The 57,671-nt window shown below is 57.9% G+C and carries 55 protein-coding genes; 27 read left to right on the top strand and 28 right to left on the bottom strand.

Going from position 1 to position 57,671, the window contains the following annotated elements:
* The first annotated feature begins 490 nt into the window (after positions 1-490).
* Positions 491-2,473, top strand: coding sequence for a DUF7282 domain-containing protein (locus C451_RS00205; protein WP_007736383.1), 1,983 nt, complete (start codon positions 491-493; stop codon positions 2,471-2,473).
* On the opposite strand, the gene C451_RS23050 is transcribed toward C451_RS00205, so the two are convergent.
* Positions 2,464-3,387: a hypothetical protein gene (locus C451_RS23050; protein WP_193788290.1), complete on the bottom strand. Its 924-nt coding sequence runs from the start codon at positions 3,385-3,387 to the stop codon at positions 2,464-2,466. The genes C451_RS00205 and C451_RS23050 overlap by 10 nt on opposite strands.
* Between C451_RS23050 and C451_RS23055 the strand changes: the two genes are divergently transcribed.
* Positions 3,388-4,179 carry a hypothetical protein gene (locus C451_RS23055; protein WP_193788291.1) on the top strand — a complete coding sequence of 264 codons (792 nt, stop codon included), beginning with the start codon at positions 3,388-3,390 and terminating at the stop codon, positions 4,177-4,179.
* A 20-nt stretch (positions 4,180-4,199) separates the two neighbouring features.
* Here C451_RS23055 and C451_RS00215 read toward each other — a convergent pair whose 3' ends face one another.
* Positions 4,200-4,487 carry a hypothetical protein gene (locus C451_RS00215; RefSeq protein WP_007736386.1) on the bottom strand — a complete coding sequence of 96 codons (288 nt, stop codon included), beginning with the start codon at positions 4,485-4,487 and terminating at the stop codon, positions 4,200-4,202.
* A 235-nt stretch (positions 4,488-4,722) separates the two neighbouring features.
* On the opposite strand from C451_RS00215, the gene C451_RS00220 reads away from it, so the two are divergent.
* From C451_RS00220 to C451_RS00245, 6 genes are all read left to right on the top strand, one after another.
* Positions 4,723-5,070, top strand: coding sequence for a hypothetical protein (locus tag C451_RS00220; protein ID WP_049912567.1), 348 nt, complete (start codon positions 4,723-4,725; stop codon positions 5,068-5,070).
* A gap of 57 nt (positions 5,071-5,127) precedes the next feature.
* Positions 5,128-6,528 carry a hypothetical protein gene (locus C451_RS00225; protein WP_152420280.1) on the top strand — a complete coding sequence of 467 codons (1,401 nt, stop codon included), beginning with the start codon at positions 5,128-5,130 and terminating at the stop codon, positions 6,526-6,528.
* A gap of 382 nt (positions 6,529-6,910) precedes the next feature.
* Positions 6,911-10,558, top strand: a complete 3,648-nt coding sequence (locus tag C451_RS00235) for a helix-hairpin-helix domain-containing protein (RefSeq protein WP_007736393.1) — start codon at positions 6,911-6,913, stop codon at positions 10,556-10,558.
* A 123-nt stretch (positions 10,559-10,681) separates the two neighbouring features.
* Positions 10,682-10,882, top strand: coding sequence for a hypothetical protein (locus tag C451_RS21410; protein ID WP_152420281.1), 201 nt, complete (start codon positions 10,682-10,684; stop codon positions 10,880-10,882).
* Positions 10,879-12,057 (top strand): hypothetical protein, encoded by a 1,179-nt coding sequence (locus tag C451_RS00240; protein ID WP_049912571.1) that lies wholly within the window; start codon positions 10,879-10,881, stop codon positions 12,055-12,057. The genes C451_RS21410 and C451_RS00240 overlap by 4 nt, the downstream gene beginning before the upstream one ends.
* On the top strand, positions 12,054-15,104 hold the full coding sequence (locus C451_RS00245; RefSeq protein ID WP_049912572.1) for a TraM recognition domain-containing protein: 3,051 nt from the start codon (positions 12,054-12,056) through the stop codon (positions 15,102-15,104). Before C451_RS00240 ends, C451_RS00245 begins: the two co-directional genes overlap by 4 nt.
* Positions 15,105-15,108: 4 nt before the next feature.
* Here the strand turns inward: C451_RS00245 and C451_RS00250 are convergent, their stop codons facing one another.
* The 3 genes from C451_RS00250 to C451_RS00260 form a co-directional block, all read right to left on the bottom strand.
* Positions 15,109-15,687 carry a hypothetical protein gene (locus C451_RS00250; RefSeq protein ID WP_007736401.1) on the bottom strand — a complete coding sequence of 193 codons (579 nt, stop codon included), beginning with the start codon at positions 15,685-15,687 and terminating at the stop codon, positions 15,109-15,111.
* A 284-nt stretch (positions 15,688-15,971) separates the two neighbouring features.
* Complete coding sequence (locus C451_RS00255; protein WP_007736402.1) at positions 15,972-16,301, bottom strand: hypothetical protein; 330 nt, start codon at positions 16,299-16,301, stop codon at positions 15,972-15,974.
* Positions 16,301-17,158, bottom strand: a complete 858-nt coding sequence (locus C451_RS00260; protein WP_007736403.1) for a ParA family protein — start codon at positions 17,156-17,158, stop codon at positions 16,301-16,303. Before C451_RS00260 ends, C451_RS00255 begins: the two co-directional genes overlap by 1 nt.
* Before the next feature lie 136 nt (positions 17,159-17,294).
* On the opposite strand from C451_RS00260, the gene C451_RS00265 reads away from it, so the two are divergent.
* Positions 17,295-17,462, top strand: a complete 168-nt coding sequence (locus C451_RS00265) for a hypothetical protein (RefSeq protein ID WP_007736404.1) — start codon at positions 17,295-17,297, stop codon at positions 17,460-17,462.
* A 418-nt stretch (positions 17,463-17,880) separates the two neighbouring features.
* Here the strand turns inward: C451_RS00265 and C451_RS00270 are convergent, their stop codons facing one another.
* Complete coding sequence (locus C451_RS00270; RefSeq protein ID WP_152420282.1) at positions 17,881-18,927, bottom strand: hypothetical protein; 1,047 nt, start codon at positions 18,925-18,927, stop codon at positions 17,881-17,883.
* 96 nt (positions 18,928-19,023) lie between these two features.
* On the opposite strand from C451_RS00270, the gene C451_RS22340 reads away from it, so the two are divergent.
* From C451_RS22340 to C451_RS00285, 5 genes are all read left to right on the top strand, one after another.
* Complete coding sequence (locus C451_RS22340; RefSeq protein WP_161605799.1) at positions 19,024-19,167, top strand: hypothetical protein; 144 nt, start codon at positions 19,024-19,026, stop codon at positions 19,165-19,167.
* A 275-nt stretch (positions 19,168-19,442) separates the two neighbouring features.
* Positions 19,443-19,664, top strand: a complete 222-nt coding sequence (locus C451_RS21415; RefSeq protein ID WP_152420283.1) for a hypothetical protein — start codon at positions 19,443-19,445, stop codon at positions 19,662-19,664.
* Positions 19,661-22,489, top strand: coding sequence for a hypothetical protein (locus C451_RS00275; RefSeq protein WP_007736406.1), 2,829 nt, complete (start codon positions 19,661-19,663; stop codon positions 22,487-22,489). The genes C451_RS21415 and C451_RS00275 overlap by 4 nt, the downstream gene beginning before the upstream one ends.
* The gene (locus tag C451_RS00280; protein ID WP_007736407.1) at positions 22,486-24,177 is read left to right on the top strand and encodes a UvrD-helicase domain-containing protein; all 1,692 of its coding nucleotides are present in this window, start codon (positions 22,486-22,488) and stop codon (positions 24,175-24,177) included. The genes C451_RS00275 and C451_RS00280 overlap by 4 nt, the downstream gene beginning before the upstream one ends.
* A gap of 294 nt (positions 24,178-24,471) precedes the next feature.
* Entirely contained in the window at positions 24,472-25,146 is a 675-nt protein-coding gene (locus C451_RS00285; RefSeq protein ID WP_161605800.1) for a DUF2092 domain-containing protein, read from the top strand.
* Positions 25,147-26,015: 869 nt separating this feature from the next.
* Here the strand turns inward: C451_RS00285 and C451_RS00290 are convergent.
* From C451_RS00290 to C451_RS00305, 5 genes are all read right to left on the bottom strand, one after another.
* Positions 26,016-26,459 (bottom strand): hypothetical protein, encoded by a 444-nt coding sequence (locus C451_RS00290; protein WP_007736409.1) that lies wholly within the window; start codon positions 26,457-26,459, stop codon positions 26,016-26,018.
* On the bottom strand, positions 26,456-26,647 hold the full coding sequence (locus C451_RS00295; protein WP_007736410.1) for a hypothetical protein: 192 nt from the start codon (positions 26,645-26,647) through the stop codon (positions 26,456-26,458). Before C451_RS00295 ends, C451_RS00290 begins: the two co-directional genes overlap by 4 nt.
* A 295-nt stretch (positions 26,648-26,942) precedes the next feature.
* A complete protein-coding gene (locus C451_RS00300) occupies positions 26,943-27,302 on the bottom strand; it encodes a hypothetical protein (RefSeq protein ID WP_007736411.1) in 360 nt (119 codons plus the stop codon).
* Positions 27,303-27,328: 26 nt separating this feature from the next.
* Positions 27,329-27,499, bottom strand: coding sequence for a hypothetical protein (locus C451_RS22345; RefSeq protein WP_161605801.1), 171 nt, complete (start codon positions 27,497-27,499; stop codon positions 27,329-27,331).
* 2 nt (positions 27,500-27,501) lie between these two features.
* Positions 27,502-27,768 (bottom strand): DUF7389 domain-containing protein, encoded by a 267-nt coding sequence (locus C451_RS00305; protein ID WP_007736412.1) that lies wholly within the window; start codon positions 27,766-27,768, stop codon positions 27,502-27,504.
* Between the two features lie 162 nt (positions 27,769-27,930).
* Between C451_RS00305 and C451_RS00310 the strand changes: the two genes are divergently transcribed.
* The 3 genes from C451_RS00310 to C451_RS22350 all read left to right on the top strand — a co-directional run bounded on the left by C451_RS00310 (position 27,931) and on the right by C451_RS22350 (position 29,300).
* Positions 27,931-28,368 carry a hypothetical protein gene (locus C451_RS00310; protein WP_007736413.1) on the top strand — a complete coding sequence of 146 codons (438 nt, stop codon included), beginning with the start codon at positions 27,931-27,933 and terminating at the stop codon, positions 28,366-28,368.
* 171 nt (positions 28,369-28,539) lie between these two features.
* Complete coding sequence (locus C451_RS00315; protein ID WP_007736414.1) at positions 28,540-28,899, top strand: hypothetical protein; 360 nt, start codon at positions 28,540-28,542, stop codon at positions 28,897-28,899.
* Between the two features lie 230 nt (positions 28,900-29,129).
* On the top strand, positions 29,130-29,300 hold the full coding sequence (locus C451_RS22350) for a hypothetical protein (RefSeq protein ID WP_161605802.1): 171 nt from the start codon (positions 29,130-29,132) through the stop codon (positions 29,298-29,300).
* A gap of 254 nt (positions 29,301-29,554) precedes the next feature.
* Here C451_RS22350 and C451_RS00320 read toward each other — a convergent pair whose 3' ends face one another.
* Positions 29,555-29,887: a winged helix-turn-helix domain-containing protein gene (locus tag C451_RS00320; protein WP_007736415.1), complete on the bottom strand. Its 333-nt coding sequence runs from the start codon at positions 29,885-29,887 to the stop codon at positions 29,555-29,557.
* 119 nt (positions 29,888-30,006) lie between these two features.
* On the opposite strand from C451_RS00320, the gene C451_RS00325 reads away from it, so the two are divergent.
* The 7 genes from C451_RS00325 to C451_RS00355 all read left to right on the top strand — a co-directional run bounded on the left by C451_RS00325 (position 30,007) and on the right by C451_RS00355 (position 33,694).
* Positions 30,007-30,291, top strand: a complete 285-nt coding sequence (locus tag C451_RS00325; protein WP_152420284.1) for a hypothetical protein — start codon at positions 30,007-30,009, stop codon at positions 30,289-30,291.
* A 140-nt stretch (positions 30,292-30,431) separates the two neighbouring features.
* A complete protein-coding gene (locus tag C451_RS00330; RefSeq protein WP_152420285.1) occupies positions 30,432-30,935 on the top strand; it encodes a hypothetical protein in 504 nt (167 codons plus the stop codon).
* On the top strand, positions 30,932-31,390 hold the full coding sequence (locus tag C451_RS00335; RefSeq protein ID WP_007736424.1) for a hypothetical protein: 459 nt from the start codon (positions 30,932-30,934) through the stop codon (positions 31,388-31,390). The genes C451_RS00330 and C451_RS00335 overlap by 4 nt, the downstream gene beginning before the upstream one ends.
* A complete protein-coding gene (locus C451_RS22355) occupies positions 31,387-31,557 on the top strand; it encodes a hypothetical protein (protein WP_161605803.1) in 171 nt (56 codons plus the stop codon). The genes C451_RS00335 and C451_RS22355 overlap by 4 nt, the downstream gene beginning before the upstream one ends.
* A 274-nt stretch (positions 31,558-31,831) precedes the next feature.
* Positions 31,832-32,836 carry a DUF4326 domain-containing protein gene (locus C451_RS23180; protein ID WP_007736426.1) on the top strand — a complete coding sequence of 335 codons (1,005 nt, stop codon included), beginning with the start codon at positions 31,832-31,834 and terminating at the stop codon, positions 32,834-32,836.
* A gap of 140 nt (positions 32,837-32,976) precedes the next feature.
* Positions 32,977-33,432 (top strand): hypothetical protein, encoded by a 456-nt coding sequence (locus C451_RS00350; RefSeq protein ID WP_007736427.1) that lies wholly within the window; start codon positions 32,977-32,979, stop codon positions 33,430-33,432.
* Positions 33,425-33,694 (top strand): hypothetical protein, encoded by a 270-nt coding sequence (locus C451_RS00355; protein ID WP_049912576.1) that lies wholly within the window; start codon positions 33,425-33,427, stop codon positions 33,692-33,694. The genes C451_RS00350 and C451_RS00355 overlap by 8 nt, the downstream gene beginning before the upstream one ends.
* Positions 33,695-33,709: 15 nt before the next feature.
* Here the strand turns inward: C451_RS00355 and C451_RS00360 are convergent, their stop codons facing one another.
* The 3 genes from C451_RS00360 to C451_RS00370 all read right to left on the bottom strand — a co-directional run bounded on the left by C451_RS00360 (position 33,710) and on the right by C451_RS00370 (position 37,415).
* Complete coding sequence (locus C451_RS00360) at positions 33,710-33,961, bottom strand: DUF7692 domain-containing protein (RefSeq protein ID WP_007736429.1); 252 nt, start codon at positions 33,959-33,961, stop codon at positions 33,710-33,712.
* Positions 33,962-34,212: 251 nt separating this feature from the next.
* Positions 34,213-35,169: a Kiwa anti-phage protein KwaB-like domain-containing protein gene (locus C451_RS20295; RefSeq protein ID WP_080503409.1), complete on the bottom strand. Its 957-nt coding sequence runs from the start codon at positions 35,167-35,169 to the stop codon at positions 34,213-34,215.
* Between the two features lie 1,229 nt (positions 35,170-36,398).
* A complete protein-coding gene (locus C451_RS00370; protein ID WP_007736432.1) occupies positions 36,399-37,415 on the bottom strand; it encodes a hypothetical protein in 1,017 nt (338 codons plus the stop codon).
* Positions 37,416-37,625: 210 nt separating this feature from the next.
* Here C451_RS00370 and C451_RS00375 point away from each other — a divergent pair, with 210 nt between their 5' ends.
* Positions 37,626-39,014: an ApeA N-terminal domain 1-containing protein gene (locus C451_RS00375; protein WP_007736433.1), complete on the top strand. Its 1,389-nt coding sequence runs from the start codon at positions 37,626-37,628 to the stop codon at positions 39,012-39,014.
* Between the two features lie 622 nt (positions 39,015-39,636).
* Positions 39,637-40,002, top strand: a complete 366-nt coding sequence (locus C451_RS00380; RefSeq protein ID WP_007736434.1) for a hypothetical protein — start codon at positions 39,637-39,639, stop codon at positions 40,000-40,002.
* Positions 40,003-40,209: 207 nt separating this feature from the next.
* On the opposite strand, the gene C451_RS22805 is transcribed toward C451_RS00380, so the two are convergent.
* From C451_RS22805 to C451_RS22360, 6 genes are all read right to left on the bottom strand, one after another.
* Positions 40,210-40,959, bottom strand: coding sequence for a hypothetical protein (locus C451_RS22805; protein ID WP_049912578.1), 750 nt, complete (start codon positions 40,957-40,959; stop codon positions 40,210-40,212).
* A gap of 1,147 nt (positions 40,960-42,106) precedes the next feature.
* Positions 42,107-42,403 (bottom strand): hypothetical protein, encoded by a 297-nt coding sequence (locus C451_RS00395; protein WP_152420287.1) that lies wholly within the window; start codon positions 42,401-42,403, stop codon positions 42,107-42,109.
* A gap of 1,047 nt (positions 42,404-43,450) precedes the next feature.
* Complete coding sequence (locus C451_RS00400) at positions 43,451-45,343, bottom strand: transposase (RefSeq protein WP_049912579.1); 1,893 nt, start codon at positions 45,341-45,343, stop codon at positions 43,451-43,453.
* A 304-nt stretch (positions 45,344-45,647) separates the two neighbouring features.
* The gene (locus tag C451_RS20310; protein ID WP_007736446.1) at positions 45,648-46,409 is read right to left on the bottom strand and encodes a recombinase family protein; all 762 of its coding nucleotides are present in this window, start codon (positions 46,407-46,409) and stop codon (positions 45,648-45,650) included.
* Between the two features lie 288 nt (positions 46,410-46,697).
* Positions 46,698-47,246, bottom strand: coding sequence for a hypothetical protein (locus C451_RS00410; protein ID WP_007736448.1), 549 nt, complete (start codon positions 47,244-47,246; stop codon positions 46,698-46,700).
* 493 nt (positions 47,247-47,739) lie between these two features.
* Positions 47,740-47,946, bottom strand: coding sequence for a hypothetical protein (locus C451_RS22360; RefSeq protein WP_049912580.1), 207 nt, complete (start codon positions 47,944-47,946; stop codon positions 47,740-47,742).
* 155 nt (positions 47,947-48,101) lie between these two features.
* On the opposite strand from C451_RS22360, the gene C451_RS00420 reads away from it, so the two are divergent.
* Positions 48,102-48,842 (top strand): S26 family signal peptidase, encoded by a 741-nt coding sequence (locus tag C451_RS00420; protein ID WP_007736450.1) that lies wholly within the window; start codon positions 48,102-48,104, stop codon positions 48,840-48,842.
* 597 nt (positions 48,843-49,439) lie between these two features.
* Here the strand turns inward: C451_RS00420 and C451_RS00430 are convergent.
* The 7 genes from C451_RS00430 to C451_RS00455 all read right to left on the bottom strand — a co-directional run bounded on the left by C451_RS00430 (position 49,440) and on the right by C451_RS00455 (position 57,424).
* Positions 49,440-51,677 carry an oligosaccharyl transferase, archaeosortase A system-associated gene (locus C451_RS00430; RefSeq protein WP_449271486.1) on the bottom strand — a complete coding sequence of 746 codons (2,238 nt, stop codon included), beginning with the start codon at positions 51,675-51,677 and terminating at the stop codon, positions 49,440-49,442.
* The gene (locus C451_RS23335; protein WP_241431119.1) at positions 51,572-52,381 is read right to left on the bottom strand and encodes an STT3 domain-containing protein; all 810 of its coding nucleotides are present in this window, start codon (positions 52,379-52,381) and stop codon (positions 51,572-51,574) included. The genes C451_RS00430 and C451_RS23335 overlap by 106 nt, the downstream gene beginning before the upstream one ends.
* Positions 52,382-52,539: 158 nt before the next feature.
* Positions 52,540-53,502 (bottom strand): AAA family ATPase, encoded by a 963-nt coding sequence (locus C451_RS00435; protein WP_007736454.1) that lies wholly within the window; start codon positions 53,500-53,502, stop codon positions 52,540-52,542.
* 587 nt (positions 53,503-54,089) lie between these two features.
* Positions 54,090-54,809, bottom strand: a complete 720-nt coding sequence (locus C451_RS00440) for a DUF7519 family protein (protein WP_007736455.1) — start codon at positions 54,807-54,809, stop codon at positions 54,090-54,092.
* A complete protein-coding gene (locus C451_RS00445) occupies positions 54,809-56,092 on the bottom strand; it encodes a DUF58 domain-containing protein (RefSeq protein WP_049912582.1) in 1,284 nt (427 codons plus the stop codon). The genes C451_RS00440 and C451_RS00445 overlap by 1 nt, the downstream gene beginning before the upstream one ends.
* Complete coding sequence (locus C451_RS00450) at positions 56,089-56,706, bottom strand: DUF7269 family protein (protein WP_007736457.1); 618 nt, start codon at positions 56,704-56,706, stop codon at positions 56,089-56,091. Before C451_RS00450 ends, C451_RS00445 begins: the two co-directional genes overlap by 4 nt.
* Positions 56,699-57,424, bottom strand: a complete 726-nt coding sequence (locus C451_RS00455) for a DUF4129 domain-containing protein (protein ID WP_152420288.1) — start codon at positions 57,422-57,424, stop codon at positions 56,699-56,701. Before C451_RS00455 ends, C451_RS00450 begins: the two co-directional genes overlap by 8 nt.
* Positions 57,425-57,671 lie beyond the last annotated feature (247 nt).

Raw genomic sequence — 57,671 nt, forward strand, 5'->3', positions numbered from 1 at the left:
CGCCAGCAGGGACGCAATCCCTACGAAGAGTTCAAGCGAGTCGCCCGGGACAACGAGATGATTTCACGATCTCAGGCTGTACCCGCTGTTGTGTCCTCGGGGTAAACACGTACGATCTGGTTTAAGTCGGTTACAGAAGTGGATCTTGTCGCGGTTTTCGTAGCTTCTGCGCTAGCATTCGAAAAGCTCTCTCAACCCGTATTTACTGAGTGATCTAAGCTCGATTCAGTCACTACTTCGTAGAGCCAGTGTGCTATCGATACTATCTATACCACATGTTCGCTCCATACCAGCCATAAGTTTCATTCGAGATGAAGTGATATAACCAGATGGATCAATGCACCAGTTTCGCGCCGACGTCGACGACAGCCTCTACAAGGAAATACAGGTGAGTATGGCACAGTTAGAAGCTGAAACAAACGCTGAGTTGCTTCAGATGCTCCTCGATAAGGTGGAATATGAGGGTTGATCGGTGGGGGAGGTGGTAGTGATGCACCGCCGCGGCCACGTCGGGATGGCGATGCTCGCGTACGCGCCTGCTGGCTTCCTCCTTCTACGAAAGCAACGGCTGGGCCTCGCGCTGCTGGGTCTGGTGGCCGTGCTTCTCGTCGAACCGCTGCCGGACAACGATATGCGGATCCCTGGCCTCGATCATCGCGGAACCAGCCACTCGCTGTTTGCCGCGCTGGTGATTGGCGCGGTGCTCGGCGGGCTCGGCTGGGTCGTCGGTGACCAGCTGGGCGCAGCACTCACCAGTCTCGACTCGTCGATAGTTGGCCCGTTCGCCGGCGTCTTCGAGATTGCCGGCCAGCAGCTGCGCGGCCTCGACGAGAGTGCGCTGGCTCAGTTCGGCTTCGCGGTCGGCGTCTACGGCATCGTGGCACACCTGCTCGGCGACGTCATCACGGTGTCCGGCATCCGGCCGCTGCTGCCTCTTTCGCGCTGGCGACTCTCGCTCAGCAGGCTGCACGCCGACAATCCGCTCGCGAACAACGCACTGTTCGGCGTGGGTGCTGTGATGCTCGTCGCGATCGCGCTCACGACCACGCCGGCAGGTCTCGCAATCCCGGCCGACGTTTCGCCGGTCGGGGCTGCGTCGGCTCAGAGCACAACCCAGACCGCGAACGCGACGAACGCGACGGTTGAACTCGACAGTACGAACAACACGACCGCCGCAAACGTGACTATCGCCGAAGCGACGCTCCCCGACGGTGGATTCGTCGTTCTCCACGGAGAGGGCTTCGCCGAAGGCGGGACGCTTCGCGGGACCGAGATCGCCGCGTCGGGCTACCTCAAACCCGGTACACACCGGGACCTCACTCTCCCGGTCAAGCAAGGCGCTTCGGGTAGCTCGAACATCTCACAGTTGAACGTCACCAAGGCCAACCTCTCGCTGGTCGCCTACCAAGACACGGACAACGACTCTCAGTTCGGCTACATCGCCTCAAAAGGTCGTAATGACACGCCCTACGAGAACGGCAGTCAGCCCGTTGCCGACACCGAGACAGTGATGCTTGAAGGGAACATCGAGGAGGCGAAACAGCGCTCGCAGACGAAACCGGCGACGATCACTTTCGGCGATCAGCAGCTGCGTCAGGATACGCTTTTCATCGAGAACGCGACGCTACCGAAGGGCGGCTTCGTGGTCGTCCACAACGAGAGCTACCAGCCGCCGAACGGCGACCCGATCGGGAGTGCTATCGGTATCTCCGGGTATCTCAAATCCGGCACGCATCGCAACGTCACGGTCAAGGTGCTCAATGGGTCGCTCAACGAGACGCAGATCGTCACCGCAGTCCCATATCTCGATACGAACGGGAACCAGAGTTACGATTACATTCGGAGCGGCGGAGAAACTGATTACGCCTATCTCAACCGAGCGGGCGGCCAAGCGACCATCACGAACGATACTGCCACCATCTCGGTCGAAGGTAATGACAGCGAGGATGGCGGCTGGAGTAGCAACGAGAGTAGCACATCGTCGGGGGTGGCGAGCAGCGACCGGGCAGCGTCGAACACGTCGACACCGTTCTGCCTGACGAACCTCTCGGCAAATCGGACAGCGCATGTCCACGAGAAGATAACCGTCACGGCAGAGATTGAGAACCCCACCGGCAGTCGTCTTGAAGGCGAGATCGTGCTCGCGACAGCTGGGGAGATCGCCGAAACGCAGGACGTGGCGTTGTTCGCACAGGAGAACCGCACAGTCACGTTTGAGCACACCTACGACTCGCCCGGCGAGTACGTCGTCAAGGTCGGCAACCGGACCAAGCACATTCGAATCGTTGAGGAAGGCGAGCCACTCGAAACGCCAGCCCCGACGACTGGCACTGGTGCAAACAACTCATCGGTGAAGTCCAGCTCCGATGCAACGGGATTGGGCGATGTCGCTCCCCCTGCTGTAGTTGTGCTCGTGGTCGTTGGGGGTGGCTACGCCCTCTACCGCCGCCGGCAAAACGACGATCAATGGTAGCCGGCACTGACGCGGGAGATGGCTGCTCTCGGCGGCAGTATCTCGCCGGCGCGTGTGGGGTCGCGGGGGCGGTCGCAGCGCCATCGCTGTTTTCTGAGCCGACGTCCGCCGCCAGCCTTCGAGGCGGCACAGAGTACGGTAGAGCGCGTATCAGCCCTGACGGACGTCACCGCCTCGCCGGATACGAACGAGTGCAACAGCAACAGGGCAACGCGCTCCAGTTCGACCAGCGCGTCGATGCGGTCGATGATCTCGGCTGTGATCCGAACGGTGGCACGCCCGTCCAGGACACGCTGAACAGCAATATCGAGGACGGGATGCTCGTCGTGTTCCCGCCAGGAGACTATGCAGCAAGCGGTGAGATCAATCCCAGCGCCAATCAGTTCGGGATCGTCGGGGAGGGTTATCAGAAAGCGTCCCGCCCGCCGAAACTCGGCAAAAGTGCTGTCACGTTCAAAGTGCAGACCAACCAGCCGATCAAACTGTTCAACCTTGGACCAGTCGAGCAGGGACTGTTCGGTAACTTCGTCATCGACCAGCGAAACGGAGCGATGGCTGGCGTAACGGTGCGCTCGTCGGGTAACGTCCGCGTTCGTGACGTTCGCACCATCGGCGGACAGACGGCCGTCGGGAATGGCGATAGCACACCCTTCTTTTTCGAACCGTTCGCCGATGGTTCGGATTCGCTGATTGTCTTTGAGCGATGTATCGCCCGTGGTGGTGGGATTCCAGGGACGAAAAACATCGGCGGATCTGCCGGTATTGGAATATTTCAGCGAAATGGCGAGACAGGGCGGATCGTGCTCAAGGATTGCATCATCGAGAATATGGCCGATAACGGTGTGTATGGCGCTCGAACGACAGCAGAGGTCATCGTGCTTGGTGGCCTCTATCGGAATAATGACGTCTCGCAAGTGCGCGTAAACGGTGACGCGCGGGTCGACGGTGTAGACATCGTTATCGACGAGAAAAACTACACAGGGCTGAAGAGCAAGTCGAACGGGAATGAGCGCGGACCCGGCTGGCCAGCGACGAACGGTCTCAAGCTCGAAACAGATTCTTCAGGAACGGTAAGCGCTGGGACAGTCGTGAAAAACTGCGATCTCCGGGCGAACTCTGTTGCTGACGAGAGCAGTATCGGCGGGCTGATCAACTTCTTTGCCTCCGCGGGCGGTGCAACGCTCGACAATTGCCGGATTACGAACAATGTCCCCGGAACGACGAGCATCATCGCCAGCTCGCCGAGTACCGCGCCGAATCCGGTGAAGATCACCGTCAAGAACTCAGTCATACAGGGTGGCGGTGCCGGTCAGAATGCAGCCGTGAACATCAGCGCCCGCCCACGCTCAATCGTCAAAAACACGTGTCTCAGGTATCCCGACGCAAGCCCGGATGACATCAAGGGCGCAGGTGCATCCAACGTGAGCTTCGGGCAGCAGTGTACGGGGAAGGCTGGCCTCAAAGCTCCGAAGAAGGTCGGCTCCGGGGGGAATCTCAGTTCGCTTCCTGCGCCGAAGATCAACGGGAGCGCGACAGCCGGCGGAGGCGGCGGAGGGCTGAAAATCAAAATTGGGAAGATCGTCCTCGCCGCCGGGGCGTTACTCGCGCTCATTGCTATCCTCGCCGTCGTCGGAGTGCCTTCGATCGCCGTTGGATTCGGAATTTTGTCTTCGGTCGTCCTCGCGTACCTACTTGACGACGACTGAACTATTGAGAGTCCCCTGATTCACGCCCACGGTTGGGCAATGAAATACGCGATAGCGAGCCAGATGAGCCACGAAAAGAACGCAATTACATCGTGTAGCCATCGGCCGACGCGTAAGCGCCCCAGCGTGACGATCCCCCTCGTAGCCGGAAACGCGATGGCTCCAGCGACGATCACCGGGATAGCCACGACGATAGAATATCCCGTCATGAAGACGAGCCAGACGCCGAAAAGCAACGTCAGGAACCCAACGACGGTCGAGGACGTTGCTTCGAGGCTACCGCGTAACGAAAGCGGTTGCGTGCTCATGTGAAACCTCTCACGACGCAGGCATTTGATTGTTCTCCCCGTTCTATTTGTTCGATGTAATCGATATAGTCAAAATAGTCAATATGATCGACATGTGCGATAAGTATAAAATAGTGGCAACAAGCCTTATGTTCAATGAATATGAAGTGAGTGTTGTGGTCGGTGTATGTTGAACAAATTTGTTCGAAAGGCGGTTGGACGGGTCATACCCGATACAGAAGAGGAATGGTTTGGGATGCGTCTCGGCATTCAGACGACCGTGGCAGGGTTGTTCCTGCTGTTGGCCGTCGGGTCGGCAAGTGCGCAGGAAAACGTCTGTGAGACAGCTATCGGGACGTTCACGAATGACCTCATCACGGCAGTGCTCGGGATCAGCCTCGCGCTTGTCGTGCTTGGGCTGCTCATCTCGTTCGGTGGGCGTGGAATCGCCTTTTCGGGTCGGATGATGGGCACGCTCTCGTCAATGAGCTCAAACTCGTTGATCGGCCTTCTCGGCGTTGTGTTCACCGTCGTCCTCGTGACATGGGTCATCGGCTACGCGCCGATGGACATCCCGAAGGGCTGCGTTCCGTTCGGTGGGTAGCGCGTGTCTCTTCGTTTGATTCGGAAGGTTGCTGCCGGAGCTATCGCAGTGTTGCTCGTGAGCCACGTGTTTGTTGGTGGATTCGTTGCTGCACAGACTGCAGCCGGCCCGACTGCGAAAAATGGTTCGGGGAGCAATCAGACGGCTGATTCGGCTACCACACCGAACGGGAAAGGCCGATTTAGTCAGATCACTGGTGACTCGAACGGCTCTAGTGAGAACGAATCAGGTGCGAATCAGACGACGCCCCTCGACGCCGAAAAGCAGCGCAAGAAGATTGAATCCGGTGAGGTTGGGAAGGGCTTGTCCGGCGGTGGCAACACCAGCGCGAGCATCAACGGCACTGATACCGAGGATGACGATGGAGGGCTGTTCGGTTTCTCGATGGAGAAGGACGTCATCGATCCGACGCTCAACACGACCAAACAGGGGCTGCAAGACGGGATGATGTACGCATTGAATAACTCGATGGAAGTGACGGTTGGGACGCCAGTCCCCGAAGATGACGATGATAACGGTATCGTGTTCATCCCGACGAATGATGGCTGGTCGAACATGTACCACGATTATTTCCTCCCTTACATCTTTCCACTCGCAATCATTTTCGCGGTGATTAGCATGATCGCGAAGTGTGGGATCATGCCGTGGCGCGCGCTACGGAATCCGACATACGATCAGTCCCAGGCATTTGTCGGGTTCGTGCTGACGCTGTTTGCGATCGCGTTCACCGTGCCGATCATCGGGATCATGCACACAATCGTCGATGTGATGGCAAGCGGCGTCGCGCCGAGTCCTGCGGAGCTGACTGAAAGCACGAAAGGATTGACGAATCTCGGTACGGGATCGATTTTTGCCGTTCTCGGTGCAGTGGTCATCGGATTCACCGAGGCGCTCGGATTGGCGTTCATCTACGCACTTCGCTACGGTGCGCTGTTCGTCATTCCGTGGTTCCTTCCACTGCTCGTGGTGCTCGCTTACAACGCACCGCATAAGCGACTGTCCGGGTTCGCCAGTGAGATGATCTGGCAGTATATCGGACTGTTGATTCAGGCTCTCCCCGTTGCGTTGTTCCTCCGAGCGGCCTACGCCCTGCAATGGGATTTCGGCTACGGAGGGTTCATCGGGATGCTTGCGTCAGGCTCGATATTCCTGGCGGCAATCGGTCTCCCGATACTCACGTCCATCGGGATGTTCAAAGCCGCTCCGAGCGTGCAGAGCGTCGCGACGGGTGCAGCTGGCTACGTCGCTGGGTCGCGTGCGACCGATTACGGTCGGCAGGCAGCCGGTGGCGCTGCTCGTGGTGGCTATCAGCGCATGGCGAGTGTCAAAAATAGCATCGCCGAGCGCATACAGTCGCTTCGCGGGTCGGATGGCCCCGAACGCGGACAGACCACTATCAATGACTTTGAGGACCGAGATCACCCGGACACTGGCATTCCGGAGAGTGGTGAGCTGTAACTATGACACAACGAATGAATGATGATTCGGAAACCGATAATCGCATTCTGTCGGACTTCTCGACCGAACCGGAGACCGCGGGATACGGACATGCAACGTGGGCAGCGACGATCCTCATTGTCGGAGCGCTCTTCGGCGGGCTACCGTTGCTCCTGCCGTGGTATATCGGCCTCCCGCTTGCTATGATCGTCGTCGCACTGCTCGGGATTGCATTCTCCGCCGCGCCGCCACATCTCTCCCCGCTGGCATTCATCTGCCATCGCTTTGACCATTGGACGGGCCAAGAGGTCTTCATCCCGTCTGGACGTGCGAGGACCCTCCGCCGTCGTCGAGAACCGACTGAGCAAACAGACGCGGATTCGAAGAATGGAGATTGAGATATATGAATGACAACACGAACGCGGACACGAGAGAAGCGAATCGGACGAAAGACAGCGCCATCGAGCAGCCACCGAATCAGTCGCCAGTCGGTCGATTGGCCCGTTTGCCACTGATCCGATCGCTTCCGCTCATCGGTGCTGGGTCATTACGGGACGCCGAAGAGCACATCCCGCTCCAGGATGCCGTGCGAGGCGAGTATGCTGTCCGCCGGGATGGAGGCTCATATATCGGCGTCATCGAGATCGAGCCGGCGAACATGGCGACGGTCGACGACGACAAGTGGGAAACGCAGGTCAGACGTCTATCGTCGGTGCTCATGTCGAACGCGAGCGGCTGTATCCAGATTTATTCGCCGATGCAGTCGGTCGATTACGGCGATCGCTACGAGACCTATAGCGAACAGGCACAACAGCGCCATCTGACCAGTGAAACGACCAACAGCAAGGTACTCGGCGACATCGCCGAAGAGCGCGCCAAGAACGTCAGTCTGCACGAGCAGACCACACTCTCGCGCACCCACTACGTTATCGTTTCAGTTTCGGAGCTGGACACGACCGCGGAGTTCACCGAGGACCGCGGGGGATTGGCGACGGTGCCCGTGCTCGGTTCGTTCATGAAGCAGCGCGAGCATGAGCAAAAGGATGAGGAAGCCCACGCGCAGGCGATGTGCGATAAACTTGCGAACCGTGTCGAGCGGATGGCGTCGGCGATCCGGGAGATGGAAGGCGTGGATGCAACACCGCTTTCCTCGACGAAGGCCACGCAGGTCATCGCCGACCACTACGGCCGCGAGGACGCCTTCGACTACGACGACTACAGCAGTCTCGTCCGACAGGCCCCGCTGGTCTACGGCGACGAGGACGATCCCGAGTACCCGATCGTCCACGAGCACGCCGAGAACGATGCAGCAGGCGGCTACGCGGTCGCTGACGGAGGCGCGCAGGCATATCAGCCCGGCATCGCATCCCCGTCTCGGACGGTCGCCGACGTTGTTCAGAACGAGCCGAACGCGCTTTCCGATCACTACAAATCGCTGCTCGCGGCGAAATTCGATACGTCGGACCCCGGCCATGTCCGCATAAACGATCGGACGCTCGCCAGCACGATTGCCGTTCGGAACTGGCCGCGTGTCCCCACCTACGGGATGTTCAGCCATATTTTGGCATCTTCGAATCCCGGTGTCGAGATCATCCTCTCTGTGCAGGCCGAGCGCGATGAGACCGACGACATGGATCAGAAAGTATCGTCGCTCAAACAAAAATGGAAGAAATCGGAAGAGAACGAATCGTTCACGCGCGACCGCGACAAGCAGAAATACGAGACGGCGAAGGACATCAACGAGACGCGGAAGGCTCCGAACAAGGCGATGTTTGAGGTCTCGGCATACATCACGGTCAAGTCAGACGCCACGAGAGCGCCCGATGGGAAGGAACCCGTCGAATGGCACAACGATACGGTGGCGAGCGTCAAGCGCACGCTCCAGGAGCGTCCCGCGAACGCAGGCGGGATGCGCGTTGACTACAACCAGATGGCTGGGCTACACTCCTCGGCCCCGATCGCGAAGGACGTCATCGGCGAGACAGCGCTCATGAAGGATATGGGCCTCGCGTCAGTCTATCCCTGGCACGCGAAGAATCTTACCGATCCGAATGGTGTGGTCGTTGGGAAGCATCGCGAGCGAGACGAGCCCACGGTACTCGACATATTCAACCGGGATACGGGATACAACATCGCGGTGTTCGGGACGATCGGCGCTGGCAAGACGACGACCGTGAAGGAAATCATCACGCGACACAAACTTCGCAACCCAGAGACGACCGTCGCGGTCATCGACCCGCTACGTGACTTCCACGGTCTTGCCAAGGTCTTCGACGGCGAGCGCGTGGTCATCGGAGGTGATACGCCGATCAACCCCTTCCATATCGAGTCGACGCCCGATGACGTGCTTGAGGAGATTGGCCGCGAAATCCCGTTCAAGACAGCCATGCGACAGGCGAACTCATTCATCGAGACGTACTATCAAATGGAGTCGGGCATCAGCTATGACGATGACCGGAAAGGGACGTGGGAACTCGCAAACAAGCTTGCATTTCAGTGGGCGGGGATCACCGAAGACCCGGACACCCACGATCGCCCGAGTCCCACCCCCGCGACTGCCATCTGGATCATCCGCGACATGGCGAACAACCCCGGCAACTACGTCGATGAAGGGCTCGACGACAACGAAGCCGCGAAGAAAAAACGCAAGACCACGGCCGTCGAGATCCTCAACAACGACATCGAACCGTTCCGAGAGGGTGGAAAGTATCACAACCTGACGAAACCGACCGATCTCAATATCGAGGATGGCGGGTTCCTCTACCTCGATCTCAATCAATACGAGAACGATCAGGAAACGGGTGGGCTCATGATGCAACTGCTCATCTCGCAAATCTACGAACTGACGAAACATTCGTCGAACCCGACGATCACTGCGTTCGATGAGGCGCGTTACATGTTCTCGAATACGGCTGATCTAGGCTTCCTGCGTCAGATCGTGCGTCACTCGCGTCACTACGATCTCTCGATGCTCTACTCGACCCAGCAGATGGGCGATTTCTTCGAGCAGCACGAGAGTAAGGACAAGCAGGTTGTCACCGACTCGGCGAAGGACATTCTCGACAACACGTCAATGAAAATCTTCCACTACATGAAGGAGATGGACGACGATTGGGGAGATGCGTTTGATCTGACGGACGCACAGCAGGCGTACATCAAGGACGCCTCGCCGGGCAAGCGTCATTCTGGCTACTCCGAAGCGCTGCTCCAAGTCGACCGCGAGGGCTGTTTTCCGCTCCGCGTCGAGATGGACGAGAGTGCAAACCCCCGCGAGTTCGCCGCCTATCGGTACGATCCGCAGAAGCACGGTGAAGACATGGCAGGGTTTCTGCGCCATCACGACGACGTATGTCAGTGGCGCTGGACGGGAGACGACTCGGCGTATCAGCCTGATCCCGAATCCGAATCAGAGCCGGAGATGGAGCCTGTGACCGTCGAGAGTGGCGAGGTTGGCGAGAGCGAAACCGAGGAAGACGAAGAGTCTAGCGACGGCATTCGAAGTTCGCAAGAGATCATCGACCGCGCCGGGGCGTCCCGTCGGAAACAGTCGGACAAGCCGACAGAAGAAATGACGCTCACGGATATTCACGGGACCGTCAAAGGCGCACTCGCTGCGGGGCTTCGGGACGCTGGCTTCGAGACGCCCGCGGACGTGTACGAGGCCGACAACAGCGCTCTCGCAGCAGTCGAAGGCAGCGACCCCACGAAGGCCGCGTGGCTCCAGCGCCGGGCGGCTGAGACGCTTGGCTGGTCGAAGGATTCGATTGAGGACCCAGACACGTCCGAGAATAAAGACATCAGCACAGCGCCGAACACGAGCCTCATGGACGTCAAGCACGTCGGCGAGGAGCGCGCCGATCTCCTCCGTAAGGCTGGCTTCGAGAGCGCTGAGGACGTAGCGAACGCCGATCACGATGAACTAACTGCGGTCGAGGGCATCGGCGAGCGTCGGGCCGATCAGCTCACCAACGCCGCGAACAACCTCTTGGCCGAGCGGCCGCCGGAGAGCAGTTCCGATTCGATCGCCGCTGATGGGAGGGGCAGTGAATGAGCGAGAGCTGTATGAACGAGATAATCAATGCACAGAGCATCGTCATTACACCCAGCGAACGGCTACAATGTACTGCACAAACCTTTTAGAGTGCTCCATAGAATCATAAAAGTGGACGATAACATGAGTAATAGCAACGATACAACGTCAGGCCGTAGTTCGATCTCGGTTTCAACAGAGACCAAACAGCGATTCAACACGCTTCGGCGTCTCTATTCGGCTCATGCCAATGAAGACATGACCGGTGATGACACGCTTGACCTACTGCTTGATTCATTCGACGAACACCACGAGTGGTCGGATACGGGTGATACCGATTCGTGAGTCTATTCGGTAGTAGCCGATCGTCGCCCGACGCGGCCGAAGTGACGCGCGATCTCGCCGAAGACGTCCGCGAGTCCGTCGACGAACACGGTGAGGTGTTACACGTTCGGCCGTACCGTGACGACGGCGATATGCGGGCCGCCAAGCAGCTGCTCACGGCCATCCATGAGGTCAAGGAGTCAGATGGGCTACGGAACACGAACGAGACGCCACCGATCGCCTTCGAGCCAACCTATTCAGACGAGGCTATCAGTTATCGGTTCGCGCCCGTCGATCGTCGCGTGCTCGAAGCACTGGAGCGGCTCATTCCCAATTTCTACCGGGACGCCGATGTGACGCGTGATCCCGCCGAGTTCATTCCCGTGCAGGAGGGCCAGTATCTCGCAGCCGCGCGCCTCGAACTCGCGGATGACGACTATTTCAAGCCAATCAAACACTTCGAGATTGACCCTGAAGAATTCGAGACCGACCCATACGGATCCATCATCCCCGAGATGATCGGCCCGCGAGATCGAGGCGGCAGCTCGTCGACGATGGTACAAGTGCTGATTCGACCGGCATGGTCGAACCACCCCCGCGACCGAAAGAACTGGTATCATGGCGTCGAGCACACCGCTAAGCGCCTCAAGAAGGGCGATGTTGGCTGGCGACCCAGCGCCGCGATCGAGGGGTTTGCTAGTGCACTTGTCGGCTCTTCGGGCGAGGAGATCGAGCACACGAAAACCCGGCCGTCGACGAGCGCACAGAAGCAGGCCGCTGACATCGTGAGCGATCAGCGCGGGTCGAAGGGCTACCATCTGAACATGCGGGTTATCGCCACCGCCAACAGCCCCGAGGCGGCCGAGGAGCGCGTGCGTGACACCGCCGGGATGTACCGCCGGTTCTACACCAGCACCTACGAGCAGGGCTTTGAGCCGATCTGGGCCGGCCCTGACGGCGCGGCGACGCTCGTTCGTCGGATGGCGAAACGCGAGTGGGTCGATCGGAAGATGATACTCTCGGCGGGTGCGCTCGCTGGCGTCTGTCACATCCCGACGACGCTCGCGACGCCCGAGATCGACTACTCGCGCACGAGCGGTTCGGGCAGCACGCCGAGCGAAGCGCCCGCGTTTGAATCGTTCCAGGAAGAGACCAAGACCGAGAACGAGGACGAGGGTGGGGGTGATGCTGCTTGAGCGACACCGGCCGCCCCACCGAGGACGTAAGCGAGCGAGAGGACTGGCCGTACGCCGTGACGCCAGCAGGCGACGACGAGCAGCGCCAGTTCACCAACCGCGAGATGAAGATGCAAGCGGAGAACGGGGAGATATACGCCGGCCCACGCGCTCGCAGCATGGTTGAGTACGCCGAAGAGGTGCCCGACCAGCCCCGATGGATCGGCGCGACCGAGCGCGACGGGAAAGACGTCTCACTCCCGTACAGCCTGCTCTTTCGCCACATCTTCATCGGTGGCCTGACCGGGATGGGCAAGTCGACGCTGGAGAAGAACATTGTCCAGCAGCACATCTACGCCGACAAGGGTGTCTGCTATATCGACCCGAAGGGCGACGACGTACTCGACATCCTCATGTCGGTCCCGAGGGAGCGCTGGGACGATGTGATCTTCATCTCTCCCGGTAGCGATGCCTTCGAGAAACAGGTCGGATTCAACCTGCTGGAGACCCATTCCGACCCCGGAGACCCCGGGTTTGACGCGGAGGTAGAGGGGATCGTCAACGATCTCAAAGCGCTACTCGCGGCTGACGACTATTGGGGCCCGCGCATGGATGGGATTGCGTCGAACATGCTCCGCGGGATGATTCGCCACGAGTTCGACTTCACGCTCGCCGACATGTTCGGTGCGCTGCTGGATGAGGAATCCCGTGCCGAGTATGCGAACCTGATTGAAGCCAGCGACAGTGACCTCTCGTTCATTCAGGGCTACACCAAGAAGATCGCCGAGCTGGAAGACACGGACCTCGACGCGATTCGCCGCCGGCTCAAAGACTGGGTAGAGGAGCCGACCATGCGCCAGATCGTTGCCCAGCGCGACGCGGCAATCTCCATCCCGCAGGCCGTCGAGGACGAGAAGATCATCCTCGTGAACAACAACCTCCCCGACGAACCGAAGGAGGCCGTCGCCACGGCGATCCTCCGCCAGATTTGGACCGCGGTGGACTCGCGACCCTCCCAGCGCGACGAGCTGATGCAGGACATGGCCGAAGCCGACGACGGCGGTCTCGGCGAGTTCGATGAAGAGGCCGTCGACAAGGCGATTCGAGAGCACGAAGAGGAAGGTGGGTCGAAGGGCGCGGACTACACGCCCTACTTCTTGGTAATCGACGAGGCCCACGACGTGCTCAGTGAGGGGTCGAAGATCGAGAAGATGCTCGCGAAGGCGCGGTCGAAGAAACTCGGGCTGACGATCGCCAGCCAGCAGTTGCGCCAATTGAGTCAGGACGCACAGGACGCGATTCTCGGCAACTGTAATTCGCTCATCAGCTATGATCCCGGCCACCCGGACGAGGCGCGGCTGATCTCGCGGCGGATGGGCGAGAAAGACGATCAGGACCTACTCGAAACCGACCAGTTCCATGCGTGGATGCGGACGGCAACCGGACCGGGCAAGCGTTCGCGGCCGTTTCTCGCCGAAGCGTTCCCTCCGTACCCGCCGCTTCACAGCATCAAGGACGCCTACCGGCTCATCGTCAACTCGCTCGATGAGTACGGGACAGTCCCGCCAACGAGTGAGGAGGTTCAGGATCGGATGCATTTCTCGACCGCGACGGACACGGCCGAGGAGACCACCGAAGAGACCGAGGAGATCGACGACCAGCAGGCCGCGCAGGTTGCGAAGGCCGCCTACGACGAGTGGCTTCGCCGGGAAAATTGGAACAACCAGTACAACAAGGAGAACAAGGAAAACCAGCAGAACGAGGAAAACGAGGATGTCGGCGACGAATCCGAGCGCTGGGTGCCGGTCGAAAAGCCGACAACCCGCAAGCGCGTCGATCGCTATCTGCCGACCGTCGACGTCAGCCATGTCAGCCTGCTCTGGCACGTGATCGACCACGTGCCCGACGACTTGCTCGAAGTTCGCGAGCGCGACGGCGAGATGTTCATGCGCTGCACCGGGCGGGGCAAGAACAAGATATTCGAGACGGGTTCGGCCGGTAGCGCCGGCGGTGGGAATCACCGGACGCTACTGAAAGACGGCTACGCACCGCTGTTCCGGGCCGGGATGGTCGTCTCGCTCCCGACGCAGGGTGACGGCGACATGCCCGACGGCGTCGCCAATCTCTCGGATGTGACGATGCTCGATTTCGAACTCGCAGAGAGCACCCACCGGGACGTCCGCAATGTCAGCCAGCAGTTCGAGTACCAGTACCCGCTGCTGGACCGCTTCGCCATCCCGGAGGGGGCGAACCCGGTCGTCATGCGCCGCACCGAGGGGCCGGCCGTCGCGATCGAGGCCGAGAGCAGCACGGGCGACTCGAAGCCAGCGCAGTCGCTGTTCAACCTCGCGCAGGCGCACAACAAGGGCCAGCGCTGTCTCTACACCGCTCGCGAGAAGGTTGCCGAGACACTCTGGCAGACCCTCACCGAGAACGGCTACTACTCGCACAGCTGGGACGGCGAGTTCGAGCGCTGCTACAACGGCGGTGAGCTTTCTGTCAACGACCAGATGATGCTTCGGCCGAAGGGCGCTCGCGAGACCATCTGGCTCTACGACGAGGACAGCGGCGAGTACATCCTGCGCGATAGCGAGGGCGAGGAGCATGCCCGTTTCGAGAGCGCCGAGGCGATCTTCGAGCAGCCCGAGAAATACCCCGCGACGAGCGGGGTCGTGCCGGATGATCAGCGCGACGACTACGTGCCCGTCTACCGGCCGTTCATCCCTGAATATCACTTCGACGGCGGAGAGTGCGGCCCCGAGGCATGGGACATCGTAGTGGTTCCTGAAGCCGCGGACCAGCCCGAGGACCTGCGCCTCTACCGCGGCCCCGACGTTGAGCAGCTGTCCATCACCGATATCGTCGACGAGAACCAGTTGGTGAGCGTGAGCGCCGCGCGCGAAGACAGCGGCGAGAGCGAAGACACCGCCACCGATCGGGACGACGCCGGCGCTCCGAGCGAGGCGGCGGCCACCGAGGACGACGAACTATCCGACGAGCAGCGAGAGCAGATAGAAGAAGAATTCGGCGACGAGGATAGCGACGGAACGGTGTTTGCCAGATTCTGAGCGCCTACACTGACGGGGAATCGTCCCCACCCATCATGCCTTCAACGACGTCGGCCATGTGATTGAAGCACTCTTTCAGTTCCTTGTTCTCCGCTTCGAGTTCCTCGATCCGCTCCTGATTGGCCGCTCTCTCGCGTTCCAACTTCTCGATGCGATCGGATTCCACCCCTTGCTCGCCGCCGGATTGTGCCTCCAGCTCATCGACGCGCTCGCGGAGATCGCGGACGTCGCTGGCCCGGATACCAACGTCATCTACCACGTTCTCGAAAGCTTTCTCGCCGGCGTTAGTCAAGCCGAACACTCGCGCCTTGGCGGGCTTGCCGACCTCGGCCTTTCCAGTGACCTCGATCAACCCTTCATCGCCCAACCAATCGACAGCGGCACGGAACTTCTCGGGCGGGTTCAACAGCCCCTCGATGTGATGGTTGAAGCTCCCGCGCGGGACATTGGCGTATTCTCTGATGTTAGAGGTATGTGACTCGTCATCATAGAATCGAATGGCGTCGAGAATGGCCCGCCGATGGCCGGTCAACCATGCCGCGAAATCCGCTTCTGGATCCGACTGCTCACTGGTAGTCGCCATATCGGTATCAGGACTTCACCATGCATAAAACCAGCCCACTATATCATGTGGCTCCCGCAACGCCGAAGCTAATACCTGTCTAAACAGGGGGATGGGTGCCGCAAAGCGAGGGAGAAAACGAGGTGCTGAGAGTAGAGAGAATATGGCTGGAAACCGGACGAACTGAGAGAACTGGATAGCCGAGACAAACGAGGCAAACTGGCACTGCGAGGAGAAACGAACAGATGAAATCTGCTGGGTGAACCGAGCGAGAAAGCTATATAAGAAAGATGGTAGTACGACGGTCAGGGGTCGAACTCAGCGAGGCGCTCTTCCAGCTCATCGTCATCCATATTCTCGATGGCCTCCAGGCCAAGGGATACAACCAGCGGTTCAAAATGGCGGATCTTCTCAACCTGTTTCCCGTTCCGACGCTGACGCTGAGTGTCCATCTCACTGGCGACGAGATCGAACTCCTGACGGAGGTCTTCAGGGAGGTACATATACGTACCCTGATACAGGTCCTTGGCGCTCTGGGGGTCCTCCTGTTGTTCTTGTTCTGCTGGTTGTTCCGGTTTTTCTTCTCTCTGCCGGTCTTTCCGACGACTGCTCAGTCTGTCAGCACGATCACCCATCAGCGGGCCTCCCGAGCGGGTGCCGTTTCTGCCGGGGGCAGTCCGAACTGTTCATCGAGCGTAGCCGCGATGTCCAGGAAGACATCGCACATATCGACCTCCGGGTCATACTCAAACAGCGACGTGCCAGCGCTGTGTGCGCGCTGGAGCGCGACCCGTTTCCGAACCTCGAAGCGGGGAGTGTCATCGAACGCACGGGCGAACCAGTCCAGCATTTCTGTTGCTTCATTGGTCTCCTCGACTCTGTTGGCGACGACAGCGCGCTCCTGAATCGAGATGTCGAAGTCCCGCTCTATCGAGGTCACGTGATCGAACAGCAGTTCTACGGCGCGCTTACTGGTTGACTCCGCGAGGGCCGGGATAAGGAGGTTCTGTGCCGCGTAGAGCGCGTTGTCCGTCAGGTGGCCGAGCGACGGTGGGCAGTCGATCAGCACGTAGTCATAGTGCTGGCCGATACCCTCCAGTGCGAGTGACAGCTGCTCCGTGGGACGACGGACGTGGGTCATCTCCCGTTCCGTGTGGTGATGATCGACGTTGCTGGGAACGACGTCCATCTCTGCGTGATCTTGCACGAGGCGTTTGATCTCTCCGCGCTGCTCCGAATCCGTGAGCACGTCGAACAGGCTGGGCGGCTCCGCATCGTACGCATCAGCGAATCCGAGGCCCTCCGTGGCGTTACCCTGCGGGTCGAGATCAACCAAGAGGACGTCACGCCCGCGCTGGTTCAGCGCACCAGCTACGTTCACAGCAACGGTGGTCTTCCCAACCCCTCCTTTCTGATTGCTCACCGCAAGCGTAGCGGGCTGTTTCACGTCGTTCAGTTCTTCCGGTTCTGCTTGTTTTTCTGGTGGTGCCATACAAACCGGTTTTCACAGGCAAACCATTTAGTTCTATGGGCGACACCACACCAGATTCCGAGTGTAACATGCCGAGAGAGCCAGCGAGAGCGGCGAAGATGGACAGTTTGAAGGAACCAGCCGCGTGAGCACGCCTATGGCGAATACCATCGTCAAAGCGGCTGTAAAGGACGAATTGAGCGACATGAACGTCTCCGCGGACTTCTACGACGCGCTCGACGAGAACGTGAGCGAGCTGCTCGAGGACGCAGCACGGAGAGCGAGCGATAACGACCGGAAGACGGTGCAGCCGCGCGACCTGTAAGCACCGTCCTGACGACGTCGACGCCAGCGACGGCAGCGAACCGAAGCGAACAGGGGCATCCTTTCTGGGCCGGCGTGACTGCCGGCCGTCTCATCACCGTTGCGAGGCCGAACCGGAGCGCCCTGTGGGTGGCGCGACGGTGAGGCCGACAGCGCTGTAGCCGGCCGGACTGCCAACGAGCAGTAGCCAGCGGTAGGCCGGTGGGGATGACGGCCGGGTGTAGCGAACGAGAGCCGAAGGAGATCTCAGGACGAATCGAGAGCTGGGTGAGACGATGGGATGGCAGGGTGAGGAGCGAGCGGGCGAGTGGAAAGAGCGGCGGATCCTGGAAGAAGTCAATAATGGTGACCAACAGTCAAGCCGTCCAGTGGGGCGGCTACCCAGTCCAGCGGTCCACTGGAGCGCTCAACGACTGCCGTCAGCCATCACTGCCCGCAGCATCATCGGTGTCAGCGGGGGAGTCAGCCCCCCTCTCGCCCCCGTCAGGATCGAGGGGGTGCCGATCCCCATCTTCATAGACCACTTCATCGCCGACAGTGATTGGCTCATCGAGATCAACGCTCAATTCCCGAAGGACGGCTTCACGGTCCGCTGCATGGCCCTCATCCACCTTCTCATTAGTAGATGCCTCCGGCGTCACTTGCTCGTGTTCTTGCTGTTGAAACTCGAGCTCATCCTCTAGGTAAAAGAAATCCGAATGCCGTGGCATATCCACACCGTTCTCCATCGGCGAATATTCATGCGGCAAATGTGACCAGTGATACCGGAAATTTTCGATCCGCTCCTCCTCATCGCTAATCGAAGAAAGCTGTTTGGAGAGCAACGGAGTCAGCGCGTTCTCGATGAAACTGTTTGAGCGGGCATGATACGAGAGACGTTGAATTTCTGCAGGATCACGGACCGTACCGGTGAGAAGTAACGTACCGATTTCTCTCGGACTGAGTGGCACCCCGCGTTGGAACTTCTCATACGCTTCCTTGACGTGAAATTGGTCATCGACCTCAACGTCGAAATCCACATCGACCTGAACTGGTCTGTCGCTCCGCTTGTGTTCCGCATCAGAAATCCCTGATACGAGTACCGTCTCGAAATCCACAAGGCTGGATTCATCGAGCGCAGTGTAGAAGAACTGTATCGCGCTTTTGAGGCCGATCTGAAGCTCCCAGTCATCCCACTGGTTGTTACTCTTGCGGAAGATAAGCTCACGATCGCGATCCTCCAAGTATTCCGTCAATAGCCAGAAATCGACGATACTCTCCCGCACGCGGCTGCGGATTCGATGACGGATATTGACATGAGCGTTTTCGCTCTCGGCAATCGTCTCACCTCCCGAGGCAAGGTACTCTCGGTCAGCTCTCGACAGCCCTCGCTCTCGGCCGTGTTCGAGCAGACGATCAGGATATTTGCGATTAAACGATTCGCCTTCACCGGAATTAGCGTCTGAAGTGGAGTTGTCATCTGTCATGATGGAATGACCAACGGGAATCGTTGGTGAGTCTTCTCTATTCTATTGTAATTGACCACAATTACTAAGGGATATCGACCTCAAGTGGGCTATGTAATGCCAGCGGAAACAAGCATCCCCTGCTCGAAGGAGGTTCGGGACCTCGTGAAATCCCACAAGGAACACGAGTACCAACCCTACGACGAGCTTTTGCGAGAGGTCTTCGAGGAGCGGGACAGATCAGAGGATACGGGGAGCTAAGCGTTCTATGGCTCCAAAGGCAGTGGTTGAGTCCGCGTGCGATGTCTCAGGTCGCACGCGAACTAACGTCACCGAGCGTGAACTCGGTAGACGGACGCGCACAGGCGGGCGCTGGAGTGGGTAACCTGTGATTAACGCTTATACCGCGTCTTACATAGGTCTTGTTACCCTCTACGTCGACCAACGATTTTCGGCAATCGCTGACACGCCACGCCTGTCGCTGTCCGTCGGTCTTCGGTCCATGACTGCTAAACTGGACCCTGAATCACCGACACGTGTCTCATTCACGTCAAGCTAACCACCAACAGCGCAGCGACCTGCGAATGCTCGACAACCACGAAGGCTGGAGAGGCGTCTACGCCCTGCTGGAGGTCGAGCACAGCATCGAACCGGATACCCCCGCAAGCGCCGAGAAACAGGTGCTCGCTGAGGAAACGCTCGCCAATGCGGCCGGTTCGGACGGCCGGCGAGAGCGCGCGGGAGGCGCGCACGCATGAGCGCCGACAGTGGCCCCAGCGACGAGGCCGAGCCCATCGTGAACGACGAGGGCGAGGTCGCTGGCTACCTGTGCCCCGAATGCGACGAGCACTGCTTCGACGAGCAGAAAGCGCTGGCCCACTGCGCCGACGAGCCGGAAGCGCAACCCAAGGCAGAACCGGCCGGAGACGCGAGGAACGGGCTTTCCCGAGAAGATGTTCGCGAGCATCACCGACGCATCGCGGATAGCGTCGCGCCGCTCGGAGCGCTTGCTGACAACCCTACGCTCGCCGTCACAGACAAGAAGGGGTGGTACATCACGCGCGATAACACCGACCCCGGCGAGGAGGAAATCGGAGAGTACCCGAAAGAGCGGCGGGCACGGAACTTCGCCACCGACTACGACGACGTCGTCGGTGGGTCGCTCGAACGCACGCTCTACGCGCTCACATCCTACAAGCGCCCGGAAGCGTTCGAGCGCTGGGAACCAGCACGATTCGACGAGGACGCGGGTAGCTACGAGTACTTGAATCAGAAGCCTACACCGTCGATCGGGGACAGCGCTGCTATCAGCGCGTGGGGCGACGTCGACCTCGCGGACGACCTCAAGCCTCAGCGGCCGGACCTCGATTCGGATACCTACGCGACCGCCGAGGCAACGCTGGAGGCGTACATCGACGCCTTCGCCGACCTCTACGGTGGCCGGGATGCCGTCTACGCGCTCGATAGCGTGGGCGGGGCGTACATCTTCGGAGCTCCCGAGGCGACGCTTCCGATCACTCGCTACTACGAGGACGACGAGGACGCCCGAGAGCGCGTTCTGAGCGCGTTCATCGAGCGCACGAACATGTACCTTCAGGACGCCGAAGCGCGCATCAACGGGCGCGTGGAGGGTGCCAGCGAGGTCGTCAAGCCTGATTGGGCGAACAACCTCAATCGGCAGTATAAGGTTCCGCTCACCATCCACAGCGACCATGACGCGGTGGTCACCCCTCTCGACGTCGACGATGTTAGCTACCGCGAGCCGACAGCGGTCGCCGACGCCGGCGACGATCTCCTCGACGAGGTTCGAGAGTGGTGCGAGGCGTTCACTGCTACCGAGCACACCGAGCACGTCGACGATCTCGTGGCGGCGCTCTGGACCGACGAGTACGACAAGCACGGCGACTGGAAGGCCGCGCTCGACGCGTGGGTCTCGACCGAGCGCGAACACGAAGAACGCGAAGAGCAGCGCCGTCAGGCGGCCCGAGAGCGCCGCGAGGAGCGGCGGGAGGAACTCGGCGGCGGGCTCGAAGGCCAGCCAGTCACGCCGTTCATGCAGGACCTCTACGACGCTCTCGATGGGATCGACACCGGCGACGTCGTGAAGCACTACGCGAGCGACAGCTGGGATACCGGGACCGACGCGAGCGGGAAGACCGAGTTCGACCCCTCGTGGCGCAGCAGCAAGAGCGGGACCTCCTGCTACGTCGACCACGGCGAGAACCGATTCGGCGACGCCGGCGAGAGCGGTGGCGGCTACGCGGCGAAGGCGATGGCACTCGGCGAGGGCATCATCTACGACGCCGACGACGATCTCGGCGGCGAGCAGTGGGGTGAGGCGGTCACAGCGCTGCGTGACGCCGGTTACGACATCCCTATCTGGGTACCCGAAGCAGGGTCGCAGGACAAGAGCGGCGGTACGTACGATCAAATGCCGTTCTGGGCGGTTCGGAAGGCCGCCGTCGCACTCGGCAACTTCCCCGAAGACGGATTCGTCGCGAAGACCAGCGACGACGGGAACACGTACCCCGGCTTCCCCGGCTCGAAATCGTACAACAACGCCCTCGATGCCATCGAGGAGGCAGGACTGGAGCACGGCCGCGAACGTGCCGACGAAAGCCCGATCCACCCCGTCTACGAGCTTCTGGACGGCGAGGATGCGCCGGATGCGGAACTACACCTCATACCCATCACCGGCAAGAAGGTGCAGGTCGTCATCGAGCAAAATGGCCAGCGAGAGTACAAAGAAACGCTGGACCGTGGCTTCTGGAGTAACGGCACGAAACGAGGGCGGGTCGCTGGCCGCGCGAAAAACGCCGTCAGTGGCGTCGAACCGGACGCACTGAAAGAAGCGATCAAAGACGCGCTGACGAAGGCGGATCTCGAAAGCGACACCGACGAGTTCGAGGAGCAGATGCGTTCACCGCGCGAGCAGGACCTCCGCGATCGAACGGTCAGCGTGATTTGCTGGCCCGCCGAGGAGAGCGCCGAGTGGGTCATCACGATGCGCCCGACAGCGGACAGCCCGGAAAGCGAGCCGCAGACGTTTACGTTCGACAACGGCCAGCTCACCAACGCCGACCCCGGTCACTTTCGGTCACTCCACACCGGCGCGTTCTTCGAGAAAATCGATATTGACCCCGAGGAGTGGGCGAACCTCACGAGCCACTGGCTCGACATCCAGGAAACGCGCGAGCGCGAGGCCAACCCACGGAAGGAAGCCGCCGTCGAGGAGTTCCTCAGCAAGGTCGACGTCATGCGGGTCTGGGCGGAGGAAGAGGGCTTCGCCTGGGAGAGCCGGAACGGCCTCTACAAGCCCAACTACAAGGACGACCGAGATGCCGTACTCATCCCCGGTCGTTGGGTCCAGAGCTGGCTCAACGACAACGATTACGGGGACATGAGCTTCTCGAAAATTCTGCGGGACCGGGGGCTGATGGTCGGCGGAACGAAGCGCGAACGCATCGCCGGCCGGCAGAACAGGGCGTGGCCGGTCGCCGCGAGCGAGACCGACCACACCTACGAGAGCAGCCACCGGCCGCAGGATGCGGACGATGACGACGCACCGGAGGACCTGCGATGAGCGGAACGCACGTCACGAAACTCATCGGTTCGCCGGGTTCGGGGAAGACCACCCGGCTGCTGAAGTTCGCCGAGACGGAGGCCGAAGAGTACGGCACGGGCTATGGCGAACTGCTGTTCCTCACGTACTCAAAGAGCGCACGCTACGAGGCGACCGAACGCATCAGAGACGTCTACCCCAACACCGACGAAGAGGAACTCGAAAAGCGCGTGCGGACCGTTCACAGCGCTGCACTCGTCGCCTGCCTCGTCGACGGCCCACTCGACTTGCGAGATCGGGGCGCTCCCGACGACGACGGGAAGCTCATCATCATGGAACAAGAGGGGAAGGGACTGGAGCTATTCGAGTTCTTCTTCGACTCAAAGCGAAACTGCCCATCCATTCGGTACGACGCCGATACCGACGACCCGATCCAGCAACTGGAGCAGGGCGGTGCATCAGAGATCCCGCTCGGCAACAAGCTCATCGCCGCCTACAACTACGTTCGGACGAAGGACTGGGAATTTTCGGACTACTGGCAGACGCCATTCGACCTCGATCTCAGCGAGAGCGAAGTCATCGAGGCCTTCGAGAAGTGGGAGGCGTTCAAAGAGCGCCATGACCTCATCCAGCATCATGACTACCAGAAGATGGCTCTCGATGGGGGCTACGCGCCAGAAACGGATGTACTCATCATCGACGAGTTTCAGGACCTCAGCCCGCTCCAAATCAAGCTCTACGAGATGTGGCGCGACAGCGGACGGATTAAGCGGATGTATATCGCCGGCGACCCACACCAGGCCATCTACGGCTTTCGAGGAGCCGAGCCGATGTACTTTCGGCGCGAGGGCGTCGACGAGGTCGTCCATCACGAGAAGAGCTGGCGCTGTCCAAGCGCCGTGATCGACGCGGCGGTCCCGGTCGCTGAGCCAGTCCCCGAACACGACGTCAGCCGTGTGTCGGCCCGCACGGACGGCGGGAGTGTCGAGCACGTCGACGCCGACGGCCCGCTTGACCTCAGCCGCATGGTCTTCGACGCTCTCGATGAGCACGAGCAGATCTATTTGCTCGCCCGGACGAACCGACAGGCTGGGAAGATCGCCTACGGCCTTCGCGAGGGCGGCGTTCCCTATCTCGACCTCAAACCTCACGGCCCGCTTCGGCGGTGGAAACAGCCGCTCCCGATGATTCTCTCGGCTATCCAAGCGATCGACAACGGGCAGCATCTCCCGCTTCCGGTCGCGACCGCGCTCCTGGAGAACCTGTCGCCCGCCCCGCCGCGGCGCGAGGCCCAACAGCGCGCCGAAGACGGCCACCTCTCGCCAACGTCGCGGATTCGAGGGCATGTCATCACCGCGGGCGAGTACCGCGAGTGGTTCCCCGACGTCGACCGCGGGCGCGAGCTCGTCCCGCAGCTATCGGTGAAGGACTGGCGGCGAGATCTCGTCGAGGGCGCGCTTCGCAGCGGCGCGGACCACCACCCCGAGAACGTGCGTGTCGGGACGATCCACGCCGCGAAGGGGTTGGAGTCGCCCCACGTCATGCTATTCCCAGCGTACACTCATAAGCAGATGGAGCGCTTCGAGAATGGCGACGAGGCCGAAGAGCGCCGTCTGTTCTACGTCGCCATGACGCGGGCTTCTGACCGTCTCGACGTCGTTCACAGCTACTTCGGTGGCAAGGAATTCCCGCCGCTCTCGGCAGTGTAACTGCCGGCCGTCTCATCACCGTTGCGAGGCCGAACCGGAGCGCCCTGTGGGTGGCGCGACGGTGGGACCGACGGTGCTGTTGCTGGCCGACTTTCCCACCGATCGCGATCGCTGTAACCCTATTAATGCGTCAACCGTCAATTGATGTGTTCTTTGCCGTCAACTCCGGAAACGACTCTTTTTCTGACAGAGCCGATGTGCGAGATAGAGAGGCTGTATTCAGCACAGCCGCGCCAGTTCAGTAAGCACAAGCATATTAAGTAGAAGAGAGTGATGGATGATCAGAGATACATCATGACTGACCCGACCGCAGCGGAGATTTGCGCTCTCGTGTCGGATCAGGACTCGCTACCCTCAACCATTCACGGGAGGGAAAGAGAGATTGGAGAGTACCAAGCGAGTCGTCAGGTATCGACCAGCGAGAAATGGCTCGAAGCACCCGATAAAATTCGTTCGGAGGTTCTCACCGTCGACAAGTGGGACGATATTGAAACGGAGTTGGCCGCACTCAACCCGTTCGACACGATCGGGTTCGGTGGTGTGGGATCGTTCTTCGTGCAAAACGGTGCAGAAGCACTGAGCTACAACAGTGAACAAAGCAAATCGAAGAGATATGACTTCGAGAGTGCAGAGGGAGTTTCGGTGATGACAACAGCGTTGGTCAAGACGGTCGTCGGTGAGACATTCGAGGTTTCAGCCAACGGGAAGGAGACTGTTGCAGACCATGACTGCTACATCCTCTCTTCGGAACCAACCGATAGCGCTGACGTGCTTTCGTCACGGATCGATACGTATCGACTCTGGATTGATCAAGAATACGGGTATCCGCTAAAACACGAGTTCGGGTATCAGCTCGAGGAAGGACCCTTAGATATACAACGACGGTTTGAGGAGGTCGAATTCGACACTGAGATCTCCGATGACGTATTTGATTGTACGCCTCCCGAGGGCAGTACAGTGGTTGAGTAATACTTTCTCGACTCTCAGTTGATGTGACCCCGCTCTATAGTACTTCTCCTGTGCTCTCTGTCGTCCATACTGATCACTCACCAAACAAAGGCTCGTCAGTGACCGATACGCGCTGTGTATGCAGTAATCGATTTCAGAACTATCATCGATACGAGAGTCAAACAAGTGGCTACGAACCCATCAGTTCACGCTTGGCGAATCACTAGCTTTGGGTATTTAAATCACATAAAGCATTTTCCTCAAATCTCCACTACTGCCGGCCTGTAGAGACGCATACCCCGACGCAAATCACGTACATTCGGTGCAACTATGCGTCCTTCAGATGTCGACGCTCGGATCACAGAACCACCCGACTGCACGCGAATCGATCGGATAAATGTAGCGCTCCGAAGACGCAATATCTCGCGCACTCGCCGGCGTCGAGCGCGGTTATTCCGGCGACTCGCTCTACTAGGAACACGCACGCACAACCCCTCAGCTACCGTACCGTTGTGGGTAGGGGAGGGGGATCATCGCCAGCCTTCTAGTGTGGTCATCCCGGTGTGACACCTGTGACACCGATGAGACACCTCCCTGTGTCACGCAGTAGAGCCGCTGATACCGAAATTTCTGGCCCTCTGAAAGGAATAAGACATCTCCTTTCCTCACCCCTCCCCCGGGGAGAGACGAGTAGTGTCCCATGTTAACTCGGTCGGGTTGTGTCTAGGGGAGGGAGGGGGTCGCGCGCGCGTTGGCTAAAGCACTACAGATCCCATCCTCAGCGCTGGAGGGGTGCGCTCAGGGTGAGACACCGGGGGTCGCGTGAGACGCGGGGGGTGTCTCACCTCAATGGGGAAGAGAAAGATTTGCGGTAGGTGTGTCGCTTCGGGCTACTCGCGATTGCCGCTTTCGTAGAGCTCGAGGATGCCCTGCACGCACTCGCGGAGCGTGTCGACCGACACCGCCATCCCGCGCTTGCTGCAGAGCGCCGCGTGGCGGTCGAGGACCTCCTCGACGCTCAGGCGGTATTCAGACGACTTGTCGGTCCGGTTGGGTCGATCTTCAGTCGAGAAACTGCGCTGGCCGTCGTAGGGGACGGTCCGCGACGTCGAGACCACGCCGTCGGCAGCGACCTGAAGCGTCCAGCGCACGGTGTGTTTGCGGCCAGCTGGCCCGGCTTCCCACTCCGGCGACTTGTGAACCGTCCAGATCGCTTGCTCTTGCCCGCGCTGGTAGCAGGTCACGCAGCCGCCCGCGAAGCCGTCGCGCCCGCTCTCGTCGAGGATTTCGCCGTCGTCGCCCGCAACCAGAATCGGTGAACTATCGCTGCTCATAGGGGGGTGGTGTCCACCTCCTTGTCGTCCTCGTGAGCGTACGGGTCGGTAGTGCCGGGCGTGTTCGGGCAGCCGGGCTCGTGGATCTCGCGCCGGTCGAAGTCGTCGGTTTCGGTGCGCTTGCCGCACTCGGCGCAGCGCTCGCCAGTCTGTGCTTCGTCGCCGTCCGCAGTCGTTTTCGGTGCCATAGGGTAGATCGGGAGTCTTCTTCTCCCGTATGCATACTATATAGGCATAGACATATAACTCTGTCGGAAAGCCTGCGAATGGGGGATAGAAGGATGCCTCTCGGCGTTTGGGTAGTAGTGAAAGAGGCCCCGATCTACCCTATGGCATGGGAAAGATTCTGGAGCCTCTCGCAGGGCAAAGCCCTGCACCCGTATTTACTCGCGGACGTTCGGAAAAGCGTTCGGAAGCCACGCCGCCGAGCAGAGTTTCGCGGTGCCGTCGCGCGGGCGCGCGAAGCTACTACGGAAACTATCGCTAGTTACGTTCGCGCCGGCGCTCGTTCGGTTCGATCGCGGCCACGTATCGGCCCGGCCGGCAGCTGGGGATGTCGACGATCGCGACGCCCGCGGATGCACCGATCAGGTAGTCTACCAAGCCGCGGGGTGGTCGATCGCGGTCGAACGCGACGCGGAGACGCGGGCCGTCATCGCCGGCCACCGCGCGGGCTTCGGCGACGCTCTCCCAGTCGTCGAGGAGCGCTGCGCGAAAGTTCGCGAGCGGGTGGTCGCCGTCGAGATCGAGCGCGTCGGGACGATCGGCAGCGCTGTGCTCGCCGCTCTCGCTGGCTGCACTCTCGTCGGTCCCGAAGGTGGTTTGTTCGGTTATATGGATCATCCGCTCTCGCTGAAAACCGCCCGCGTTTACCGCGTGACGATGCCCGAGGTCCGCACTTCGCCGCCCGGAACACCGAACTCGTTAGTGTAGGTGCCCGTGCCGCCGCAGTCGGGGCACTCGTAGCGCTCGAACGCCCGCTTCTCGCCGGCGGAGACGTCCACGATCTGGAGAGGACTGCCGCAGTCGCCGCAGTGCACCGTTAGGCGTCCTCCGCGCCGTCTTCGGGATCCTCAGCGTCCTCGGGCTGGATCTCGCGGGCGTCCTCGGCGGTCGCCCGAACGAGGTCCATCATGCGCTCGCGGCGTTCCTCGACCGCTTCGAGGCTGTCGCGGCCGAGCGTGGCCGTCACACGGTCTTCGTCGCGGGTTCCGTCGCCGCGCTTGGTACGCACCTGAAGGGTGCAGAACCCGTCATCGTTTTCGCTCAGTTCCGTCCGCAGTTCGTCCGTTGGATTCTCGCTTGCCATAGGGTAGGTCCGGGGCATCTCCCCGTATGCATACTGTATAGGCATAGAACTATAAAGATTCCGATTCCGCCGAAAACTGGCTTCTCGCGTGCGAGCGACAGAGTTAAGTGCCTATGCCTATATGGTATGCATAGGGAGGAAGAAACACTCCCGATCTACCCTATGGCACCGAACACCGCAACCCTCGACGGAAACGACGAATCGGACGAAATCGACATGGACGCGCTCGATGGCGACGAACGCCGCGCCGTTCGTGCTCGCAGCGAAAGCATGGTCGTCGTGCCTCAGACCGACGCAGACGGCGAGTGCATCGGCATGTACGACGTTCACAGCCAGTCCGGCAGCCACTACATCGTCGTGCTCGACAACGAGCGCGGGTGTGACTGCCCGGATACGCAGTTCAACCACGCCGAGAACTGCAAACATCGGCGACGCGTGGCGATGCAGATTACCGAAACCGATTGCCCCGCGCCCGGCCAGCAGATCGGCGACTACGGCGCGACGCTCGAAGAGGTCCGCAAGCAGCTCGAACGCGAGCGCAAGCGGATTCTCGACGAACTCGAAAGCCTGAACGGGATGATGGACGGCTTCGAGGACTAAACGGCCGGCCGCTTTTTCGCGCGCTTTCGCTCGGCAGATTCGCCCGCTCACCTTCGCCGCGAGCGGGTAGCTTTCCCGCCGCAAAGCCCCGCCATCTGTCGAAATCAATGGTTTTATAGTTCTATGCCTATATGGTATGCATACGGGAGAAGAAGACTCCCGATCTACCCTATGGCACCCGAAACGACAGCAGACGAGAGCGGAATAGACGCGCGGACGCTCGCCGGAACGCCGGTCGGCGGTCCCGATGGCAGCGCCGCGTGTGACACCTGTAACCGACGCCTCAGCGACGGCCAGCGCCGCGCTGACGCGCCCGACACCGACGCTGATACGGTCGTGGTCTACGCGACTCGCGCCCGGCAGTCGGACACGTGGGCGCTTCGCTGGGTCAGCTGTGAATCCTGTGGTTCGCCCGGCGGTGACGACGCGCTCGAATCCGGCGAAGCGGTCGCCAAAGCCACGCTCGGCTACGACGCGCGTATCGGTGCGTTCGCGCTCGAAGATGTGCGCGACATCGAGGTGAGCAGCTGATGCCCCGGATTCGGTGCGGGAACTGCGGCCGCTCGCTGAAGGTGGATCGGAACGGCACCGTGCGGTGCCCGAACTGCGGGAAGAGAAACCGGGCGTAGGCGCTTCCCTATCCTCCCGAGAACGATAACGCCGATTGGGGGCGCACCGTCGAGATCGCCGCGTGCGACCGCTGGCAGCTGGAGCACGTCGCCGGTGATGTCGCCGCGCCCGGCTGGTACGACGCCCTGACGATGCAGGCGCTCTCAGACGCCACAGATGCCCGCGTGAGCGCGTTCGGCTCGGTCGAGGCCCACACGCCGATCGAGGTCAAGGCGGCCCGCTACCGCGTACAGGAGGGGTTCCCAGCGCCGTGGGGGCTGGTGGCTTCGGGAAAGTTCGTACCGCGCGCTCGTCAAGGCTGACGGCGAGTATGCGCTCGCCGTGTACGACCCGGCACCGGAGCTGGACGGCGGTGTCCTGGCGCTTGTGCTTCGGCCCGCGTGGTGGATCGGCGAGCGCGTCACGTCGTGGTCGCCATGCGGCCCCGGCCACCGTGCCGATCGTGCCGCGTGCGTCCCGTGGAGTCGAGCATTCGATCCGTCGGAAGTTCGCTAATACGGCTCTTTTCCGACGTTTGCCGTGATCCAACTGAGGTACAGCCCGCGCAGAGGAGAGGTTAGTTGTGTTCTTCGCGCGCTTTGAGCGTGATGCCTTCGAGCCGATATAGTTCGTGGGCGAGGTCGTTGTCGTCGTTGAGGGTGTAGTAGGTGCTTTGGCCCATCTCCCGCGTCTTTTCTACGACTCCCAGCTGCTCTAAGTCTTCGAGGTGCTTGTAGACGGTGCTGCGGGCGACTCCGGCGAGTTGCGCAACGTAGCTGATCGTGATGTCCCGACCACGCTCGGAGACGAATGCGGCCAATATCTTCGTCCGCCCGGGGGTGCCGAACACCTCCATGAAGGGGTGTCCGTCGGCAAACGCCATGTCTGATTCGTCCATCTGTGCTTCCATGTCCTTACTCAGGTCATGCAGCTAATTAAACGTTGTGTCATTCAGACGGGTGTGTTGTTCTGATGCAACGCATTTATACAATGGTCGCGCATAGGGTAGAGTGGGTGAAGCATCTAAGAATGGATGACCAACAAATCAGAAATCGCATCGTGGAGAAAATGATTCGAGACGGCCCCATCACGGGCGGGAACAAGACCACTATTGACACAGCAGTCAACAAGTATCTCCCCTCCCATGAGCAGGGCCGGGGTAAGACGCTCATCGACGAGATGCTCGCCGATCCCGATTCACCGATTGAGGGTTACGGCGGTGGCGGGCGGCAGAACATTCGGCTTGAGGGCGTCCCCAAGGCGGTTGAGTACCTGAAAGCGAACGACGGCAACGTTCCGTTCGGGTACGACTGATTTCACCGCCTTCTCGATTTCGTGCAACGGAGCGCGTCCGTACCGGTCGAAATATTCGGCTGGGACCGGCAGCTGATCGGTGCTTTTATGAGTTTATGCCTATACAGTATGCATACGGGGAGATGCCCCGGACCTACCCTATGGCAAACGACACTATGCAAAACGACGACGAAACAACCGGCCTCCGGCATTTCGAGGCGGGCAAGCGAGCGCTCGATCGCGAGAGCGACGACGACAGTCAGGTGCTCGTCCTCGGCGCTCACGCTTCGACCGCCGAGAAATGTTACGTCGCGGCTATCGGCCAGACCATCGCCGAAGCGAACCCCGAGTATCCCGCGAGCGACGCAGTGGCGGACGTTGCGTTCGTCGAGGGCATTGAGGACGCGATGGGCGTCGACTGGGAAGCCGCTGACGTGCTCGAACTGTACGCCGACGGCGAGCTGGACCGGGCACGCATTAAGCGCTACGCCTACCCGGAGAAACGTCTGGAGCCGATCGGCAACGAGAGCGACGAGGAAAGCGCCGATGCATGCCCAGACGGTGGCCAGAACACGAACACCAACGCTCACGGCGACGAGGTGCCGGTTCGGTGCGAGCCTGCCGACTTCGGTGGAGGCGAGGCCTCCGGAATGGATGAGCTATGACTGGCATCAAGCACGAGGACTGCGATCGGTGCGACGGGACCGGCCAGATCACCAAGACGGTCGCCGGCCGTTCGGGTCTCGTTTCGTCCCCGAACTGCGACAACGTGCCGAAGTACGCGGTCCCGGACGACCCGCCCGCGGATCCGAAAGCGCGTCTTGACGAGATATTAGCCCGTCGCGATGAACTCAGCGAGCAAAAGCAACAGGCGAAGAGGCTCCGATCGGATGTCAACGATGCGCGGGAGATGCTTTCCGGGGCAGCGGACAACGACCTCATGTCCGACGCCGCTGAGGCGAAGCTCAACCATATCGCCGAGCAGATTCGGCTTGTCATGCGCGAGGTAGATGTGATCCGCGGAATCGGTTACGAAGAGGAGCAACTCAACCGCGAGAAAGCCGAACTCCACACGCTACTCAAGCACATCGACGAGCCGGAACCGGAGGCCGCCAGATGAGTGAAAGCCAGTCAGACCTCACCACGTTCGACGTCGACGCCGCCCCGGAGGGCGCGTGCGCTCGCTACAAAATCTGCGGGAACGTCGTTCCTGGACGCGGCCAGATGTGCGGCGAGTGTCTCGACGAGCTCCGCGCCGACGATCGCGAGCAGCGGGAGGGGCGATGATGCCATTCGAGAGCCCGCAATCGCGCAGGCAGCGCGTGGAGAACGCAGTCATCCAGCTACTGGATACCGACGAGTACGGCAACAGCTGTCGATACTTCCAAGCGGGAGATATTGCGGACAGCGACTCAGAACTGACGTCGAAAATGGCTGGGTCCTATCTGCCGAAGTTGGCGGATGAATCGCCCCTTGAGTCGGGAATCGCCATTGGACGGCACACGGAGCGGAACAATTCGACAGTGTGGGTCGTTAAGCGAGGGGGCGGGGGAGGGAGCGAATGAGCGACCGGAATCTCACCGTCGCCCGGCTCGTCGACGACGAGATCGGGGGCATCGAGATAGAGGACAGTGCGTTCGGCGACCTGCTTTCGGAGCTGGGGATTTCCCCGAAGATCGAGAAGCGGACACTGGTCCAGTCCTCGAAGCCCGGCGACGATGACACCCGCGGCTACATCGTCTCGCTTCACACGGTGCCCGGAACGGACGGCGCGGCACAGGTCTACTCGTGTACGTGCGCGGGGTACAAATTCCACCAACTGCTCTCACACGCAGATGCGATACGCGACGATCCCGAGACCGGCTTCGAGCGCCTCGGGCGATGCAAGCACGGTGATGCGGTCGCCGTCGCCGACCGGACGACCGAGGACCGCGAGGGCGATCAGCAGGGCTTCGATACGTTCGCCGACGGAGGTACAGCTGACCCGGACGCCATCGACAGGCCGGGCCACGGCCGCCCCGGAGGCGTCGACGAGCCGGATCCCGACGCAGCATACCAGGATGAGCCGCCGGAACACGCCCCGCCGTGCGACGACTGTGGCGAGCAGCCGGGCGAGCAGATCGTGCAGTGCCCGATCGATGAGGAGCGCCGGCTGGATCTCTGCCCGGACTGCTACGACGAGCGCGGGCCGGGCATCGAGATCTGCCACGTACGTCGCGACGAGGACTGGGACGTCAACGGCGGCCGTGCGTCGCCGAACGTTCGTCCTGGAGAGAAGCGCCACATGGGCAACACGGCGTTCCCTGCTCCGGGCTGGATCGGCAACCCGCACCCGATGGAAGAAGACACCGAGGTCGAGCGCTGGCGCGTCCTCAAAGCGTTCCGCCGCGATCTGCTCGAAAAGGTTCGTGACGGCGAGTTCTTCGCCTACCATCTCGGCAAGCTTCGGGGCAAGCGCGTGGCGTGCTGGTGTCGCTCAGAGCGCGAAGACTGGCCCGATGGCGACGGCGACCCGTGCCACCTCGACGTCGTCCACGCGGCGCTGATGGGCCTGTACACGGAGTAGGCAGCTGCTCACACCGTGGGCGGGCGGGGAAACTCCCGCCGCCGTTCGATTCGGCTTGTGAGTATCAGGGTTCCGGGCCCTCGAAACCCCGGAGAACACCAAAACGGAGCATCTACCCTATGGCAACGAACACAACCCCCATGTCAGAAAACGAGAGTGCGGATGTTCGAGAAGTACAGACTGCAACCCTTCGGCGGCAGAACCCCGAACGTGGCACCGTGATCGTCTCGATCCCCGACGCAATCGCCGCCGCCGGTCTCGAAGATGGCGGTTCGTTCCGATTCAACCCGAACTCGGTCGCGGAGATCGGGATGCTCGCAGCGCTCGGCAGCGAGGAGAGCGTCGACGGACGCAGCGAGCGCTTTGCGCGGAACATTCGGGAGGAGGGACGCTACGGCGAGACGCTTCGGCTGGTCATCCCGCGCGAGGCGCTCGCGGAGCTGATTGACCCCGACAGCATCGACTGGGAAGATCCCCCAGAGGTGAACGTGTGGGCTGGCGATCGCCTGCTCGCCTTCGAGATGTCCGAGCCCGAAGAGCGGACGGTCGAGATCGACCGCGATGCGGGCAGTGAAGAGGACGAGTCGGATGATTGAGAGCCACGGCACGCCCCACATGGAAGCGAAGCCGGTCGAGTTCCCCTGTCAGGGGCCGGGATGCAGCGAGAGCGTAATCACCTACCTGACCGACGAGGACGTCGAGGCGCACGAGACGATCCAGGTGCGCCGGTACACGCCCGAGAGCGACGACGAGCACGTCGCTCGCTACTTGTTCTGTTCGTCGGACTGCCGTGCCACGTTCGTCAACGCAGTCGAGAGCGGCGAGCGCGAGGAGACGATTTACGGCGATAGCGAGTGACAGCGAGGGGGTGGGTCAGGCATCGCGAACATTGACGCCGGTCGAGATTTCGTACTCGACGTCGACGGCGCGCGTGCTCAGTATCTCAGCCAGCTCCTCGGTCATGTCCTCGTGTTCGACGGCCTTCGCGAGCGCTGGCAACATCGCCTGCGTGAACTCGCACGAGGCTTCGACCGCGCCGACGCGCGTGTTCTCGTCGAGCAGGTCGGCGACGTCGTCGACGAGTTCCTCCCGGTACGTGAACTTGCCGTCTGTTCGGATTCGCATGGCCGCTCGTACACACGACCCTCTCAAAGCCGTGCTGTTCGACCGAGAGACCGTTCCGGTGTCATGCGCTTGTCGTACGGGTGGCTGACGACTCTCGGCGAGTGGACACGAACTGAGGGGCTTCGGCGGTGGATATGCACACGAGAATACGAATCTCGTGTTACTATTCGCGATCGGCGTTCTGTCGACGTGAAACCCCGTGGTGTACGGGGCGATTAGGCCCAAATCCCTACTTCGTGATGACATAGAAATCACTCGGGAGGCCGGCGTTTCCCTCCTGTTGCTTGGAATTCTTCAGAGTTCACAGGAGACACCAAATGGTCATTGTTCAGTAGTTTAATCATGTCCCATGCCTTGTTCCCATTGGGAACTGATATTTCAGATCCACCAGTACCATTAGTAATATCCAGTCCCAACGAGTGTACGTCGATTATGTCGGTTGCAGTGCTCATGTCTAACTCATCAATAATCCCAAACTCGGACAGCTGGCAGATCTTCCGTGCTTTCCGTCGGTCATTTGAGATCCATCCACGGAAATCATCCATATTCGTTACATTAAGTGGTCCGGCCTCGATTTCATCAAGTATGTCTTCAGACTGATCGAAGAAATGATCAACGTAGTTGAAACCATCCTCGAATTGTTTCTGATTGAAGACGATAATATGTCCGTCAAGGTACATGGCGTCGATTTTCGATGGTAAAGTCACTACCTCCCGTTCAAATCGACTATATTCTTGACCAGCGAGGAAAACGCGTAGCTTGTTACTCGGCGAAACCACCTGGCGATTCGTGTATTCTCTAAACCCGATCAGAAGATTTCCATTTCCGTCTTCCAATCTAATCGCTTGAATATCAGGGCGGGGTTCGTCGTACGTTGTCTCTTGGAATGAACTTCGATCAATCAGTGTAGAAACAGATTCAGAATAGGGGAATTCATCCAGCGGCATGAACTGTACAGGCGGATCGCCTCGATTTAGGTTTGCGATATCATAGTGCTCCAATGCTCTCGTTCCTTCTTGAATACTATCGATGCTATTGGATAAAGCATCTAAAACGAGGCTCTCAAGTTCGTCACAAATCTCTTGATGTAATGGAATTTCCCCAAAACTCAAACCATCTTCGGAGTGGTCACGTCCGACTAATAGACTACGTGCGGGATCAGCGTTATTCATGCGGTCTCGGGCATCACTCAAATCGCTAACTTCCATGGGTAGGATCAACTTCCATCTGTAGAGATATATACACCACGACCAATCTCGGTCATTTTCAGTGACCCCTGTTGTACTTGAATACCCTTATCGACTACAACGAGAGATGACCCCAACTCCTCACAATCCATCTCATAAATCTTGTATCCCAGCACAGATAATAACGGATTTATATACAGTTGATCCGATCTAATTTGTATAGAGGCTAAAACAGAAAGGAATATGAAGAGAATAGCCCAACTGTGAATTGAGTTATAGTTCAAGCCTATGAATGGTATTATGTACGCCACTAAATACGAGGACATCAATTCGTCTCTTCTTTGGTAGCTCTGGACTACTCGATACACTGGTTCCTTAGATTCTCGAACACCCATAGCAAGATAGAGCACCAAAGAGGAAACAACAGCTACCATCACAAACAATATAGATACTATAGGTACCATGTATCCACTAACTGCGGTTTTGACATCGTATGTGTCAATAGATATCGATATCCACAGAGGAGCATACGCACTCAAAAAGAGCGTCCACTTTACCCAAGTGCGAAACTCAGCCATGGCTCAAGGATTACACTAGTACTCTGCCTGCCTAAAGCGTAAGGTTATCGGTAACCTAGTAATAGATGTGTCTCTAAAACCCGGCACGCGCGTCTCTCCCGCGCGATTGAGTTGAGCACCGGAACCAATACCGCAGAAGAATTCCGACCCTTCGGGCCGGCCAGAACCCGACCGCGTACCCACTCTCCGCGCCCGCCCACCTCCTCGGTCCTGCTCGCCCGCACAGCGGAGTGATCTGCGTAAGAAATGAATGTTGATCAGCGGGTGAACCAGAGAATTTACATCCGTCGGTCGATTTTTGTCCCATAGAAGCAGCCACACTCCTCTACCATCCAAACGTTGCCCAGATCACTCCGCTGTGCGGGCTTTCGGAGGCAGGAAGAAGTTAAACCGGTCTAACGTTTCTGTCACTTTATTCAGCTCCTTCTCGCCACTCTCAATCAGCGCCTCAATGTATTCGTACGCTTCGAGAGTATCTCGCTATCCTGCTTTGACAGTCCTTCAGCGAGACGCGTTGACAGCGATGGCAGCGATGTCGGCAGATGCTCTTCTACCATGATAACCTTGTGTAACAGGCGAAGACGCATAGGTCATCGAATGTTACACAAGGCGGACCGCCAACGCCCGTAGGAAAAGTCATCATCAGAATACAATACCATCCGTAATCGCCCCTCAACTGCTTTCTACCTGCGTTTCGAACGAACTACCCGGTGAAAATTCAGTCAGCTCCTCGATTTCCTGTTCCAGCCGCTCGACTTCCTGACGCAGAACATCTGCCTCGGGATCGTCGCTGACCGCCAACCGGTCTTTCAACCCCTGTAAGCGCGTCTCCTTGCGCTCTTCGTCTACCTCGGCTTTGCGCACGTACTCGCTCTTGTTCACGTCGTACACGTCCTCCTCAGATACTGGGGCGACATCCAGCGCTTCCTCGACCTTGCTTCGGTCAACACCGAGCAGTTGCTCGCGATCGATACCAGTCTCGGCGAACGCATTGAGAACTTCCTCGTCGTCCTTGAGCGAACGGTTTCGCCGGGTCGTTCGCTGGACCGAGCCGTACTGACCATGCAACGGCCGGTCGTGCCCGACCCGCTCTAAGAGAACATCGGTCACGTCCTGTCGCAGATCGTTGGCATTGCGCTGAACATCCGACAGCAAGGTGTACAGATTGACCAGCACGGGCGTCTCGACACTTTCGAGAGCGCTCATGTCCTCGCGTTCGAGCGCGTCGATCAACAGCAGCATGTCCGAATACACGTCGATCTCGGGCACCTCGCGCTCGCTGTCTTGCTCGTCTTCGGCACTCGCAGTCATCGACAAGTGTGGTGTCTCATCCAGCACGGCGCTCTCGTCGGCCTCGTCTAATTCAGTCAGCGTGTTCTCGCGTTCGTCGAGCACGTAGCGCGGGTGAAGTGCAAGCACTGCCGCGTATGGTTCGGCCTTCGGCGGCAAGCGGTCGAGTTCGTAGCCATCAACCGCCTCGCGTGTGTGCTCGGCGAGCGCTTCAAACTGCTCGCGTTGCAGCGGCTGTGAGTCACCCAAATCGACGTCCTCGATGATGACGCGCTGATCCTGAACGTCGGTGATCCGAAATCGTTTCGAAGCCAACGGCGTGATGAGTGTCGCCTCGTCGGGCAGGTTCTCACAGCGCTCGATCAGCGTGCCCCACGTCGCGCCGAACGGAATTGCCATACTCCGGACTCAGAGAGCCGCTGTCTAAAGAGCCGTGGGCGACACATTGGATTTCGAGTGAAATTAGTCTCTAAGGGATGTTTCAACCCTTACACGCCGCTTGGGTTGTATAGCACAAGGCAAAGTAACTGCTCAATTCACGGGAGGATTGTTCATATTTTCGGATCAGGATGTCCCAATCGATATATGGTATGAATTCAACACTGATGTATGGACGCTCAAACATTTAAGGGAAAGTGGTGGTCTCCAAATTCCCCCGATGAGAAAGTTCCCGGAATAGTCGAATACCATCCCGAAGAGGGTGAAGTAGATCTATTTGGGACTCTGGTTGAATCTGAAGAGGACGACGAGGAAGCACACTTCATGGAGATGGACCTCGAAGATCACGTTGAAGGATTTCTACTCGGGGAAACTATTGAGTCAAAGTTGGTCACTATCACTGATGCAGTCCCAGTCAATATAAGTCGTCCTTCAATAGGCAACGAAGCCGGCCACCCAAATTCAGTATATAAATTCACACGAGTATATACGGGCGGTCATTTCGAAGAAGAACCAGAGTTCAATCAGGTCTCATTCGGCTTCAACGGGCTCGCTGAATGGTTTGGCGAGTCAAGAATTGAACATGAAGTTTCCGATGAAGACGGGATACGATCCCGATACGGAGTCAAGGAGCCGAAAACGGTCGAAATCAAACTCCGTGATGCTGAGCTAACCTTCTTCGTTGGTACTACAGTCTCTTCGTCGGTGACAGCAACGGAGTTGGAGGACTCGGTTAGAGTTAATATCATACCTGATGAACCGCTCCCATTCCCTGAATTGAGTAATCGGTATATAAATCCGTTACAGCGATACTTGGCCCTCGCAACGGCAACACCAGTTCAACCAACAGATGTCTCTGGTATGGTAGGTGAAGATACGTGGATCAAGGTGTTTTCAAATATCCCGAGTCATGCACCAGCGGACCGGTCTGTGAGCCGTGCATCAATGTTATTCAGGCCAGATGACGTCAATCTTGAGAACAGCTTACAGCACTGGTTTCAGGATGAAGGGCAAGCAGAATACTTATTCAATTTTTATTTCGGCACGATCTATAATTCGCATCTATTCTTAGAGCATCAATTCCTATCACTGGCGGTTGCAATAGAGTCTTACTTCAGTCACCGATATCCAGATTTCAAAATCATGGAGAAAGATGCGTATCGAGATCTTCGGAAGTCCCTCGTCAGTGAGATTCCCAATGGATTGGAAGTGAAAGAGCGAATTCAGAATCTACTGCAGAGTATCGGAAATTTGCCATCTTTCAAAGACAAGCTTGAGATGGTCGTCGAAGAAGAAAGATCTGTCTTGACTCTCCTAGTTGATGTTGATGAAACTTTGTCCACAGCCACCACAATTCGACATGACCTTGCACACGGTCTTGGGGAAGATTATTCAACTGAGGAACTAGTCAAGACCAGATATAAACTCCAAATCATTATCGAGTGTATTTTACTCGATATCGCTGGCGTTGAGGACAAGCATAAAGCACAGGTTCTTTATTCTAACTATCAAGGGGCAGACTTCCTCAGTGTTGATAAAGAAGTGAAATCTGACGAGTGAGCAGAATTGGGTGTTGCCGTAGTTAGGAACTTAGAATTGCTGAATATATTCTCTAAGTCTTCCACGCCGATTTCAACAGGTAGCCATTCCGTAACACTGGAAAATGCGAAAACTCCAGCTAAACCCTAAGCGCGGTGTGAGAACGGTGCTCCCTATGAAAAGGACAGATACTGTGATGTGTCCACCATTTTAACCAGTAAAGTTACTTGTTTCAAGTTCGAAGAGAGTGTAGAGGCGAACAACCATGTCCTCAGACCCTGCCGCGGCGGCCGAAACTCCGTGTCCGAATTGTGGGTCGTTGCACGCTGAACTCACGCCGGCGGAGGAACTCGAATATGAGTGCCGAGACTGTGGCAAAGGGTTCGACTTGCCGCGGATCGGGTAGAACTCAAAACCGGTGAGTGGCCGGCCAGCGGAGTAGTGGGAGCCGGCAGGCATCACTTCGTCGGGCGAACGTCAACGAGCGTACTCCGACAGATGTTGAGGCTGCTCTCGGTGCGCACGACCTCGACGACGAACGGTGCGAGATCGTCCAGGCCATGTATGAGCACCTCAGCCGTGTGATGTCGTAGTTGGAGCATTCAGTGGAAGGAGATAACGGCCTCCGGCGTTGAGAAAAACCATGACTGGATCCGATAGTTCGGAGCAAGAATACCCGGACGAACTCTTGGATGCACACCGGATCGAGGATAGTCGGCTTTTTGTCCCGATGGAGAAGGTAATGGAGGGACTTGAGGAGCTTCTTTTTGAGATGGGTACGTTCGAAGAGACGGGAAATCCTCACAACCTATCTCGTATGCGCGAGTATGGGGATTTCATTCGGACAATGGACCAAGAAGATCTATATGAAGAAATGAAATCCCACCCTAATTCGACGGTTTCCTCGTCTGCGAAGCATATCGATCCGGAATACAAACCCCGAACGGAATCAACCTTTGAGCAGCTCCAGTATGTAACTCAGGAGATAGCACCCAACCCTAGTGTGTGAGGAGTGCCGTCAAGGACGAGATTAGACCGACCCCGCTGACATCTGTCGTCAGAAGGTGAACTTCTCTCTTTGTTCTCTGATCTAGCTGTGAGGCTGAATGAGGCAGTTTACCCGTCAGTAATCAACCCATGCTTGCACCACGGTTATGGCCGAAACGATTATTCCTGTTTTCGAGCTATCGTTTAGCAGGCGGTTCTCTGACGGGGTTCATCTCGCGGCCGCTGACGACGGCTGACAGTCGCCGCTCCGAGCCGCAGCGGATTCGATGAGCATCTTTCCGTGGCGGTTGTGGTGGATGAGTTCGATTTGGCCCTTTGAGAGTTCTTCGAGCGCTTCAGCGGCGCGGTAGACCTGCCGCCACGCGAGCTTCTCGCCGGTTGCCGTCCTCAGGAGGCTCTTGAGTCCGTCTTTCAGGACACGACCCTTCGGTGTCTTGTTGGACCACTCTTGCCAGTGGTCGAAGATCGAGACCGCGCGCTCGATGGAGGGCGTCACGTCGATGCCAGTATCCTCGGCGTCCATTTCCGAAACGCGCTCGATGGGGGTCATTTCCGTATCCTGTGGGGTGGTTTCGGCGGTATCATCCCCACCCATCACACTGCCAGACCCGGCCTCGACGTCGTCCAGTTGCTCTTCGACGTCAACGATGTCCTCGATAATGTGTCCGCGGCTAGCTTCGGCGCGTTCGAGTTCGCTCTGCAGCTGGTCGCGTTCGTCTTCGATTTCCTTGACGCGCGCTTCGAGCTGCTTCTGGGAACGACGAAGCTCGTGATTCTCTCTCACGAGAACATGAAGGTCCTCTCGCTGTTGCTTACGAGTGGCGTCGAGTTCGGCGTGAAGTCGCTCGTTTTCGGCCTCAACGGCGTCAAGACGCTCTAGTACCCGCGATAGTTGGTCGGCCAGTTCGTCGGTCGTCGGTCCGGTAGATTCAATACCGGGGGCTCTCTCTGTACTCATAGAGGCTATCAGGTTCCTCGGCTTCGGGGATGTTCCTACCATCCCCGGCCCGCTGTGGGTTATTTTCGCGAGCTACTGCTAACGCCGAAGCGATGCAACTTGAATCTATGGTGTTCTTTCTCTCAGCAATTCCACGGCTGAGAGGACTGTTTCTGGCCGCCACTGTTAACTTAGCCTGGCAGCTTCGATCGGCGGTTGATTGTCAAGAGCTTGGTGACTTCGGAGGTGACTGTAGTAATAGGCGTAGGCAGGCAGCCAAGCGCAGAACGCTGGCTGACTACCGTTCTAGATTTTCGTGAACTCGCTCGATCCGCATTGTGAACGTCTGAAGCAGCTTCTCGACGTTGTTGCGGTTAGTGTAGTCAATATGCCCGCTGAGATCAGTCTTTGTAAGAGTGGTCAGCATTCGTGTTCGGTTAAGCCCGTAGAGGCGAATGAGCCGGGACTTGTGGGGACGCAGCTCCGACGAAATCATGCGAGACGAACGATGCCGCAGACGGAGAAATATTACTGGGAGTGTTAACCGAACACGGATGGAGCGGTCAGATACCCCATCCCGTCGACGAGAAACACCGCGTTTAGTCCCTAGGAGCGTGTCATCGAATTCGTCACATTGGTCAATAGCAGGCCGAGAACCAGTGACCTAATACGTGGACAATATTGTCACTATTCAGAGCCAGCGGTAGCAGACTTCTTGGACGGTGGCCGAATACCATGCAAATCTTTCTATGACACGCTGACATAGCATTTTAGAATCGACGGGGGAAGCCCGCGAGCATCAATCAATCCCAAACTCATTGAGGTACTTCACAATTGTTGAGTGATTGCACCCAGCTTCCCGTGCCATTGACCGTACTGACTCCCCGGCTTCTCGTTGGGACCGTAACCACTCTTCATCCTTGTACTTCCTATCATCTCCTCTCTTCTTGATCCCGAAACGTGTGAGATACTTCTGGATAGTTGCTGGACCCACATCCTCGGTAGTCGCTATATCATGTTTGGTGCGCCCTTTGTTAACATACTCGTCACGTAGCCATTCCTCCGACCAGTAATTTGGAATCGTCATGGTTGCCCTAACTATGTTAGCCGAATTTTTATTTTATCATTTTTCCTTCTAGTTGGTGTTTCTTATCTACTCTATCAAATATTATGAATACCGTTGCATAATTCTCTCAATTTCATCAACAACAGGCTGTTTCTCCCGGCTTCTGATTAGTAAGTCTCTAAGCTCCCTCATCTCGTCAACAGGAACAAACATACCCTCGGCAGTCTTGTCTGACTCGTTATCGTGGTTGTCATTTTCCCATTGAACCATGTCCATATCCTCCTCGCTAACGTCGTCAGACGATCCTGTGGGCTGCCAATGTTCGTCCGTAGGGATAGCCTTGTAATCGCTCTCGCCAATCTCTGTGGCGTCTTCAGGGTGGCCTTCCTTGCCAGCCATCTTCTTGACATGAATATGAAAACCATGCATACCTCGTGAGGTGTTACCGCAAATCTTACACAGGATAAGCTCCTTACCAGATTCGGAACCGGAGATTGGTTCTTTCTTGTCTACCTCGGTGTAGCCGACAATTTCTGCATCTTCGACTGCGAACCCGTCAGGGACTTCCCTTCGGGGGACCGTGCTCCTTTTCGTCGGAATTCATAACGTGTCCCCACAGACCACGGGACTTCTTCTCTTCGCCGCAATACGGACATTTTCTGATTGGTTCACGATCATCGAATAGGTTTCCGGTTGTATCAGTAGCCATTGTTGGATTCATCACATATTGATGAACTATTGACTTATAAAACTATTCTAAACTCATAAAGTGTCATAGAACGGTTAGCATAGTTTTCGGTATCGATCAAGAGGCCCGCTACCGCTGGCTCTGAATTGCGACGATACTGGCTGCTTCTCAGATACCGTTTCTTGGGAACCTACTGGGGTATGTAACGATCCCTATGACACGCTACCCTCTAGGGAAGAGGTGTTGTTCCCATTCTATTTCATCATAGTCGTTAGTTTTTCACTCTGATCAACAGCCCAGTAACCGATGAGTTATGAAAAAGATGAATTGTATAGCACTATACTGCTTTCATAGATTCCCTGATCCAGAGATTCGGAGGATGGATTTCTACAAACCACCGGTTTGCTAATAAGTTCATTCTCTGGTATGTTCTCAGCTGAGCAGCAAACGGATCTATCGGAACTCAGGTAGGTGGTTTCTCATGCACGCCGGATTACGAAACCAACTCCGACAGCCTAAATTTCGCAGAATTTTGTGCACAACCGATCCAGATAGTCGACTTCTGCTAGTCTGATGTCGGCTAGGTAGCTGATCAATGCACGGATCGAGTGTTCGTTCCGGCCATTTTCTCACTGTGATAAACAACCGCTGACCAATCTCGGATCACCATCCCGGAATCGGGAAATCAAGTCGTGAAATAAACACCCGCTGAACAGTGCCGCCGCTCACGGACCGACAGTCACGGAAGTGATCGGACGTCAATCAGGCGGATCGAGACCGTAGAACTGCTTGGCAACGGTCAGAAACTGGTTCGCATCGACGCGCGGCGCGTATGACGTGTTCTCCCCGTCGATGGTGAGCTTCACCAGCAAATCGACCAGCCGCCAAACGTTATACAGTACGCACGCGAACACGAAGTTGAAGAATCGATAGTCGCGCTCGGTCGAGGTGGTCCGCACCATGAAGTGCTTCTGCTTCTTGAAGCCATTCTCAATACCCCAACGACGGCGATACCACCGGATCAGCCGCTCGATCATATGGATGAACGCTTTCCCGTCCATCTGCTGATCGCCAGCGTCACGCGCTGTCACGTATGGATGGTTCGTCTCGAAGACAACGGTTTCGGAGGTATCCACGTCTCCGTCCTGCGCCTTCTGCTTGCGTTCTTCGACTTCCTCTTCACGCTGGATGTCCGCGAGCAGCCGCGAGAACGACATCCGCTCGCTTGGTTCACCTCCTACATCGTCGAATTCCCACTCGCCGCACATCTCTTTCCACACTTCTGAGAGGCTGTCGTCGTCATCGTCATCCGAATTCGACCGTTGCGGGAGGTAGATTTGCTTGCGTGTGGCCGTGGCCTCGGGTGTCTCCTCCTCGATGACGTGGAAGCGCTTGCCGTTCCGATACATCCACGCGATGGTGTCGGCCTCGTCGCTGCGCTCGAAAATACGGGTGGGATTCAGGTAGTGGACGCCGTACTCCTCACAGGTCTTCTTGACGGGTTTGCTATCGAACTCGCGGTCCATCATTACGAGGTCGATGTCAACCATCTCGGTCGCCTGTGACAGCAGCTTCTCAACGATCTCATCTTTCGACTGTCCACGCACGCGCGGGATAGCGTCGAGGACGAGCGGGACATCCATCCCGACGATTTTGAGCACCGCCCACTGATAGTAGTCGTTGCCGTCCTTGTACCCGAGAATATCATTCTCGTGGTCGTCCACGTCGCCGGTGAACGGGAAGCCCTTGGTCACATCGATGGCCGCCATGACTGTCCCGTTGAGTTCACCGTTCTGGCGGGCGCGAGCGATGAGCATCCGCGTGGTGTTCCGGAGCATCTCCCGGATCTCTTCGACTGAGAGCTTGCCGATCTGGTAACGGTGGGTCGATCCCGTTGGAATGCGCTCCCGCGTGGTGTCGAGCGAGAACGACGCCGGGCCACTCCGGGCGTACATGTCCTCGCGCATCCCCATGTAGGCGTGTTGTTCCCAGAAGGCGTTCTCGTGAATTTGCCAGTTTGGCCCGCGATCAAGCGCGAAGGCGTCGGTCACGAACGGCTTGGCCTGTTGCCAGACTTCGTCGGTCTTCTCGGCGATGAGCTGGTGCTCAGGATGGTTGTCGGAGTCGGATTCAGTCGGTTCATGCGTCTCGATCCGATCGGGAAGCGACACCTCGCAGGTGCGTGCGGCCCTCACGATCGCATCGGCACCCTCCTGTACAGCGTCACGTAGGTGTGCGCTGAACCGTTCGTTCCATGCGCGCCAGAAGGTCGATTGATTCGGGAGCGACTCGAAGCCGAGAGCCTGTCGGAGTGAGGGATGCGCTCGAAGGTAGTCGTGGAGGGCGGTTTCGTCCCAGCCGTTGATCTCCATGAGGAGGGTCGCTCGAACGTGGATCGCCATCGGATACCGCCCCGAATACGGCGCTAACGAGTCGTGTGCGGCGAACGTGAGATGATCGATCGGAAGATGGCAGATCAGCGTCTCGATGTCGCGGTAGCTTTCCCACCGCTCACACTGTGACTGCGCGATAGTCGTGACATCCTCGACAAATCCGTCGAGATCATCGCCACTCCCGTCGGCTTCGCCCTCGAAAAACCGCGCCCGGCCGTTGTAGCCGGTGGCGTCGGCGACGAGAGCCGCTGCAACCATTTCCGCAGTGTCATTCAGCGGGGTTGTAGCGGGTGATTTCGCGTCGATACGTGCATCTGTGTCGGGTGAGTCCGACTCTAGCGTTGGCTCCGTCTCCATATCGTGTATCTGATCATTCCCACAAGTCGTCCGAGGGACGAACACTGAGCGGAGGGCTCGCTGCTTACACGCGGCTACCGTAGTGCGGTGAGTGTTGTACCATCGGTTTCTGTCGGGGACGACGACCTGCTTGTCACCGGATCATGACCGAGTTGGTTCGCCCAAGCGCACCGATGGCTCCGAACGCTTGCGTTCCGGCGAGCAGTTACTGCTCTGGGCCTTTCGTCGGTGCGGGTGGGTGTCCGCTCTGGGCATCGAGCGGTGGGAGGTCCTTCTCGCCAGCGTTGACCTTCGCACGTTCGAGCCGCCACTGATCGTTGTCGAACGGGACGTCGTAGTTCGCCTCGGCCCGCGCGAGGATGCTCTGGCCCGCTGAATCGGGAATCTCGAAAAAGGCGGCGGTGGCGTGTTTCTCGCGGCCCTTGCGGACCTCACGAATGAAGGTCTGGGCGCGGACATACTCCGAGGGAATCTGTTGGAGGAAGCCGTCCTCGACGGTGTAGCCGAAGGGTGGCCGGCCGACACGCTTGCCGTCGGCGATGGCGGCGTCGATGCCCTCCTGGACGCGCGAGCGGATCATCTTGCGCTCGGCGTCGGCGAAGACCATCATCATGTTGAGCATCATCTCGGCCATCCAATCATCCTCGCCGACCGTGCCGATTGGCTGATTCACGAGATCGATGTCGACGCCTTTCTCGCGGAGATCCTCAACGAACCCGGCGAGGTCGGCGAACGACCGGCCGAGCCGATCGAGTTCGTGCGCGACCACCACGTCGTACTCGGCGACGTGTTCGCGGAGGCGCTGATACTCCTGCCGTGACGTTGAGGCCCCGCTCTCGCCGAGGTCGCAGAACCACTCGATCTCGTTCGAATTCTCCTCCTCGGTGTACTTCTGGCGGATCGCGCGCATCTGGCGATCCTCGTTCTGGTCGTCGGTCGAGACGCGGACGTAGGCGGCTATGTGCATGGGGTGTTCGGACACCCTAATCGTACCGCGATTCAGTATATAAAGAGCGGGGGTTTTCGTATCGATACGGAAAACTACTGTTTTTGAGACTCAATTCCCTCTCTATGTCAGTCACGCAGATGATTGGCTTTCATACTTATCCCGCCATCCGTGAGAATTCTCATAGAGTCAGCTCTCCGGCCCCGAAGGGGCCGTGAGGATCAGTGGCCGCCGTCACGTTCGGGCGCGATCGTCGTGAGACACACCTGCTTTCGAAACGTGTCGGAATGGGGACTCCTATTTGCTGAATTACCGTCGCTCAGTTGTTAACTGAGGGTCTTTCTCTGACCCGTTCTCGGTTCTGGCCTGAACCCCGTCCATCGTATCGGAGACTCCAAGCTCAGTCGCGGCACACTCAACGCAGTAGTGATTATAGTTCTCCGAACTGGTGAATATTGGAATCCCAGCAAAGCAGATTTCCTCTCGATAGCGCCGGGCCAATCCCTCGGTCAGACGTGATCCACAATTCACACATCGTTTCGTTTGACCTTCCTCCGCATGAAGCACGCGCTCGTCAACGCTCTGGATTCGTCCAAATTGAGTGAGTGAGTGGCGGCGGTCCAACCGATGACGTAACCGGGGATTCACGAATACGCCGAGAAGAACCAATACCACCGAAATAAGAACGACCGCAGGTGTCAACACCGGGTCCGCCAGTGAGAGATCGCTGGTGAGATACCCGATCTGCACGATGATCCCGAGTATCCCTAACCCGATCATCATCCAGCCAGCCACTCCATAGAGAAGCCGTGAAACTGCGTTAGCGAGTCTCTGAGATTCGGAAGGCTTCGCCGACATGAATAGATGTACCGACTCTCTCAGCATAATCGTTGGGAGAGGGTGCGGAAATCCGAGGAAACGTGTGCGTGATTCCAACCAGAGTCAGGAGCTACGCCTCAGGAGTTGTACGCTCATCGCAGTCGCAACAACCAGTGCCAAGACAGATGATCCGACCCACGCAACGAAATAGATGCTCGAAGAATCGAATCCGGCAGAATACGATATTGCTTGCAGTAAGAACATGAAAACTGCTCCAGACAGCAGTACTCCTACCCCACTCCAACTTGGATTGATGAGCTTCGCCCTTGTTGCTTGCATAGGATTAACTATACAGTGACACGGTATATAATCACTGTACGACTTGACCACTTCTGTCAATAGACATTCTACAGGTGACAGGGAGGGGGTATTGGGATTATCTACCAACCTCGACACAGATTTCACACCGAATATGAGGTGTTCCCGTTTTGATCAGGCTGAAGTATCGCCTCTTGCAACGAAAGGGATGCTCTCAATCTCTATTTTCTTCAAAGAACATATACTCAAACCGGTCGGAATAGCTTGCCCACATAGCACCGATACCAGCCCCAGCGAGTACACCTGCAATGAATCCAAGCGGTCCAAGGCTACTGCCGGCGAGCCCGCCGAGAAGCGCTATGCCGATGACCACGAAGTCCTTGTAATCCATGTCTTTGTTCACCAACTGTTGTATAGTCACCAAATAAGTGTTTGCTCCATAGGTATCACCCTCACGGGCCGTGAGACACCACGGTAGGGATCATGCCTAGATATGATGGGATCATAGACGATTGCTTCCTATATGGGCAGCAGATAATGAAATATTCATAAGAGTGCCACAATCTCTATCAAATAATGGATTCTAGCGATGATGAAGACGGGTCGTGGCAGTGGGAGGATCACGGAACCAGTCCTGATACTAAAGATACAGATGAGACAAGCGAACGTACAGACAGCATACGCGGGCCGATAACCAGCCTGAAGTGGTTCATGAGAACCGACAAGGAGTGGGTAGCGTTTGTCCGAGAAGTGATTTCAAGTCTAGCCATCGTGGCAGCCATTGGTCTTCTCCTATTCGCAGTCAGTGGACTCTGGCCACCGATGGTCGCCATTGAGAGTCCAAGTATGACTCCGAATATGCAAACAGGAGATCTCGTTTTTGTCATGGAAGAACACCGTTTTGCCAGCGGAGCAGCCCACAACGGAACAGGTGTCGCCCCCTACCAAAAAGGCGCAACTACGGGGTACGAGAAGTTCAACAAATTCGGCGATGTCATCGTCTACGAACGGAACGGCAACGCACAACTGACACCGATCATCCACCGTGCTCGGTTTTGGGTAAGCAGCGGTGATAACTGGTACGAGGAAGCCAACCAAGAGTATCTCAGCGGAGCCGACAACTGTGAGGAACTGGCAAACTGTCCAGCGGAACACGCTGGGTTCATCACTAAGGGTGACAGCAACCCCAGCTACGACCAAGTGGGAGCAGACCCCATCAGCGAACCGGTTAAGCCGTCATGGATCACTGGCACTGCTGAGTTCCGTATCCCATGGCTCGGACGTATTCGGTTGCTATTCGGCATGGTAAGCGGATAGTACATTCTACTATCAATATGTTCAACTATGCAACAAACTATACAGCCCGATCTTGCAAACAGCAACTTTTCTGTTTACAGGGTGATGCTCGCCGTGATCGGCGTGAATCTCCCTCCCCCTCGGCACGAGTGCAATCTTCCAACCCAACTTCTATCTGAGGTATGGGCTAAATTCCTGTGTACTCATGTCCGATTCGGAGCCTACCGGTGATTTCTCGGCGTTTGAGTTTGAGATGCGCTCGCAGTTGGATATGTTAATCTTCCTTGTCGCTCTGATTGGTGCTGGTGTTACTCTCGGTTCATTGGTTGGGGTTCTTGTTGGACTCCTGTGTGCTGGGATCGCTGTGATAACTCTCGGCCGGTTATATCGTCGGGAGTTTCGCTAATAGTGAAAAATATTTCAACAAAGCTAGTGTTAATTAGGAAAACCGAACTGCCCAGCGCCGCTGTAACATACTATTGATCTGATTGTTCTAGGTCTATTCGTCATGCATGAATATCTGCAAAATTCAGGTTGTTGAGGGTGGTTTCAACACCTGCCGTATGTCCGACATCTTCCTGCTTGAATTCTGGCTTGTCATATTCGTTGCATTGGTACTCACCGGGGCTGAGACAGATTCCTGCTGGAGATTAACTGTGACNCCTGCCGTATGTCCGACATCTTCCTGCTTGAATTCTGGCTTGTCATATTCGTTGCATTGGTACTCACCGGGGCTGAGACAGATTCCTGCTGGAGATTAACTGTGACACTCTTGTTGGTCCGACCGATCACCGCACCTTCGGGGACTTCGGCGGTCGTGTTCCGCCGGGTCGCGTTGTCATCTGACCCCTCGACCAGAGTCTGGAAGGTGTACGGCCCGGTCGCCTGAATCGAGACGTTCGTTGCGCCCTTTTCGGTTCCCCACTGGTCGTAGCCGGTGGTGGAGTACGGTAGCGTCATCGTGAACTCGCCTTGGCCGTTGGTGGTCGCCTGCTGGGTGTAGTTGAACGTGGTGTTCGCGCCGGGCATCCGCATCTCGACGGTGGCTTCGACAGTTGTATTCGCCGGGGCGGTGCCCTCGACTGTCGCGCCGGGCACCCGCTCGAACGTCTTGACCCAGCTCGGCGTGGTGGTAGCCAGTTCACTCGCGTTCAGTCCCGTGGTTTGGAGCCGCTGGAGCAGCGTTTGAGAGAGCTGCCGTGAAGCCCGCTTGCTCGCGTCGACCAGCCGGTAGTGTTCGAGCGCCGCCACGCGCTCGTGGGGATACTTTCCGACACCACCGATTTGGGCCGTTCCGTCTTCTTTGACGAACGCCCGTGCTGCCGACATGTTGTCAAAGTGTTTGACTGCTGTCTCGTTGCCAGACGGAGGGAACGCAGCCCGGAGGGAGTTACCCTGTGTGATCGGGCGTTGGTAGTCGACCACCACGGGTTCGGGTTCGATTGCGCTCCCGTGGAACGAGTACAGTCGGGTCCGCATCGTTTCGTAGTGGCGCTGCTCGTATGCGTAAAACACGAGCGAGAGCTGTTGACGTTGACTCCCCTGCTGAGTCACAATCGGGGTGTAGTCGTCGTATTTCGATAGTGGCCCGTCACTATACCACGTAAACGGCACGGTGAACAGGCCCGCACCAGCCGGATCGGCCATCCGCCAATCGATCATCACGTAGCGCACGCCCTCACCGTCGGGCATCCGAGCAATCTCGTTGGCCCGCGAAGTATTGTCGGCGAGCAAGAAATTCGCGGCTTGGCGAGCGTTCTGCTGGAAGGGATTCGCTGTCGGGATGCGCTCACCGAGCGTCGTGATCCAGTGGCCATAGTCCCACCACGATAGCACGCCGTACGCCCCGTTGGGATAATTGAAATCATCGGTACGCTGGTAGTCGCCGTCGTAGTCCATCGAGTTGTTGTACCCACCGTAGGTCCCCTCAGCGGGCGTGTTGTTCGCTAACCAGTCGAGGCTGTCCTCCCAGCCGACGACGGTTCCGCCGGGAGAAGACCGAGTATCCGCATAGCTGCCGGCAGTCGTCAGCGCTGCGCCGCCGCCTACGACGAGCGGTGTGGTGATGAGCAAGACGGCCGCGAGCACCGTCACCACCTGATAGGCTTCGAGATTTCGGAGTCTGGAGGCAGTATTGGTCGAGCCGAGGAACCGAATCAATTCGCCGATGAGCACCGCGTTCAGCACGCAAACCGGGACGAGGAGATAGTAGTCGAATCGCTGCTGAGTGAACGTCGCCGCGGTCATCAGCACGGCCCAGACAAGAACAAATAATCCGGCCGCCTGCTGTTTGCTCCGATTGAGAACGAATCGGCCGAGAACGATCGCTGCGCCGACGGCAGCCGTGTAGAAGGCCAATCCGTAGGAACTCTGGATGAAATCCTGCCAGTAGTACCGACTCTCCGGATTGAATGACAGCGGCTTGGCTTCGGCGACAGTCAGCGATGTCGCGCTCGATCCGAACCCGATGACACGTTCGAGTTGGTTGAGGAAGTAGTCAAACAATGAGGGTGTAGCGATTGCCATCACGATCGCACCGGCGATGAACACCCCCAGAATCGTGGCAGGATAGGTCAGTGCTGGCAGATCGCGTGATTCGACTGTGCGAGCGAGCCACGCCATGAACACACAGCCGATCGCTCCCAAAAATGCGAGTGCGGGATGCAACAGCGAGAAACTGGTCACGCTAATCTCGGTCGTCTGGTAGGTAGCGAGCGTGAGGACCCCAACTACAGACAGCGTGATCGCACTCACGATAGCAACGTGTTCCGGACTTTCACCGAGTAGAATACGGCAGGCAGTGCAACAAGGAGGAAGACACCGAAGATGCCGACAAGCAGGAGTCCGGGCGGCCACACCCAGATGTACAGTGAGATGGCGATCCCGGCGAGGACGGCCCAGCCGACTGGCCGGCGTAGACTGGCGACGTCGCGTTCGACGAACTGCTCGTAGACAGGTTTCTCGCGCTCGGCGATCGTGAGTGCGATCACGATCACGGCGACCGCAAACACCTGAAACAACGCCTCCGCTGCGTGATGATCAGAGGATCCCGCGACTGAGCGTGCAAGGAACGTACTCGGCGAGAGCGCGAGGATCGCTACGCCGACCACGCCACCGAATCGTCCGCCGAACCGCTTGCCGAGGAAGTACGTCGGAATCGCAACAAGCGTCCCGAGCACTGCGGGTGCGAACAGTAGAGTGAGTGCGGTGGTCTGTTCGGTGGGATTACCGAGTCCAATGACGAGCGCCGCGGTGGCGACGATCTGATCGTACAGCGTTCCGAACTGGCCGATTGCCGTTCCTGTAGGGAAGCTTGTCCACGGCTCAAACGGCAGCGTCGACGGCCAGTTTGCGACCGTATACTGCACCTGCCGGAGATGATACCAAGCGTCGTTGCCGCTGAAGAGGATCTCGTCGCCGACGAGGAATCGCTGCCAGTTGCGCACCCGAATCCAAAACATGAACCCGACGAGTACCACCAGAAGAGGAATATGATACCACGACTCGACAGCACCGAGCGCTGGGAATCGCTCGATGAGTTGCTCCCTACGTTGGCTCATTAATCCCACGCAGTCACAAGATGTATATATGGCTTTTCATGTCTTTGTCAGTATGTGTCGGTTATCTATATCCGTAATGAAAACAGTTTGCGAATCCTACAACCAGTATAAATTTCGCAGATGGCCGTGCATGACGAATCTAACTAGCCGAGTTCTGTCTAGATCGTCGGGACCGACACGTCGTCGAGTACATCCTTGATTACGCCGTGCTTGTCGACACTCTCAACTACAGCATCGGGCGTGAGTACGAGTCGGTGAGCGAGTACCGGCTGCGCGATTCGTTTCACATCTTCTGGCGTGACGTACTCGCGGCCCGAGAGTATCGCCCGTACACGGGCAGCCTCGAACAATCGCTGGGTTCCACGGGGAGATACACCGACGTTACATGCTGAGTGTTCGCGGGTCGCTCGCGACAGCGCGACCATGTACTCAAGCAGATCCTCCTTGACTCGAATCGACTCGGGTATGTCTTGGAGCGCGCGGACTTCATCGGCCGAGAGTACCTCTGTTGCAGATGGACTCTGTAAATTTCTATCGTCCCGGCGACGGAGAAGTTCGGTTTCGCCCTCCTCGCCAGGGTAGCCGATCGTAGTCTTGACGAGAAAACGATCGACCTGGGCCTCAGGAAGTTCGAACGTACCGGCCATCTCGACGGGATTCTGGGTGGCGATCACAAAAAACGGTTCGGGGAGATCGTGAGTTTCGCCGTCAGCGGTGACCTGGTGTTCTTCCATCGCTTCGAGGAGTGCAGCCTGTGTTTTCGGCGGCGCGCGGTTGATTTCGTCAGCAAGCACGACGTTGGCGAACACCGGACCTCGTGAGAACTCGAACTCGCCCGTCTTTTCGTTGTAAACATGGGTGCCAGTCACGTCGGCAGGCAAGAGATCAGGAGTGAACTGGATCCGCGAGAAACTGAGTCCGAGCGTACGGGCAACGCTCCGAGCAATCAGGGTCTTGCCGGTGCCGGGGACGTCCTCCAGCAGGACGTGGCCACGAGCGAGCGTGCCGAGCAGCACAGTTTCTAAGAGTTCCCGATCGGCGATGACGGTCGTGGAGAGCGAGTCAAATACTGCGTTGATCTCCGTGCCTGGGTCCCCGACAGCGGTGTCCGTGGTTTCCATGCATACATCCCAGAACCGAGCCGCTTATTCGTGACGATGGATGCGAGATCGAAACTAATGATGTGACATTGATGAATGGTCGATAGATGAAGTCCGGCAGGTTGATTGCTGATGGGGTGGCGTTCCGGCGTGATCGGCGCGACGACACCCCTCGTTCGGAGCCAAAATCGGTCAGGAAATGACCACTCTTGCTGACAGGGTGTTCTAAAGGATCAGCGCTGATTCTCGGAATTTCCTCCTGAATCATCTACCAGCCGAGCGGTAGAGTCACTCTCAACAGCCAACGGTAGCAGACACGGACGTGAATCTATGAACTCCTCTGCTGATGCCTATAGCATAAATGACGTTGGGCTACTGACAGTCTGTCACCTATGGAAATCCTGCTGGCTGAGTAAACCACCGCTATCGATATAGATTTTAGCTGAAATTATTCTGCTAATACGTTCTGGCGAGCGCACCACGCCGAGTTATTTTCACGACTCGGAGCGGCAGGAGGTTGGCTCTATGTATCAATTCCAAGGGCGACTGGATACAAGATTATGGTGAGAGCTGTGGCAGTACACGTGTAATCGAACCTAATCCACGACTCATGTGCCGGACAACCACTCACTGTCTCCGAGAAAGAGCACGAGCAACAACAAGAGAACAGCCCCTAAGAGGAGTGCGAGCGCAGCAATCGGAATCGCTGGCAACTGCACGCTGTCGACCACTATTGCAATCGTTCCACCTCCAAGCCCGATTCCAAGACTCCCGATGAAATGGGTCACCGTTACTGAGTACGTCCGTGCGCTCCGCCCGACGTCGTTCCCAAGCGCAATTGCGTGCTCAGCCATATCCCATGTGACAATCGTCAGGCCAACACCGAGTAACAGTTGAAGACTACTCGGATCCGAGATCCACGCTAAGAAGACGAGACCACAACCGAAGATCACGATCCCAAATCCGATGAGAGAGCCAGCCCACGACTGCCGGAGCGGAAACACACCGAGGACGACACACGCCATCGCGAGCGTCCCACCGAAGAACACAATCCGCTCGAACAGCTTGCCTGGAGACAACAAGCCCAGACCAAGTGCAAGGCATATGAGACTACACCCCACAAATATAAGCCCGCCACCGAATACGCGATGACCGCGACGGCGAACGAGACCACTTCCCAACAACAGAAATGCACCGATCGCCTCGGCACCAGCAATCGACACCTGAACAGGCTGACTCGCCAGCACACCGGTCACACAAGCCGCCGAGAGCACTGCAAGTGCACTTCCCGCGTACGTCGGCTGTTTCACAGCAGACGACGCACCCATCAGGACACTCCTCCGTGATGACCCACAGGCCAAACTAGTGGCTTCTCGGGCGACCAGTCCGCAACCGGTATGTCTCGATTCCGCAACATCTGGACGCGGTTCGCACGCTCGATGCTTACGAATTCCTCACAGACGGTCTCGTCTGCCGTCACATCCGGACTGATGACCGTCGCTGCGTATCCATGGGCATCTAGTTGCTGTACAGCAGTCTTGCCGAACCCATCGATGAGTGGTGAAAACAGTATGATTTCGACATTCCCCTGGATTTGTGTGATTAACCGCTGAACCTGTTCCATCGAAGACATCGTGATATCGTCCCCGTCAACCGAGATCGGCTGGTCGTATTCATGATCTACTAATAGCTGTTCGATCTGAGCATATTGTTCGCGGCCTGCGCTTGGTGCTCGCCAGTTGAATTCGCTTCCGAAAATGGCGACGCCAACCTGTTCGCTGTGCTGTTCGAGCGTCGAAGTAACTTGCTGGGCGGCGGCGACACAGTACGCTACTGCGTGCGGCTCTGTCGATCCGGCAGCTCGAATTGCGTTCTGTCGTGCATCCAGGCAGAGCACGACGGCTGTCCGGTGTTCTTCACGGAATTCCACCGTTGTGAGTTCCCCAGTCCGGGCATATCGCTTCCAGTCGATTCGATGCATCGAATCGCCGTGTTGATACGCTCGTATCTGTTGGAATTCGAGCCCTGATTCACCCGCATCAGCGGGCGTTTGTCCAGCATACTGCCGGGCCTGCCGGCGCAACTGAAACGCCTGCAGGTCGACTGTACACTCGAGTTCTTCACGGATGGTCGTCTGCCCGTCGGCTGTAATCTCAGTCTCAACACGCGTATTCCCGCTGATATCGTGGGCAATCACCGTCGTCGGATTGAACCGATGACTGCCGTGTTTCGCAGCGATCGTATACTGGAACGACGTCGACGTGCCTGGACGGAGGGTGGCTGTATGCCGTGGCGTGCCATCGGTGACAGTCAGAAGAGCTGGCACACCGTCGATGATTCGGAGGTCGGCAAGCGTCCGTGGTCCGGTGTTCGTTATGGTAACGGTAACTGTCACGGGGTCGCCGTGATCGGGCGTTTCATCTGTGACTGTTCGTGAGAGTTCGAGATCAACGGTTGGCGGGCCGACGAACAGTGGATAGCCCGCATACGCGACGCCGAGAATCGACGTCAGGAAAACGAGCGGGGCTTCGAGATACAGGCCTGCTGTGCTCGTAAAGAGGACGAATGCAAAGGCCACTCGCCAGCGATGCGTCCGATCGACCGATGTCATGGTGCGTGACCCCTCTGAGATTCGTGGCGCTGTTCGTAGGCGACGATTTCGTGGACGGTTTGACGAGCTCCGTGCTGGAAGGCATGTCCATCGGAGATTCGTGCGTAGAGGCGGACTGATCGAGGGGGTGGTGTTTCCCCAAGAAACCACGCGGCGGTAGCGTTTTCCGTCCAGTCACCACGTCGTACGCGGGTGCTGGCGTCGTCTGTTTCGATGCCCGTGTGACGTTGAATCATGGTGAGGACGGCGTCTCGGAGCCGGGTTCGAATCGCTTCTTGCTCGTCGTCAGTGATGCGGTATCCGAGAAACGGATTCTTAGTCAATGGTTCGACGTCTGCGCCCGCGTGTGGGATCTGTGGTGTGACTTCCGGCTCGTAGCCATCCACATCTGCCTTTTCCGGAATCAAATACACTGTGAGAAGGATTGAACCGCTGAAAAAGGCGATAAGGAGGAATCCCATGACAAGGTAGATACCCTCTTGAGGATGGTGAAGTATCTCGAGTAACGATGGATCGATGGCGTCGATTCCGGTGATGAGGAAAGCAGTAGTGACGAGGACGAATGCTATCAGCATGGTCCAGCGACGAATGCTGGTCCGGGAGAGATTATCCATCTGTGGCCTCCTGTTGGTCATCGAGCTTATCGAGTGCGGCCCGGACGCGTTTCCGGCGAGTGTCTGTTTCGGGCGCGTTCCCGTACTGAACAGCACAGAACGTTGCAGTGATCGTCTCGACGTTGTTAGCTGGAAGGCCTGCGTCAATCGCGATTTGCTGCCATTCAGCGGGGGTTCGTGACGATGGCTCCTCGATGTCATCGACGTATTGAACCATTGTAATCCAGGCTTCCTGGACTGATTCTGGTTCTGTGTCTGGTGGCCAGTCAGCACTCGCAGCTGCTGCCGAGGACTTGGTGGTCGTTTCAGTAGCTTCGCTCAATGAGTAAAGGACACGAGGAACAGCAAGATGATGGCGATATTGGTAGAGGAGACTGATAACAGTGATGAGAATAACAGTCGAGATAATCACAAAGCGGTGCTGAGAGATGATTTGGAGAATCATGAGTATGAGTTTAAGGATGGAACCGCCGGAGAATCCGCCAGATGGAGGCTCAAGAGTGATCCCGAAGAAAGCAAGGAATGCGTTGAGGAGCAAGAAGAGAAGCGCGAGGAGTGAGATACCGGATGTTGGTGCTGATTGCGGTGGCTGGGGAGCAACTGTCGTTGAAATTGAAGATTTGAGTGTGCCTGCGACGACGGCAAGCAGCACTACACAGAGAGCAATAGCAAGCACTGAGAGCAGGCGGTCACGAAAGCCAGTGATTCGGTGTATCATTGGTGGATGAGGTGATACGAGCGAGGGTGGATAGCAGTGTATCGAATGGTTTTGCTTGGTTAGATTAATCTATCGATATAGTAGAACGTCTGTCGGTTCATCTGACGATGAAGGAGTGGGCAGCTTTTCAGAAACCAATACTCCGAATCTCTGATCCATAGGTTTGCCCCGAAAATGGCTCGCTACGCCACCTATCCCCGTGCTTCTACCGACGACCAGGAAATCACTCATCAACACGACGCGATCG

It is taken from the genome of Halococcus thailandensis JCM 13552, assembly GCF_000336715.1.
GTDB classification, from domain to species: domain Archaea; phylum Halobacteriota; class Halobacteria; order Halobacteriales; family Halococcaceae; genus Halococcus; species Halococcus thailandensis.

Bases quoted from the DNA above. Each gene is read 5' to 3' on its own strand.
- C451_RS00205 (WP_007736383.1), top strand. From the start codon at position 491: ATGCACCGCCGCGGCCACGTCGGGATGGCGATGCTCGCGTACGCGCCT.
- C451_RS00215 (WP_007736386.1), bottom strand. From the start codon at position 4,487: ATGAGCACGCAACCGCTTTCGTTACGCGGTAGCCTCGAAGCAACGTCC.
- C451_RS00220 (WP_049912567.1), top strand. From the start codon at position 4,723: ATGCGTCTCGGCATTCAGACGACCGTGGCAGGGTTGTTCCTGCTGTTG.
- C451_RS00235 (WP_007736393.1), top strand. From the start codon at position 6,911: ATGAATGACAACACGAACGCGGACACGAGAGAAGCGAATCGGACGAAA.
- C451_RS21410 (WP_152420281.1), top strand. From the start codon at position 10,682: ATGAGTAATAGCAACGATACAACGTCAGGCCGTAGTTCGATCTCGGTT.
- C451_RS00250 (WP_007736401.1), bottom strand. From the start codon at position 15,687: ATGGCGACTACCAGTGAGCAGTCGGATCCAGAAGCGGATTTCGCGGCA.
- C451_RS00255 (WP_007736402.1), bottom strand. From the start codon at position 16,301: ATGGGTGATCGTGCTGACAGACTGAGCAGTCGTCGGAAAGACCGGCAG.
- C451_RS00260 (WP_007736403.1), bottom strand. From the start codon at position 17,158: ATGGCACCACCAGAAAAACAAGCAGAACCGGAAGAACTGAACGACGTG.
- C451_RS00265 (WP_007736404.1), top strand. From the start codon at position 17,295: ATGGCGAATACCATCGTCAAAGCGGCTGTAAAGGACGAATTGAGCGAC.
- C451_RS00270 (WP_152420282.1), bottom strand. From the start codon at position 18,927: ATGACAGATGACAACTCCACTTCAGACGCTAATTCCGGTGAAGGCGAA.
- C451_RS22340 (WP_161605799.1), top strand. From the start codon at position 19,024: ATGCCAGCGGAAACAAGCATCCCCTGCTCGAAGGAGGTTCGGGACCTC.
- C451_RS00275 (WP_007736406.1), top strand. From the start codon at position 19,661: ATGAGCGCCGACAGTGGCCCCAGCGACGAGGCCGAGCCCATCGTGAAC.
- C451_RS00280 (WP_007736407.1), top strand. From the start codon at position 22,486: ATGAGCGGAACGCACGTCACGAAACTCATCGGTTCGCCGGGTTCGGGG.
- C451_RS00285 (WP_161605800.1), top strand. From the start codon at position 24,472: ATGACTGACCCGACCGCAGCGGAGATTTGCGCTCTCGTGTCGGATCAG.
- C451_RS00290 (WP_007736409.1), bottom strand. From the start codon at position 26,459: ATGAGCAGCGATAGTTCACCGATTCTGGTTGCGGGCGACGACGGCGAA.
- C451_RS00295 (WP_007736410.1), bottom strand. From the start codon at position 26,647: ATGGCACCGAAAACGACTGCGGACGGCGACGAAGCACAGACTGGCGAG.
- C451_RS00300 (WP_007736411.1), bottom strand. From the start codon at position 27,302: ATGATCCATATAACCGAACAAACCACCTTCGGGACCGACGAGAGTGCA.
- C451_RS00305 (WP_007736412.1), bottom strand. From the start codon at position 27,768: ATGGCAAGCGAGAATCCAACGGACGAACTGCGGACGGAACTGAGCGAA.
- C451_RS00310 (WP_007736413.1), top strand. From the start codon at position 27,931: ATGGCACCGAACACCGCAACCCTCGACGGAAACGACGAATCGGACGAA.
- C451_RS00315 (WP_007736414.1), top strand. From the start codon at position 28,540: ATGGCACCCGAAACGACAGCAGACGAGAGCGGAATAGACGCGCGGACG.
- C451_RS22350 (WP_161605802.1), top strand. From the start codon at position 29,130: ATGCAGGCGCTCTCAGACGCCACAGATGCCCGCGTGAGCGCGTTCGGC.
- C451_RS00320 (WP_007736415.1), bottom strand. From the start codon at position 29,887: ATGGAAGCACAGATGGACGAATCAGACATGGCGTTTGCCGACGGACAC.
- C451_RS00325 (WP_152420284.1), top strand. From the start codon at position 30,007: ATGGATGACCAACAAATCAGAAATCGCATCGTGGAGAAAATGATTCGA.
- C451_RS00330 (WP_152420285.1), top strand. From the start codon at position 30,432: ATGGCAAACGACACTATGCAAAACGACGACGAAACAACCGGCCTCCGG.
- C451_RS00335 (WP_007736424.1), top strand. From the start codon at position 30,932: ATGACTGGCATCAAGCACGAGGACTGCGATCGGTGCGACGGGACCGGC.
- C451_RS22355 (WP_161605803.1), top strand. From the start codon at position 31,387: ATGAGTGAAAGCCAGTCAGACCTCACCACGTTCGACGTCGACGCCGCC.
- C451_RS23180 (WP_007736426.1), top strand. From the start codon at position 31,832: ATGAGCGACCGGAATCTCACCGTCGCCCGGCTCGTCGACGACGAGATC.
- C451_RS00350 (WP_007736427.1), top strand. From the start codon at position 32,977: ATGTCAGAAAACGAGAGTGCGGATGTTCGAGAAGTACAGACTGCAACC.
- C451_RS00355 (WP_049912576.1), top strand. From the start codon at position 33,425: ATGATTGAGAGCCACGGCACGCCCCACATGGAAGCGAAGCCGGTCGAG.
- C451_RS00360 (WP_007736429.1), bottom strand. From the start codon at position 33,961: ATGCGAATCCGAACAGACGGCAAGTTCACGTACCGGGAGGAACTCGTC.
- C451_RS20295 (WP_080503409.1), bottom strand. From the start codon at position 35,169: ATGGAAGTTAGCGATTTGAGTGATGCCCGAGACCGCATGAATAACGCT.
- C451_RS00370 (WP_007736432.1), bottom strand. From the start codon at position 37,415: ATGGCAATTCCGTTCGGCGCGACGTGGGGCACGCTGATCGAGCGCTGT.
- C451_RS00375 (WP_007736433.1), top strand. From the start codon at position 37,626: ATGGACGCTCAAACATTTAAGGGAAAGTGGTGGTCTCCAAATTCCCCC.
- C451_RS00380 (WP_007736434.1), top strand. From the start codon at position 39,637: ATGACTGGATCCGATAGTTCGGAGCAAGAATACCCGGACGAACTCTTG.
- C451_RS22805 (WP_049912578.1), bottom strand. From the start codon at position 40,959: ATGAGTACAGAGAGAGCCCCCGGTATTGAATCTACCGGACCGACGACC.
- C451_RS00395 (WP_152420287.1), bottom strand. From the start codon at position 42,403: ATGGCTGGCAAGGAAGGCCACCCTGAAGACGCCACAGAGATTGGCGAG.
- C451_RS00400 (WP_049912579.1), bottom strand. From the start codon at position 45,343: ATGGTTGCAGCGGCTCTCGTCGCCGACGCCACCGGCTACAACGGCCGG.
- C451_RS20310 (WP_007736446.1), bottom strand. From the start codon at position 46,409: ATGCACATAGCCGCCTACGTCCGCGTCTCGACCGACGACCAGAACGAG.
- C451_RS00410 (WP_007736448.1), bottom strand. From the start codon at position 47,246: ATGTCGGCGAAGCCTTCCGAATCTCAGAGACTCGCTAACGCAGTTTCA.
- C451_RS00420 (WP_007736450.1), top strand. From the start codon at position 48,102: ATGGATTCTAGCGATGATGAAGACGGGTCGTGGCAGTGGGAGGATCAC.
- C451_RS23335 (WP_241431119.1), bottom strand. From the start codon at position 52,381: ATGAGCCAACGTAGGGAGCAACTCATCGAGCGATTCCCAGCGCTCGGT.
- C451_RS00435 (WP_007736454.1), bottom strand. From the start codon at position 53,502: ATGGAAACCACGGACACCGCTGTCGGGGACCCAGGCACGGAGATCAAC.
- C451_RS00440 (WP_007736455.1), bottom strand. From the start codon at position 54,809: ATGGGTGCGTCGTCTGCTGTGAAACAGCCGACGTACGCGGGAAGTGCA.
- C451_RS00445 (WP_049912582.1), bottom strand. From the start codon at position 56,092: ATGACATCGGTCGATCGGACGCATCGCTGGCGAGTGGCCTTTGCATTC.
- C451_RS00450 (WP_007736457.1), bottom strand. From the start codon at position 56,706: ATGGATAATCTCTCCCGGACCAGCATTCGTCGCTGGACCATGCTGATA.
- C451_RS00455 (WP_152420288.1), bottom strand. From the start codon at position 57,424: ATGATACACCGAATCACTGGCTTTCGTGACCGCCTGCTCTCAGTGCTT.